Origin of the sequence: Alteromonas sp. MmMcT2-2 (assembly GCF_022348305.1) — a bacterium.
Taxonomy (GTDB): Bacteria; Pseudomonadota; Gammaproteobacteria; order Enterobacterales; family Alteromonadaceae; genus Alteromonas; species Alteromonas macleodii.
This window is the reverse complement of the sequence record NZ_JAKRFA010000017.1, coordinates 1-57,671: the sequence shown is the minus strand read 5'-3', so window position 1 is coordinate 57,671 and position 57,671 is coordinate 1. Positions and strand designations below refer to the sequence as shown.

Annotated in this window: 45 protein-coding genes, 1 tRNA gene and 1 pseudogene (1 of these 47 running past the window's edge); 33 read left to right on the top strand and 14 right to left on the bottom strand. The window is 44.2% G+C overall.

Annotation, left to right across the window (positions count from 1 at the left end; all coding sequences use genetic code 11):
• Position 1 carries a 1-nt sliver of an esterase-like activity of phytase family protein gene (locus MHM99_RS11640; RefSeq protein WP_049588550.1) on the top strand. 1,619 nt of this gene lie to the left of the window's left edge, so only 1 of the gene's 1,620 nt is visible here; the start codon falls outside the window, past its left edge; only part of the stop codon is in view: it crosses the left edge, with 1 base visible at position 1.
• Between the two features lie 588 nt (positions 2 to 589).
• Here MHM99_RS11640 and MHM99_RS11635 read toward each other — a convergent pair.
• Positions 590 to 1,516, bottom strand: coding sequence for a hypothetical protein (locus MHM99_RS11635; protein ID WP_239219430.1), 927 nt, complete (start codon positions 1,514 to 1,516; stop codon positions 590 to 592).
• 703 nt (positions 1,517 to 2,219) lie between these two features.
• Between MHM99_RS11635 and MHM99_RS11630 the strand changes: the two genes are divergently transcribed.
• The 12 genes and pseudogenes from MHM99_RS11630 to MHM99_RS11575 all read left to right on the top strand — a co-directional run bounded on the left by MHM99_RS11630 (position 2,220) and on the right by MHM99_RS11575 (position 16,975).
• Positions 2,220 to 2,759 carry an HNH endonuclease family protein gene (locus MHM99_RS11630; protein WP_239219428.1) on the top strand — a complete coding sequence of 180 codons (540 nt, stop codon included), beginning with the start codon at positions 2,220 to 2,222 and terminating at the stop codon, positions 2,757 to 2,759.
• Between the two features lie 120 nt (positions 2,760 to 2,879).
• The gene (locus MHM99_RS11625) at positions 2,880 to 3,146 is read left to right on the top strand and encodes a hypothetical protein (RefSeq protein WP_239219426.1); all 267 of its coding nucleotides are present in this window, start codon (positions 2,880 to 2,882) and stop codon (positions 3,144 to 3,146) included.
• 751 nt (positions 3,147 to 3,897) lie between these two features.
• Positions 3,898 to 4,314 (top strand): annotated as a pseudogene (locus MHM99_RS11620) (transposase).
• Positions 4,315 to 4,604: 290 nt separating this feature from the next.
• Positions 4,605 to 5,156: a recombinase family protein gene (locus tag MHM99_RS11615; protein ID WP_239219450.1), complete on the top strand. Its 552-nt coding sequence runs from the start codon at positions 4,605 to 4,607 to the stop codon at positions 5,154 to 5,156.
• A 38-nt stretch (positions 5,157 to 5,194) separates the two neighbouring features.
• A complete protein-coding gene (locus MHM99_RS11610; protein ID WP_239219424.1) occupies positions 5,195 to 6,667 on the top strand; it encodes an N-6 DNA methylase in 1,473 nt (490 codons plus the stop codon).
• The gene (locus MHM99_RS11605; protein ID WP_239219422.1) at positions 6,660 to 7,835 is read left to right on the top strand and encodes a restriction endonuclease subunit S; all 1,176 of its coding nucleotides are present in this window, start codon (positions 6,660 to 6,662) and stop codon (positions 7,833 to 7,835) included. The genes MHM99_RS11610 and MHM99_RS11605 overlap by 8 nt, the downstream gene beginning before the upstream one ends.
• Positions 7,835 to 10,399 carry a DEAD/DEAH box helicase family protein gene (locus MHM99_RS11600; RefSeq protein WP_239219420.1) on the top strand — a complete coding sequence of 855 codons (2,565 nt, stop codon included), beginning with the start codon at positions 7,835 to 7,837 and terminating at the stop codon, positions 10,397 to 10,399. The genes MHM99_RS11605 and MHM99_RS11600 overlap by 1 nt, the downstream gene beginning before the upstream one ends.
• A 115-nt stretch (positions 10,400 to 10,514) precedes the next feature.
• On the top strand, positions 10,515 to 11,636 hold the full coding sequence (locus tag MHM99_RS11595) for a nucleoid-associated protein (protein ID WP_239219418.1): 1,122 nt from the start codon (positions 10,515 to 10,517) through the stop codon (positions 11,634 to 11,636).
• Positions 11,637 to 11,677: 41 nt separating this feature from the next.
• The gene (locus MHM99_RS11590) at positions 11,678 to 13,228 is read left to right on the top strand and encodes a hypothetical protein (RefSeq protein ID WP_239219416.1); all 1,551 of its coding nucleotides are present in this window, start codon (positions 11,678 to 11,680) and stop codon (positions 13,226 to 13,228) included.
• A 14-nt stretch (positions 13,229 to 13,242) separates the two neighbouring features.
• Positions 13,243 to 14,136, top strand: a complete 894-nt coding sequence (locus tag MHM99_RS11585; RefSeq protein WP_239219414.1) for an HNH endonuclease signature motif containing protein — start codon at positions 13,243 to 13,245, stop codon at positions 14,134 to 14,136.
• 419 nt (positions 14,137 to 14,555) lie between these two features.
• Positions 14,556 to 15,509: a hypothetical protein gene (locus tag MHM99_RS11580; RefSeq protein WP_239219413.1), complete on the top strand. Its 954-nt coding sequence runs from the start codon at positions 14,556 to 14,558 to the stop codon at positions 15,507 to 15,509.
• A 179-nt stretch (positions 15,510 to 15,688) separates the two neighbouring features.
• Positions 15,689 to 16,975, top strand: coding sequence for a dienelactone hydrolase family protein (locus MHM99_RS11575; protein ID WP_239219412.1), 1,287 nt, complete (start codon positions 15,689 to 15,691; stop codon positions 16,973 to 16,975).
• 78 nt (positions 16,976 to 17,053) lie between these two features.
• On the opposite strand, the gene MHM99_RS11570 is transcribed toward MHM99_RS11575, so the two are convergent.
• The 4 genes from MHM99_RS11570 to glpK all read right to left on the bottom strand — a co-directional run bounded on the left by MHM99_RS11570 (position 17,054) and on the right by glpK (position 25,548).
• A complete protein-coding gene (locus tag MHM99_RS11570; RefSeq protein ID WP_239219411.1) occupies positions 17,054 to 19,183 on the bottom strand; it encodes an alpha-galactosidase in 2,130 nt (709 codons plus the stop codon).
• A 309-nt stretch (positions 19,184 to 19,492) separates the two neighbouring features.
• On the bottom strand, positions 19,493 to 20,947 hold the full coding sequence (locus MHM99_RS11565; protein ID WP_039217377.1) for an SLC5 family protein: 1,455 nt from the start codon (positions 20,945 to 20,947) through the stop codon (positions 19,493 to 19,495).
• Between the two features lie 66 nt (positions 20,948 to 21,013).
• Positions 21,014 to 23,758: a TonB-dependent receptor gene (locus MHM99_RS11560; protein ID WP_014947886.1), complete on the bottom strand. Its 2,745-nt coding sequence runs from the start codon at positions 23,756 to 23,758 to the stop codon at positions 21,014 to 21,016.
• Positions 23,759 to 24,063: 305 nt separating this feature from the next.
• Positions 24,064 to 25,548: a glycerol kinase GlpK gene (gene glpK, locus MHM99_RS11555; RefSeq protein WP_239219406.1), complete on the bottom strand. Its 1,485-nt coding sequence runs from the start codon at positions 25,546 to 25,548 to the stop codon at positions 24,064 to 24,066.
• 160 nt (positions 25,549 to 25,708) lie between these two features.
• On the opposite strand from glpK, the gene MHM99_RS11550 reads away from it, so the two are divergent.
• The 14 genes from MHM99_RS11550 (at position 25,709) to tldD (ending at position 41,641) form a co-directional block, all read left to right on the top strand.
• Positions 25,709 to 26,467: a DeoR/GlpR family transcriptional regulator gene (locus tag MHM99_RS11550; RefSeq protein WP_239219405.1), complete on the top strand. Its 759-nt coding sequence runs from the start codon at positions 25,709 to 25,711 to the stop codon at positions 26,465 to 26,467.
• 304 nt (positions 26,468 to 26,771) lie between these two features.
• On the top strand, positions 26,772 to 28,319 hold the full coding sequence (gene glpD, locus MHM99_RS11545; RefSeq protein WP_239219403.1) for a glycerol-3-phosphate dehydrogenase: 1,548 nt from the start codon (positions 26,772 to 26,774) through the stop codon (positions 28,317 to 28,319).
• A 108-nt stretch (positions 28,320 to 28,427) separates the two neighbouring features.
• A complete protein-coding gene (locus MHM99_RS11540; protein WP_171336934.1) occupies positions 28,428 to 29,012 on the top strand; it encodes a phosphoglycerate mutase family protein in 585 nt (194 codons plus the stop codon).
• Between the two features lie 136 nt (positions 29,013 to 29,148).
• Positions 29,149 to 29,652: a hypothetical protein gene (locus MHM99_RS11535; protein ID WP_156085764.1), complete on the top strand. Its 504-nt coding sequence runs from the start codon at positions 29,149 to 29,151 to the stop codon at positions 29,650 to 29,652.
• 251 nt (positions 29,653 to 29,903) lie between these two features.
• Positions 29,904 to 30,320 (top strand): hypothetical protein, encoded by a 417-nt coding sequence (locus tag MHM99_RS11530; protein WP_239219401.1) that lies wholly within the window; start codon positions 29,904 to 29,906, stop codon positions 30,318 to 30,320.
• 10 nt (positions 30,321 to 30,330) lie between these two features.
• The gene (locus MHM99_RS11525) at positions 30,331 to 30,474 is read left to right on the top strand and encodes a DUF6701 domain-containing protein (RefSeq protein WP_239219399.1); all 144 of its coding nucleotides are present in this window, start codon (positions 30,331 to 30,333) and stop codon (positions 30,472 to 30,474) included.
• 356 nt (positions 30,475 to 30,830) lie between these two features.
• A complete protein-coding gene (locus MHM99_RS11520; RefSeq protein ID WP_014947909.1) occupies positions 30,831 to 31,874 on the top strand; it encodes a rod shape-determining protein in 1,044 nt (347 codons plus the stop codon).
• 37 nt (positions 31,875 to 31,911) lie between these two features.
• Positions 31,912 to 32,814, top strand: a complete 903-nt coding sequence (gene mreC / locus MHM99_RS11515; RefSeq protein ID WP_049588415.1) for a rod shape-determining protein MreC — start codon at positions 31,912 to 31,914, stop codon at positions 32,812 to 32,814.
• Complete coding sequence (gene mreD, locus MHM99_RS11510) at positions 32,807 to 33,283, top strand: rod shape-determining protein MreD (RefSeq protein WP_061093985.1); 477 nt, start codon at positions 32,807 to 32,809, stop codon at positions 33,281 to 33,283. The genes mreC and mreD overlap by 8 nt, the downstream gene beginning before the upstream one ends.
• 36 nt (positions 33,284 to 33,319) lie before the next feature.
• Positions 33,320 to 33,910 (top strand): Maf family protein, encoded by a 591-nt coding sequence (locus MHM99_RS11505; protein ID WP_039236916.1) that lies wholly within the window; start codon positions 33,320 to 33,322, stop codon positions 33,908 to 33,910.
• A complete protein-coding gene (rng, locus tag MHM99_RS11500) occupies positions 33,907 to 35,373 on the top strand; it encodes a ribonuclease G (RefSeq protein ID WP_014947913.1) in 1,467 nt (488 codons plus the stop codon). Before MHM99_RS11505 ends, rng begins: the two co-directional genes overlap by 4 nt.
• Positions 35,374 to 35,399: 26 nt before the next feature.
• On the top strand, positions 35,400 to 39,395 hold the full coding sequence (locus MHM99_RS11495) for a YhdP family protein (RefSeq protein WP_239219397.1): 3,996 nt from the start codon (positions 35,400 to 35,402) through the stop codon (positions 39,393 to 39,395).
• The gene (locus MHM99_RS11490; protein ID WP_187447103.1) at positions 39,388 to 40,206 is read left to right on the top strand and encodes a carbon-nitrogen hydrolase family protein; all 819 of its coding nucleotides are present in this window, start codon (positions 39,388 to 39,390) and stop codon (positions 40,204 to 40,206) included. Before MHM99_RS11495 ends, MHM99_RS11490 begins: the two co-directional genes overlap by 8 nt.
• Positions 40,199 to 41,641 (top strand): metalloprotease TldD, encoded by a 1,443-nt coding sequence (gene tldD / locus MHM99_RS11485; RefSeq protein WP_061439090.1) that lies wholly within the window; start codon positions 40,199 to 40,201, stop codon positions 41,639 to 41,641. The genes MHM99_RS11490 and tldD overlap by 8 nt, the downstream gene beginning before the upstream one ends.
• Positions 41,642 to 41,729: 88 nt before the next feature.
• On the opposite strand, the gene MHM99_RS11480 is transcribed toward tldD, so the two are convergent.
• Both MHM99_RS11480 and yjgA read right to left on the bottom strand, forming a co-directional pair.
• Complete coding sequence (locus MHM99_RS11480) at positions 41,730 to 42,158, bottom strand: hypothetical protein (protein ID WP_239219395.1); 429 nt, start codon at positions 42,156 to 42,158, stop codon at positions 41,730 to 41,732.
• A 62-nt stretch (positions 42,159 to 42,220) separates the two neighbouring features.
• Entirely contained in the window at positions 42,221 to 42,778 is a 558-nt protein-coding gene (gene yjgA / locus MHM99_RS11475) for a ribosome biogenesis factor YjgA (protein ID WP_239219393.1), read from the bottom strand.
• Between the two features lie 72 nt (positions 42,779 to 42,850).
• On the opposite strand from yjgA, the gene pmbA reads away from it, so the two are divergent.
• The gene (pmbA, locus tag MHM99_RS11470; protein ID WP_039236933.1) at positions 42,851 to 44,182 is read left to right on the top strand and encodes a metalloprotease PmbA; all 1,332 of its coding nucleotides are present in this window, start codon (positions 42,851 to 42,853) and stop codon (positions 44,180 to 44,182) included.
• Here the strand turns inward: pmbA and MHM99_RS11465 are convergent.
• The gene (locus tag MHM99_RS11465; RefSeq protein WP_239219391.1) at positions 44,179 to 45,033 is read right to left on the bottom strand and encodes an AraC family transcriptional regulator; all 855 of its coding nucleotides are present in this window, start codon (positions 45,031 to 45,033) and stop codon (positions 44,179 to 44,181) included. The two genes, pmbA and MHM99_RS11465, sit on opposite strands and share 4 nt — an antisense overlap.
• A gap of 104 nt (positions 45,034 to 45,137) precedes the next feature.
• Between MHM99_RS11465 and MHM99_RS11460 the strand changes: the two genes are divergently transcribed.
• Positions 45,138 to 48,257, top strand: a complete 3,120-nt coding sequence (locus tag MHM99_RS11460; protein WP_239219389.1) for a beta-galactosidase — start codon at positions 45,138 to 45,140, stop codon at positions 48,255 to 48,257.
• A 157-nt stretch (positions 48,258 to 48,414) separates the two neighbouring features.
• Here MHM99_RS11460 and arcA read toward each other — a convergent pair whose 3' ends face one another.
• The 6 genes from arcA to MHM99_RS11430 all read right to left on the bottom strand — a co-directional run bounded on the left by arcA (position 48,415) and on the right by MHM99_RS11430 (position 55,202).
• Positions 48,415 to 49,122 (bottom strand): two-component system response regulator ArcA, encoded by a 708-nt coding sequence (gene arcA / locus MHM99_RS11455; protein ID WP_014947922.1) that lies wholly within the window; start codon positions 49,120 to 49,122, stop codon positions 48,415 to 48,417.
• A 154-nt stretch (positions 49,123 to 49,276) separates the two neighbouring features.
• Positions 49,277 to 50,923 (bottom strand): HAMP domain-containing sensor histidine kinase, encoded by a 1,647-nt coding sequence (locus MHM99_RS11450; protein WP_187447097.1) that lies wholly within the window; start codon positions 50,921 to 50,923, stop codon positions 49,277 to 49,279.
• A 107-nt stretch (positions 50,924 to 51,030) separates the two neighbouring features.
• Complete coding sequence (gene glgA, locus MHM99_RS11445; RefSeq protein ID WP_239219387.1) at positions 51,031 to 52,455, bottom strand: glycogen synthase GlgA; 1,425 nt, start codon at positions 52,453 to 52,455, stop codon at positions 51,031 to 51,033.
• Positions 52,456 to 52,604: 149 nt separating this feature from the next.
• Positions 52,605 to 53,687: a methyltransferase gene (locus MHM99_RS11440; protein WP_239219385.1), complete on the bottom strand. Its 1,083-nt coding sequence runs from the start codon at positions 53,685 to 53,687 to the stop codon at positions 52,605 to 52,607.
• A complete protein-coding gene (trmB, locus tag MHM99_RS11435) occupies positions 53,687 to 54,406 on the bottom strand; it encodes a tRNA (guanosine(46)-N7)-methyltransferase TrmB (protein WP_239219384.1) in 720 nt (239 codons plus the stop codon). Before trmB ends, MHM99_RS11440 begins: the two co-directional genes overlap by 1 nt.
• A gap of 91 nt (positions 54,407 to 54,497) precedes the next feature.
• Positions 54,498 to 55,202: an alpha/beta fold hydrolase gene (locus MHM99_RS11430; protein WP_239219383.1), complete on the bottom strand. Its 705-nt coding sequence runs from the start codon at positions 55,200 to 55,202 to the stop codon at positions 54,498 to 54,500.
• Between the two features lie 113 nt (positions 55,203 to 55,315).
• Between MHM99_RS11430 and mutY the strand changes: the two genes are divergently transcribed.
• The 4 genes from mutY (at position 55,316) to MHM99_RS11410 (ending at position 57,596) form a co-directional block, all read left to right on the top strand.
• A complete protein-coding gene (gene mutY, locus MHM99_RS11425; protein WP_239219382.1) occupies positions 55,316 to 56,383 on the top strand; it encodes an A/G-specific adenine glycosylase in 1,068 nt (355 codons plus the stop codon).
• 59 nt (positions 56,384 to 56,442) lie between these two features.
• Positions 56,443 to 56,715 carry an oxidative damage protection protein gene (locus MHM99_RS11420; RefSeq protein ID WP_014947929.1) on the top strand — a complete coding sequence of 91 codons (273 nt, stop codon included), beginning with the start codon at positions 56,443 to 56,445 and terminating at the stop codon, positions 56,713 to 56,715.
• Positions 56,716 to 57,034: 319 nt separating this feature from the next.
• Positions 57,035 to 57,110 (top strand) — tRNA-Phe (locus tag MHM99_RS11415).
• A 171-nt stretch (positions 57,111 to 57,281) separates the two neighbouring features.
• Positions 57,282 to 57,596, top strand: coding sequence for a metallophosphoesterase (locus MHM99_RS11410; RefSeq protein WP_239219381.1), 315 nt, complete (start codon positions 57,282 to 57,284; stop codon positions 57,594 to 57,596).
• Positions 57,597 to 57,671: the final 75 nt, after the last annotated feature.

Genomic DNA, 57,671 nt, shown 5'->3' with positions numbered 1-57,671 from the left:
ATGCGCTGATGCAGCGCCACTCGCACTGAAATGGCCGCAAATTTGCACAGACTAGTCTGCGACAATTACCCTTTCAATGCTACAAAAGCACCGACTTAACTTTATGTAAGCGGTGCTTTTTTCATGCCTTTTTCTACCCTGAGTTTAAACGCGCCATTATTAGCCACTCTCGATTCGCGGGGTTATCAAAGCCCAACGCCAATTCAACAAGTGGCAATCCCACGTGTTCTAACGGTAATTGTGTAATGGTAGGCGCACAAACCTGAATATAGGAAAGATTAACACTATGTACTATCCTCTGTGACTTCTGAATTCAAGACCTGTTTCACGCATTACAAATTTAGATATGAAAAGCAATGACGAAATCATTGTTGTTAATCGAATTGGAATACGCTGGTCATTGCTACTGAAATCTTCTAGTAGATATATGAAAGCACGCCCTGAGCATGATGCATGTTTAAGCTGTGCATTGTGTTCGAGCTTCAAGTACCAAGGTCCGGTTTACGTACACAGCAGTCCGTCAGATTTGGTTCCGTTCTGTTAACTAAAGTGTTAGTTAAAGCTTGGCTTAACATGTCAAATCAATTGCTTAAGATTTTCTTTTAGCTAACCCATGCCATCTATGCATAGTTAGCTGAAGTTGAGGCGTAATCCATTTCGGTGATACTTCTGGAATCAGCTTTTTTTGTTGAATTAATCGCTCAACGACTTTAACACTTAAAGGCTCAAGTCCAGCAATCAGTGTTTCATTGCGACTATCTTTCCCAACGAGTATCCATCGATCATGTACATCTAATCCAGGTGCATATACCCCAGTCGCTAACTTATCTTCAAACTGCCAGATTGAGTCTAAAAAGTACTCATCAGAGGACATGAAATGGTCGGATAATAGCGCTTTTTCAATTGCCGAAAGCAGTGATGATTCGTCATTCACACTTTGATTTGCTCTGATATGGTCGAAAATGCACAAAGCTACTTGTTTGTATCTCGTAGGTAACATCGAACACTCTCTTGTTGCTTTGTTGATGTCCCTGTTTTGAATTAACTTATCAGACTCTTCTTTTAACCGTTGAGCTTCCTCTTTAGTGTTTGCAACAACTTCAAAAATATTATCAAACTCGAGGTTTGCTTGTATTTCAGGCGGTTCTTCCCTGTCTTTTACCAGTACCCGAAGCTCAGCATCTTCTTCAAGTCTTTCGGAAGCTTGCTCGTCGTAAGCACAATCTACGGATCCAAACTCACGGCCAACTGGCCCCCCGAGCGCTCCGTGCAGCCTTCTTTTTTTGCACCAAGCGATGGCCATCCTATCCATGATGTCTGCCGGAATATCAACAGACAATTGAGAAAAGGCGTCATCACCGGTATGTCCTTGGGTTAAACTAAATGAAACAGGGAAGTCTATAATCAGTTCTGCTGGGTTTGTATTGTCACTTGGATTTGAGGCACTGTCTTCACTAGGAAACTCTTGGTGCAAGCTATGGTTCTCGTCGCTAAAAATCCATTCAGTTCTAGTCATCATAAATCCTATTTAAATTTACGATTAGCAAGCAATCGCAATGTGCATTTAGTCGTAGCAGAAGGCTTAAGTATATACATAAATGCGTAAAGGCGATAAACGGCGAACGTTTCGCCAGTTATACATCCTCGATTGAGCGATAGTAAGTCTACAAGGATATTTCCACGTAAATCTTGCTTCCTATAAAGCACTTCACTCATATTAACTTCATCGTGTCTAAGGAGCCTTTACACTCTTGTGCGTCATGCGGCCCCACAGCTCACTGTCGACGCAAAGTTGTCATGGGCGGAGGACATATATATCACGAGAATCAAGAGTCATTAGCAAGCCCTTTAGGGCTCCAGAAGCGCAACATAAATATTCCTAAGTAAAGTCATCTAGCCTCGTTCAAGTAATAAACACACTGGGGGAGTTAGGGAGTCAGTTAAAGGTGATAAAAGTTTTCAATCACGGCATAATAAGGGGTGTAACCACAAGTGAGAACTAAGTAATCATAAAAAGCAATTCTTTAATTCTCTTTCTACTGAGTTTTTCCGTAGTGTCATGTGGTTTACCCAGTAATGCTCATGCTCAAATAAAAAAAAGCAAATCTGGCATTTGTCATGACACGTCAAGTTCATCCTACAATCGAACCAAGAGCTTCGAAGCATTTAGTACTATTGAAGCTTGCCTCGGTAGTGGCGGTCGATTAGCCAAAGCGAAAATGACATATCATCAAGCGGAAGTAGATGCGCTAAACGAAGGTAGAGCTTTTACCTTCGATTATGAAAGAGCTGATTGGCCGCACTGGACTGACGACGACAATGACTGTCAAAATACACGTCATGAAATTTTGATATTGACGTCAAGGACTTCTGTCGTTTTTAGAACTGACAATAGTTGCCAAGTCGCTGTAGGTGAATGGTATGACCCATATTCAGATGAGACATTCGTCGATTCTAGCGCATTAGACCTCGATCACATTGTTCCGCTTAAGTTTGCGCATGGCCATGGTGGCGATAAATGGTCGAGAGATAAACGACAAGTATTTGCAAATGACCCTAACAACCTCTTACTAGTCAAAGCATCACTGAATCGACAAAAAGGAGCCAAAGGCTTAGATGAGTGGTTACCACCTAATCACGCTTATCGATGTGAGTATATAGAGAGGTTCATGGACATTGTCGATGAATATAGTCTTACACTCATCCCTACCGAGAGAAGAGTCATCAATAAAATGCAAAAGGCTTGTGCTAAGAAATAACTTTCTTAACTACAGGGACAATTAAATAGAAAAACGATATAACTATACATTCGGCCAGTTACTAGTTCGTTAAGAGCGCGGTAGATTAGTTTGCATCAATATCTTGAATGGATTAATTGAATGGAATCTTTATTTACAAACGAAGTAAGAGCAATCGTCGCAGACACTTACCTTTCTTATACTTCTGACATCGATGGTGCAGAAGCGTTTAAGCGTTTCATATCAAGGCCAGCCTCACTTCTTGATGTAAAGAGAGACCCGAAGTTTGTAGCCTTAACAGACAATGAACTGATTGATGAAATGAAGCTGATGGAGCGAGATATTATTGTAGTTTTCAGCAACACTGTTCAACGCTTTATATTGAATCCATCTTTGCATTCTATTTAGCATAATTCGTTTCGTAGAGCGGGATATAGCAATATTTCGAATAAATTAAAGTATTCTAACTCTCAATTAAACCTCGTTAAAAAACCTTTATTAATCAGTATGATTTTCAGAATTTATTCCTTGAATCCTGTGCTTTAAACCATCATATTGTCATTAATAACAAAACTATTTGTTAGAGCATTAGTAGTTTAGTTGGTCGTTTTATGGTCTTAATAGGTTGCAATCTTATTGATAAGTAAAGAGCTTTCACACGTTTAAAGGTTGAATACTTTTTCCCAGTTTACAAACTAAGAGATTCGCTTTGTAAAAAAAGCCTAACTAGATCTTCGGAAACTGAATTAATAGAACTCTTGCTCGGACATTGAAAAAGCCACTGTACTGTATAGGTGAGGACTAAAGAATGGATAGCGATGCTATTAGTTCAATTGCTGAAAAATTTAACAATGACGAAAACCAGCCACTCGTAGAAGGTTATTTGAATATGTCTACCTCCACAATGTTTTCCTGGTGTCAGAGGGGGAAGTCAACTTATGAAATATCTTGCAGAGATTTCCCCCTAGCCGAAATTAAGAGACCTACCTAGCGCTTAATGGTCACATTGAAGATTAATTTTCTGAAGCGAGTTGAATCTATTTCTTTATATGAGTTCGACTTCATACGGCTGAAGACGCTACGTGTCTAATGGTAATCCCCACATTCAATTCATAGCAACAATTGCCAGTATGGGTTACCGCTTTATCACCAAGAAGCGATGTTTAAACAGCATGGTATCGAACTAAGCCGTAAAATCATGGCTGATTGGATAATCCATTGAGCTGAGTTGTTTAAAGCCCTTAATGACTAACTTCATCAACACCTGCCGCAACAACTGGTTATTGCAGCGAATGAAACCACATTGAAAGTGGTTGGGTCTGAGAAAGTGAATAGCTATATGTGGCTGTACGCCAGTGGTGCTGATTCACCAAGCGGTAATATCTCCGATACAGATACACCTAATATCGTGCTGTACGACTATCACAAAAGTCGGGCTGGGCACATTCCCACCGTAAGTTTATGGAAGCGAAGAAAGGCAGTGGCAAAGCGTATTGGGCACTCAATCATATCCAAAAAAACTCTACCGCATCGAAACCGCAAAAGCCAACGACCTCAATGTATTCGAGTCATGTGATGACTTGCCCTGATGAACTCAGTAGTCTAGAACCGAACATCGAGCAACTGTTATATGGCAGTCTGATCAGCGCTAGGTGGGATTAGCGGACATTTATGATACTACCACGTGAATTACCATAAGTTCATCTCCATGATCGCGAATTCGAAATTTGTTAGCGTAAATAAAACGGTCGTTAAATTACTACTTTGCTCACCTCACTTTACATGTCTCAATTAACTTGCCTAAACGTAAAACAATCCGTAAAGTAATCAATGTAAAGTAAACCTACCTTTGATTTTAGGATTATGATGAAAATCGGCTATGCACGAGTTAGCACGGACGAACAATCAGAAAGCGCCCAGCTTGATGCTTTAAGAGCGGCAGGTTGTGAGCGTATATACAAAGAAAAATGCAGTGGTAAATCAAAGCAACGACCAGAACTTGAACGCATGATAGATGCGTTACGTGCTGATGATGTTGTAATTGTCCAGCGACTAGATCGACTAGGTCGCAGCCTAAAGGATTTAATTGAATTACTTGATGCCTTTAAATCTGAGCACGTCCAGTTTATCAGTCTCAATGAAAACATAAACACTACCACGGCTGTGGGAGAGCTAGCGTTTCATATGATCGGCTCTATTGCGCAATTTGAACGTAGATTAATATCAGAAAGAACAAAAGCAGGCCTTGAAGCAGCGAGAGCAAGAGGCCGTAAAGGTGGCAGAAAACAAAAACTGACCCCCTCTGATATTAAAAAGGCTCAAGCTATGCTACTCGATCCAGATATGACCAAGGCTGAAGTGGCCAAGCACTTCAATGTGAGTCGGCCAACGTTAAATAAAGCGCTAGGAAATAGTTAAAAATTTTATATAAACAATTTATCAGGGACACATTAATAGTGTTTGAACAAACATTTAAAAACATCGACGACATACTTCACAAAGACGCAGGGTGCTCAAGTGAACTAGATTACACCGAGCAAACATCATGGATGCTATTCCTAAAGTACCTCGATGATTTAGAACGAGCTAAGTCACAATATGCAGAAATGGACGGAGAAGACTATCAGTTTATTATCGATGAAGAACACCGCTGGAGTAGCTGGGCTGCGCCGAAAAAAGCCAATGGTGAGTTTGACCACGATAACGCTCTCACTGGTAGCGATCTTATTGATTACGTAGACCAAGAATTATTCCCTTACCTAAAGTCATTCAAACAGCGGGCCGACAGTCCAAACACCATAGAGTACAAAATTGGTGAAATTTTTGGCGAGATCAAAAACAAAATCCAAAGCGGTTATTCGCTGCGCGACGCCCTAGAAAAGGTGGATGAACTTCGATTCCGCTCTCAAGAAGAAAAGCATGAGCTTTCGTACCTGTACGAAGTAAAAATTAAAAACATGGGTAACGCTGGTCGCAATGGCGGCGAGTACTACACACCTCGCCCGCTTATACGCGCTATGTTGTATGTGCTGCGGCCACAAATTGGCGAGACCATTTACGATGGCGCAGCGGGGTCAGCTGGCTTCTTGTGTGAAGCCTACGATTACCTCCGCCAAGGCGGGGCAGAAAAGCGCAAACTGAAAACAGATGAGCTAAATATTCTGCAAGAGCGCACCTTCTACGCCAAAGAGAAAAAGTCGCTCGCCTACGTTATTGCCATCATGAATATGATCTTACACGGCATTGAAGCACCCAACGTAATTCACACCAATACCCTTGCTGAAAACCTGCAAGATATTACACCAAATAACCAACACGACATTATTCTTGCCAACCCCCCATTCGGCGGGAAAGAACGTAAAGAAGTACAGCAGAATTTCCCGATTAAAACAGGAGAAACCGCCTTTTTATTCCTACAGCACTTTATGAAATCCCTTAAACCCGGCGGCCGTGCAGCAATTGTTATTAAAAATACGTTTTTATCGAATACCGATAATGCCGCTGTAGCCCTGCGTAAAGAGTTATTAGAAACCTGCAATCTGCATACAGTACTCGACTGCCCGGCCAAGACCTTTTTGGGTGCGGGCGTGAAAACCGTTGTGCTGTTTTTCACTAAGGGCGAACCCACGCAAAAAACATGGTTCTATCAACTCGATCCGGGCCGCAGTTTGGGTAAAACCAACCCACTGAACGATGATGATCTTAAAGAATTCGTCGAGCTTAAAAAAACCTTTGCCGACTCACCTAAGTCTTGGTCAGTTAACGTGGCTGATTTGGATCAGGCGACGTGGGACTTATCCGTTAAAAACCCAATCGTAGAAGATGAAATAACTCTGAGAGGGCCATCAGAAATCATTGAAGATATTATTTCATTGGACAAAGAGAGTGAAAAAATTCTGAAAAATATTCAGGAGATACTCAATGCCTAACTGGGTAAAGCAAAAAATTGGTGACATTTTAACGCTAGAGTATGGGAAGCCTTTAGACAAATCTCTTCGTAAGGCTGGGGGTAAATATCCAGCATATGGAGCGAACGGAATAAAGTGCTTAACCGACGAATTTTTGTTCGATGATAAAACGATAATTGTTGGTCGAAAAGGCTCTGCCGGTGAATTAACCTTAACTGAAGAACGATTTTGGCCACTTGATGTGACCTATTTTGCAAGGTTTGATAAGTCCAAATATGACTTACACTTCATATACTTCCTATTGAAGACTTTAGATCTTCCATCGCTAGCGACTGGTGTTAAGCCCGGCATAAATAGAAATAATGTTTATAGAATAGAGGTTCAAATACCCAACCTGATTGAACAAAAAAGAATCGTCGCCATCCTTGACCAAGCCTTTGCCGACATCGATAAAGCTCGGGAAACCGCCGAAAAGAACCTCGCCAACGCCCAAGAGCTTTTTGATAGTTCATTGAAGAAAATATTTAATAAGAATAAAGGGGATTGGGAAAGTGCTTCATTGAGTGAATTAATGGAGCGAGGTTGGATTAAAGGACATCAGGATGGCAACCACGGCTCTTACTACCCAAGAAAAAGTGAATTCGTAAAATCCGGCGTTCCATATCTCTCCGCTAAGTGCATTAAAAATGGCAATGTAGATATGAATCAAGCTAAATATCTTACTAAAGAAAGGGCCGCTTCACTCAGGAAAGGGATAGCTAAAGACCAAGATGTTTTATTCGCCCACAACGCGACTGTCGGCCCGGTAGCAATCTTAAGAACAGAAGAAGAGTCAGTAATTTTGGGAACATCGATAACCTATTATCGATGTAATCAAAAATATATTTTGCCAGAATACTTGGCGCAATATATGGTCTCTAGTGAATTTGTCTCACAGTATACTTCCGTAATGAGGCAGTCAACACGCAACCAAGTACCAATTACCAAACAGAGAGAATTCAGCTTCATTATACCTCCAATCGAAGAGCAAATATTAGTTGGACAGAGTCTTGCGGCTCTTTCAAATAATTTAAAGCAGCTCCAAGAGGTATACGTTAAGAAAAGCGAAAAGTTTGATGAGCTTAAAACATCACTATTACAAAAAGCCTTTACTGGTGAACTGACTAAAAGCAAAGGAGCTGCTGCCTAATGTTTATTCCGAAGAAGAAAGCTAATCGCAACGAGGCAGACACCCGTGCCGACCACATTGACCCGCGCCTAGAATTTCATGGATGGGGAAAAGACACCGATAGCCGTATTCGTCGGGAATATCCAATTACACTTGGCCGCATACTAGTTGGAGGCAAACGCACCAAACCACTGAGTGCAGACTACGTACTTATGTACAAAGGTCAGCGCCTAGCCGTAGTGGAGGCAAAAAAAGAAGGCCTAAGTTACGCTGACGGCGTTCGTCAAGCACTAGACTATGCCAAGCGCTTACAGTGCAGATTTGCCTATGCCACTAATGGTCATGAGATTTACTTAATAGACATGCTAACAGGTGAAGAAGGTCTAGTAGACAACTACCTTTCACCTGCTGAAATGTATGCACGAATTATTAACGAAGAGCCCAGTGACACCCCAGACTTCAAACGGGTATGGCAAGAGGGCTTTGCAGCTATTCCTTTTGAAACTAAGGGGGATTGGCAACCACGTTACTATCAAGAAAATGCAATTACCAATGCATTGAATGCTATCTCTGCGGGTAGTCCAAGAGTACTCCTTACGTTAGCGACAGGTACTGGTAAAACTTGTATCGCGTTTCAAACCTCTTGGAAGCTGTTTCAAAGCCGCTGGAGTTTAACAGCACAAAGAAATCCAGATGAGGCAAAGCGCCGTCCTCGTATTTTATTCTTAGCTGACAGAAACATACTAGCCAATCAAGCATTCAATGATTTTGGCCCATTTGGTGAAGATGCAATTGTACGGATTACCCCAGCAGATATTAGAAAACGTGGTGGAGTGCCTAAGAATGCTAGTGTCTTCTTCACTATCTTTCACACCCTGATGAGTGGGCCAAACTCCACAGTTGAAGAAGACGAAGAAGCAGAGTTGGTTGAAGATGAAAACGCCTACTACAAACAGTATCCACGTGACTTTTTCGACTTAATCATTATTGATGAATGTCACCGTGGTGGTGCAAGCGACGAGAGCACCTGGCGACGCATCATGGAATACTTTGAGCCTGCGGTGCAGATTGGATTAACAGCAACTCCTAAACGCCGAGTGAATGCCGACACTTATCGCTATTTTGGCGATCCTGTTTATAGCTATACGTTGAAAGAAGGTATTAACGACGGTTACTTAACACCATTTAGAGTGTTCCCAATTGTCGGCACTATGGATGAGTATGTATATACCGAAGGTGACGGTGTGGTAGTTGAGGGTAACCCAGAGCCGGGCCGAGTATATCGAGAAGGCGACTTTAACCGTATTATCACCATCCCCGAACGTGAAGAAAAGCGAGTTCACTATTGGATGGATGCATTCAAGCCCAATGAAAAAACCATTGTGTTTTGTGCCACTCAAGAACATGCAGGACGCGTGCGCGACTATATTAATCAATATGCTAAGCATAAAGGATGGACGACAAATAACAGCTATTGTGTGCGTGTTACAGCTAATGATGGCCAAGCTGGTGAAAATGACCTAAATACCTTCTCAGATAACGAGAAAACCATTCCGACCATACTAACAACCTCTAAAAAGCTCTCTACCGGTGTAGATGCTAGAAACGTTCGCAATATAGTGCTGATGCGTCCATGTAACGACATGGTTGAATTTAAACAAATCATCGGGCGTGGTACGCGGATGTATGAAGGGAAAGACTTCTTCACCATTTATGACTTTGTTAAAGCACATCATAATTTTGCTGATCCCGAGTGGGATGGTGAGCCATTACCACCTCCAGAATTATGTGATGTCTGTGGAGATACCCCTTGTAGTTGCGAACAGGAACCATGCGATGTTTGTGGCTTTTCTCCTTGCAATTGCCCTACCGAACCATGTGGCGTATGTGGTAGAGAGCCATGTATATGCTTGCAGCCACCCTGTGAGCAGTGTGGTGAGAGCCCATGTGTATGTGTACCCGAACCATGCGGGGTATGTGGTGAAGAGCCATGTATTTGTAACCGAACTGAGAAAATTCTCATCAAGTTAAGCGATGGGAAAACACGTGAAATTAAGCACATTAAGTCCGCTATGTATTGGTTTGGTGATAAACCTATTACTGCAAAAGAATTTATCGAGCGGTTATTTGATGACTTGCCAAAGTTCTTCGAAGATGAAGATCAATTAAGGGCTATTTGGAGCGACCCAACTACACGCGAGAAACTACTCGAAAACTTGACAGAGGCTGGTTACGACGAAGATAAACTTGAAGGAATGAAAGACCTAATCGATGCCAAAGACAGTGACGTATACGACGTGCTGCGCTACGTAGCGTTTGCCGCAGAAGCACTGACACGCAAACAACGTGCTTCAACTGCTCACCCAAAGATTAGCGCAACTTATGCAAGTGATAAACAGCAACAGTTTATTGATTTTGTACTAGACAAGTATGTGGAAGATGGAGTTACAGAACTATCTAGGAAGAAGATGCGCAGCCTGATAGACCTGAAATACGGCACAATCGATGATGCAATCGCGGAATTAGGCCAGCCTTCAGAAATCAGGGAAACCTTTGTCGGGTTTCAGAGGTATTTATATGAATAGCCAAGAACTTGATGAGCAAATGCATTGTTCATATAACGAAGATATTAACGTATTATAAATTGTACAGCTGCATTACAGCTGTGAATTTGATTATAAAAATAAAGCAGGGAGCTGTATGGCAGTCTTAAACTCAGGTGTGATTGAATCACTTCATATTGAGAATTTTATTTATCATGTCATTCGTCATGATTTAGATGAGCCATCTTTTAACGATGAAGTCGCTTTAGAACAAGAGCAAAAAGAGTTTTTTGAAAAGCAAATCAGGCGAGCCTGTGAGGGAACTCAGTTTTTATTCTCTAATCCTCAATATAATAATTGTTGTATCGACTGTGTCGATATTTTAAATGATACAACGTCGTTAGTCCCTAAATCACGAATGCTAGCGCAGCGATTTTTTACGGCTCACAACCTAACAATGAGTGATGGAATTTTCATAGTTGCTGTCGTTTCTGTTCTCATTGGGGATGAACGCTATAAGTTACTTTCTTTCCTCAAAATTGACTTTACAACCGTATACCAGCAAAGGCGAAACAACGTTGATGGAAGGCAAATCGTTTCTCTCACAAGAATCCTCGACTCCTTGGCTGATACGCCTAGGGCGTTACAAAAGTGGGCTATTATAGATCCGGGAACTGAGTTTGCGTGGGATGTTATTGCTCTACAGCGCGGTAAAACTGGTAAGGATAAAGATACGAACGAGGCAATATCTGACTATTTTAGAAGCTTTTTGCAAGTAATTGTGAGGGACAATCCTTCTTCTCTAACGAAAAAAACTGTTGCCAGTACATCAGATTGGTCGAAAGAAGTTGCAGGCATGTTGCCATCTCATGTTAAACATACTGATATTAAAGCTCGATCTGTTTCATATTTTGATTCACATGAGCAGTTTGATACAGACAGCTATACTGATCATGTGCTGGGAACGTTTATTCCCTTAGAACTGATGGAAGATGGCTTGTCTGATGAGCAACAACAAGATAAAGAGCGATATCAACAATTACAGACTGAGTGTAGAGCTTCGCTAGTTAGTATGCTTACTGAAAAGGAAATTGCTGGGCAAGTGTTCGAATCTCGTCCCAATTCAATACCTAGCTCAAACAGGAAAAGCAAATTAGTTACAGGTGAAGATGTAACCATATTTTTTAAAGGTGAGTTGACCGAAAATAATATCAACATCACTGAAGATAATGGTGAAAAAATTATAACTATTCGTACAACTCAGTTTGAAATGACCTAAGTATGCTGGAAACGTTAAGAGTCCTTATAGAACATACAACGATGTCTGAACTAGATGACAGAGTTGAGTTTTCATTCAAGCCATCACAAATCCGAGCTCTAGAAAATATTGAGGTTAACCAGTTTTCTCCTTTTAAATTACGCTGGGAGCGAGAGCTACAGGATGATTGGAGTGAGTTTGACAGAATTCCTGATGACGCGAATTGTAAGGCGATAATAAGTAAGCATGAGATCCTTGAAAGTGAAGTCATTACGGATGTAAATGACCATGTTCAAAAACTACTGTTCCTATCTGAGGTTTTTTATCTCAATTGGCTGCAAAAAGTTACGTCAGAAATGTTTAGTAAGGATGGCTGCCTCAACAAGTTTAGCTCAACTGTAATCTGGCTAGGGTTTGGTGACATACAAGTCCAAGGCAAGCGCTTGTCTATTATATCTTTGGATAGAAAACCCTCATCGATATTTAAAAATGACGATAATATTGCAATTCCAAGTAGCACGGATATCAAGGCTCAAACACATTTTGTTGGGCAAGCAGAAACAATCTGTGAGCCACTAAATTATCGACTGCCAAGTAACGTAAAAGCATGCGCTTTAACTCAACCCTTTTATAACGCTTACGAGCAACTACTTTGTGTCGCTTTATCAAAAGAGTTCTTAGGGTCAAATGACATCGTCATATCTGGAATAAAGCGCTTAAACATGAAACTGGTTGGTGAAGATCATAGCTGCGATTTATCCCAACTAAAAACATTAGAATCTGTCGTTTCCTGGATTTATGAAGAACGAATCCAAGTTCGATTGCTCTTGGTTATGGATCGAGTGAGTCTAGATTTAGTTGATAACACCTTCCTAATTCCAAGCATTTATGCTCACTTAGCCAATGCCCTTGAACAAGCCAAAGATAAATATGAATTCGTTATAAAAGATAGAAAAGAAGCTCATGCAAAAGAGCTATCTGACTTTCAAAAAGATATTAAATCAGCTACTGACGGATATTCGAAATCAACCAATGATTTGGTATCAGGGTTGTTTAAAGATGCTTTATCAGCAATTTTTTTCTTAGCAATTATGCTTTTCTCACGCTTAATAGGAAAAGAAGAACTACTTGATTCTGAAAACGTTCACTGGTTATTTAAGATATTAGCAGGCTATTTACTCGTTAGCCCATTGATTCGAATTTACTTTGAAAGGCAATCATTGATTTTAGCGTTGAGTGACTTATCCCATTGGAAGGACACCACCCGAAATCACATTTCACACAAAGATGTAAGTGATCTTATTGATTCCAGAACATCCCCATATAAGTGTTTGTATCGAAAAGCTATGCTTTTGGTAATCTTATCTTCAATAGCACTATCAATATTTGCTTGGAATATACCTAGCATATTGAATCATGACGGTGTCTTAGAAGAACAGTCGAAATCAGAAGTGACTCCATCATCAGAGCTTCCCGCAACAAACCTGAATTTACTTAAAGGCGCTTCAGAAGATAAACACGCAGAATCAGAAGTCAATCACAAACCTGAGTCATCAAAAGATATTGAACAAGAATCACCTAAAGCATCGATAAAAAAGACAGAAAACAAATAATAAATAGGGAAACGATGTCTCGAAAAAAGTTTATGGAATCGCATGGAGCCACGAATCGAAACGATCGCTATGGATGGGCTTTTGTCAATCATGCCGATAAAGTAGTTATCTTTGGTGCTTGGGATGTTCATACTGAACCCGACAGGGCGCTAATAATGTCCGCAAATTGGGAGCGAAATGAGTTAGGGCGAAAGCAAAACGCTTATGGCGAAGCTATAGAGTATATTAGACTCGTTGAAAATGAAGGTTATTCGTTAAAGACATTCCCTATGATATTGGGAGAGGAATATGACAAAAAAACTGGAACAACAAGAGCAAAGATAAAAGATTACATCGCGGTTGTCTCAGATATGTCTCTCGAGGTTATAAATGGAGATTATTACGCTGTTGGCAAACATGATGTAAAGTACTCAAAAAAGCCCTCTCCGAGCGTTGCTCAAGACGTGAGCGACATTTTCGACACGACTGTTGATAAAACTGAGCGAGAGAGCTTGGTTTTAGCTCGTGTTGGCCAAGGTAAGTTTAGACAAAATGTGATTGATGCTTGGGGTAACGGTGAAAGTTGTGCTCTGACCCTTACGAGTATTCGTGAAATGCTGATCGCATCGCATATAGTTCCTTGGTCGAAATGCAACAGTAATGAACAGCGGCTTGATGGTGCAAACGGGATATTGTTATGTGCCCATATTGATAAGCTTTTTGACGCGCACTTACTAACTTTTGTTAAACAAGGCTCAAAATTCATTTTGAAACTATCGTCTAAGATTGACCCATCCACATTAAAAGGCTTGGGTATAGAAGCCGGTTATGAGTTATGTACTGACCGATTAAGCAATCTACACCGAGAACGATTTGAAAATTATATAGCTGAGCATAATAGTCTTTTTATGCAAAAGGCTAATAGTTAGTTTAAATGGTTCGCTCTGTTAAAGGTGAATACTCAGTTTTTGTATAGTAAAACTGGTTTTGAGGCCAATTCATCGCTTTGCTACACAAAAAACAAAATTATTGTTTATTAAAATTGGTTTTTAACTTGGCTTTACTCTAATATTTTAAGGGGCTTTCACTCACTCACTCATTAGGTTGTGGTGTCTTTTTGCAATTTATTACCCTTTTAAGAAAAAACTGTTCACGTGTTGAAAATATTCTAAGAGCCGCTTTAATAGCGGCTCTTTTTTTGAGCTAAGTTCGTCCAATTATGAGATTGGTGCCCGCCATTCTTCCCCCGATTACCTTAAAATAATTTCATCATATTCCCATTGTTGTTTTCCCATAAACGCGATGAGTGAGCTTTAAGAATTACGTGTAAAAGGTTGGGTTTTTTGCAGTGTCAGTAGTAGTAACCTTGGTGGCTTTTGTTTTGTTGTGTCTTAAAAGCAGCGTGCTGTTTGCGCAAACAGACGGCGAATGTGAAGGGGAAAGCTGCGCCTCCAAAAAGCCTACAGTAGTATGGTTGCGACCACCCGAGCTTGGAATTGAAGGCAGTGGTGTCAGTATCACTTCAGGGCCGATCTATGACGTCATGGCGTACCTCTCTACACACCTGCATAACTATGAACACCAATTTGAAGCTTATCCGGTTAAACGCGCATGGTCGTTGGTACAGCATCAACAATCCGCACAAAAAGTGTATTGTTTTTATGGCGCCGCTTACCAAGAAGAACGCGCTGAGTGGGGATATTACTCCCAGCCAACCTCTATAAACTTACCGCTACTCATTGTTGCAAGAAAAGCGCTTCAGCCTTCATTGAAAAATGAATTAGATACCGCGCAGTCTCAGCCAACGCAGGGATATTTTGAATCCATTTCTTTACGCGCTCTGCTTCAGCAAAATTTGAGAACGGTACTCTACAACGATGTGAATAACGTATACGCCGATACCGTTGAGCAATGGGCTACAAAAAACAATGTGGTTCGTTTAAATGGGTTAGGCAAAGACTTAGGCATGCATACCATTGCCCTGCTGGAAAGTGGGAGAATAGATTTTGGCTATGTAGGGCACCGCGAGCTTTCAGCATTACCAGAAGAAGAACTCGATGCGCTTAATGTTTATCAAATCAGTGAACTGTCCCAGCAGCTAAGAGGAACAAAGCGCTTACTGTGTTCTAAGAGTGAGCTAGGACAAGCGGTAACGAGTGATCTAGACAGCGCGCTAACTCACATTACATCTACGCCTATAAAAAGCCAAACCTTAAGAGACATTAACTTTGTGGCAGATGGATACCCTTTATTTCTTAAACCACTTTTTGATGAAAGGTGGAAGCAATACCTTTCAAACTGAAGGCTTTCAAGGTTTTACGTTTTACCATTACTTTCACGACAATTTATGCGTAAAGCAGCCTATTTTATTACCTCCCCTTATTCTTCTTAATCAACAATAATAATAGTGTTTGGCTTGTGTGATACCCGTGACGAGGTATTATAAATTTGCCTGTTAATAACGAGAAAATTCCCCAAATTATGAAAACGTTATCCCTGCTTTTTGGCGGTGCTGTTCTGGTTTCAGCGACCGCGGCCATATCTCCTTCGGTATCAGCTGCTCAAACTCTTTATAAGCCGTTTCCAGCCGACGTAATGCCATCGTTAAGTGAGAAAGGTAACTATGATGTTGGCGTAAAGACAATCGAAGCGGCTTATCCTGCTAAAGTAAAAGACATTGCTGGTAATGAAGTCGAGCGATCACTTACTTTGGAGGTTTGGTATCCTGCAGCAAGCTCGGCTCAAAAGGCCACGTACATTAATGAAACAAGAAGTGGTCAGGTGTTTGAGGTACAAGCTGATGCAAGCCGTGATGCGCCTATAGCCGCTGCTGACACTGATTTTCCGGTAATAGTTATCTCTCATGGTTATACCGGTTACCGCACCCTTATGTTTTATTTAGGCGAACACCTCGCGTCTCACGGTTATGTAGTAGCGGCAATCGACCACACAGATTCCACAAACAAAGATGTTAATTTTGCAGAAAATCCGTATTCAGGTTTTCCAAGTACGTTATTAAATCGTTCACGAGACCAAGTTCTTGCATTGAACAGCATCAGCGAAAATACCTTTTTTAAAGAGAGTGTGGATGCAAGCAAAGCGGGAGTGATTGGCTATTCAATGGGGGGCTACGGCGCAGTTAGCACGGTAGGAGGATGCTATGCTTTTAACGACCAAACCGCTGCAACCTTCACTGGTACACAAGATCCTAAAACGGCGGCGTTAATTAAAGAAGCGCTTAACACCTGCGCAGGTGGCAAGGCCAGTAGCGAAGAAGCATTACCAGCCTGGAAAGCGGCGCTAGCACTGGCGCCATGGGGTGGGCAACATCAGCTATTTGATGTTCAATCGCTAAACAATATTAAAATTCCTGTTCTTTATGTTGCTGGGGACAACGACGATATTTCTGGCTACAACGGTATAAAGTGGTTATTCGATAATACCGGCAGTAAAGAATCTAAGTTATTGACCATTAAGAATGCACGCCACAATGTTGCACCTCACCCTGCACCTAAAGAAGCTTATGGCAGTGAATTTGATTTGGGAAGTTACATTGAGCCGGCATGGGAAGTGCAAAAGCTTAATGCCATTAACGAGCATTTTGCGCTTGCGCTTATGAACTGCCATGTGAAAGGTTTAAAAGATGATTGTGAATACCTGAACGTGAGTGGCAGTAGTGCCCAAGTACCCGTAGATGGCAAAAAGCCAGAGCCTTGGAAAGGGTTTGACGATCGCTGGGCGTTAGGCTTGGAGATGCAAAGCAAGTAAGCACCACAAAAAAGCGAGCAGCGGCGTAACACCGCTTAGCTCGCTTTAGCTTCTAGCTTTCGAGTCGAGCCTTTAGCTCTATACCGCTTTAACGGTATAAATCAATGCAGTTTGTGGGAAGAGCACCGGCAGCTGCATACCGTATTTCATTAATACTTCGCCAGAGAATACTTGCCCTTCAGTTTGTTGCAAAATAGACGGGGTGTATTCTTTTAGCTTTTCAGGCCAAACACGCTCAATGGTGTATTGTTTGTTAGCATCAAGACCTGCAAAGTAGAAGCGGTTTGGCGTAGTGCGAACAGTTTCCATAACGCTGTTATATGCAAAAATACCTTCTTGCTTGTCTTTAGACACATAACCAAATTTTACGTTCATGCCGTCATCGTCCATGCGGAAAAGGTCGCCGCCGTGGGTGATATGACGATACTTTTTGTAAAGTGAAATAGCGTCGGTAAGTACGCTTTGCTCGTGGTCAGTAAGTTCACGTGGGTCCATCTCTATACCCATATGGCCAAACAAGGCTACTGCCGAACGAATCTCAATAGGTAAGTGTCTACCCGTTATATGGCAGTCGCGCGGGCCAACGTGTGCGCCCATTACTTCAGACGGGAAGAAATAAGAACAACCACGCTGAATATACAAACGGTCTAGTGCGTCGTTAGAATCCGACGTCCAGAAACGATCTGTGTGTGGCAAAATACCTAAATCTACACGGCCGCCGCCTGAACAACAGCTTTCTATCTCAATGCCTGGCTTCGCTGCCTTAACGCGGTCTATTAAGCTGTAAAGCGCAGCCATTTGACCATGCATCGCAGGTTTACCGTGAAGGTTGCCAGGGTGGTTTACGTCGCGGTTCATGTCCCATTTGATGTAGCTGATTTTGGGGTACGTCTTCAGTACATCAGTAATCACTTTATAAAGGTACTCAACCACTTCAGGGTTGGTTAAATCCAATACGTACTGATTTCTGAAAGGAACGTGAGGGTTATTCTCGGTTTGCAGCGCCCACTCTGGATGTGCGCGGTAAAGGTCGCTGTCAGGGTTTACCATCTCTGGCTCAAACCAAATACCGAATTCCATGCCAAGGCCAGTAACATGGTCAATTAGCCCGTCTAGTCCTTCAGGATAGATAGCTTCATCAACAAACCAGTCGCCAAGCCCTGCCTTGTCGTTTCTGCGCCCTTTAAACCAACCATCATCTAACACAAAGCGCTCAATGCCCAGTGGTGCAACTTTATCGGCTAAGGCTTTAAGTTCGTCTTCGTTATGATCGAAATAAATTCCTTCCCATGTGTTGTAGTGCACTGGGCGAGGCTTCGACTCAGCACTGTGGTTTAGCACGTTGCTGCGAATAAAGTTATGGAACTGTTGTGATAGCGAAGAGAAACCTTCACAGCCATAGCCTGTGTAAAGCACGGGGGATGTATAGCTTTCGCCAGCGTTAAGTACCACTTCACCTGGAAATAATAACTCACCAAACTGCACATAGCTTCTGCCATCAGCCATAAGCTCGGCGCGAAGCTTGTGGTTTGCAGAAGCGCCAAGGTGATAGCCATAGCACTCACCGTTAAGTTCACCCGTGCCTTGAGGGAATGCAATCAGACCAGGGAAGGTGTCGTGAGATGTTTTGCCTCGGCGATTTTCACGTACATAACTTCCAAAGAAGAGATCGTGATCTTTGGTTTGAAACTCTGCTGACCAGCGGCCTTCAAATGTTTTAATTTTGCTTACGGAAGTAGGCAAGGGCAGGCTAGCGGCATTCAAATAGCCTAAATTGAGCGGTGTTTCGCCACTGTTTTCGAGACGAGAAACGTATTTTACTACGCTCGTTTTGTTATCGAGCTCAACAGTTGTGACAAGACGCATACCGCGGCGAGCGTCTTCGCTTACGAAAGCAACAGACTGTGCATCTTCATTTATTTCGGTCAGGCTAAAGCCTGCTGACCACTGGTCGGCATCGCCCGACACTTCAAGACCTGGCCGACCCGTCCAGCCGTCACCGTGAGTCGGTACCAACGTAATCGGCGGTTCAATTACAGGAGCGCATTTGGCTTCTTGACGGGTGTTTAAAACGCTCAGCATTTCTGGTGTTGTACTGTCACTTAATGGCGCACCATAGTAAATGACTTTGGGCATACGACCCTGGCAGTCGAATATTAATGTGGCTTTCTCGTTCGACAAACGAACGAATGATGTGAGTGACGACATAAAAACCTCATTTTACATGCCTAGATGTTTATAGCGCATGTTGTTAAAAGAAAAGATGACTGAAAAGTACAGAAGGAACATCCGTACGGTTTTATGGTTTTACAACGGTTTATCGAGCTTAATACCTGCTTTCTTGCACGGTCGTCGAGTGATTAAATCTGTTTCAATCACGCTAACAGAGTCTCCTCTCTGCTTTCATCTACTTCACAGCGTGTGGCGGAACAAAAGTGCGGAACAAACCGTACTTTTGTTCCGCCACAGCCGTAGTAATCCTAGTTATCTGAACCAGCCAATATATGGCTGACCTTATTAGCCGTGTGCTTCTTCGCTCTCTATCAAACGACCACGCCATTCTGCCTTTTGCTTAAATACAACCCGATTTAAGACAAGGGCGAGGGCAATACAGCAAACCAATGTGACCAACATCAGGTGAATGTAGTGCAGGCCGAAAGGAGCGTGTACAAAGCTAAAGAAAGCGTATAGACCCACACCAAAGACAACTGCCGCTATTCCCGCGTTGGCGTTTACGTTATTAAATAGTAATCCAACAATAAAGATGGAAAGAATAGGCATACTTAACAACCCGAAAAGTTGTTGAAGCAAGTTGATGATGCTTTCTGCTTGCGCGTACACAGGAACCATAACTAGCGACACAATAGTAAGCGCCGCGGTCACAAAGCCGCTTAAGCGTGCAACGTTTGGCTTCTTCTGAAAATACGCCTCGTGTATATCGCAGACATAAAGTGCAGTCGCAGAGTTGAGGTTACTGTTGTAAGTAGTGAGTACTGCGGCAGCGAGGGCCGCTGCAAATACACCTGATAGCCAGCTAGGTAAAACATCACCTACCAACGTACCGTAAGCGGCATCGTTGATATCGCCGTACAGCTTATACGAAATGATACCTGGAACTACGATAATGGTAGGAACAACGATAAAGCGGATGATCGCCGCTGCGTATACGCCTTTCTGTGCTTCTTTTAAATTAGGTGCAGCCATGGCGCGCTGAGTGATTACCTGATTCGTACTCCAGTAGAAAGTCTGGATAAACACCATACCGGTTAATAACGTGTGCCATGGTAGAGGCGAATCATTATCGCCAATTAGGGTTAAGCGTTCGGCAGGTATGCCCGAGAAATCAAAATCGATTGCGAATAGTGCAAGAACGACAACAACAATCGCCATAGTCAAAAGCAATACGCCAGAATAGGTATCCGAAACTGCAACCGCGCGAAGCCCACCAAAGATAGCGTAGAAGGCACCAATCAATGCAAAAGCGGTCGCAACATACATAAGTGGAATGTCTACATTGAACATGTTAATCATGAAAAGCGAGCCGGTGTAGATTACGGCAGGCATGAAAATAAGGCTGCTACCTAGGAAGAAAAGAAGGCCTATTAGTGCTCTTATATGCTTGTTGTTATAGCGCATTTCCAGCAATTCGGTGGTTGTGGTGCACTGATAATGATAATAAACGGGAAGAAAAACTCGCGCGAGAATGATTAGGCCCGCCACCGCGGCAAATTCCCACCACGCAAGCAGTGCCATTTGGTTACCGTTCATCCCTACAAGTTGATCGGTACTTAAATTAGTTAACGTTATTGAGCCCGCGACGTATATCCATGTTAGTCCGCCGCCAGCTAAGAAATATTCTTTGTTTTCGTTGGCTTTACTATGCCCATGACCGCGACACTTTAAATAGGTAAGAAGCCCGATAAGTGCGGTGATGAAAATAAAAACGACAAGTTGGGTTAAGCTGCCTGACACGAAAAACTCCTCAGCAGAATAAAGACAAAAGGGGGCAACAGCGCCCCCTTGATAGACTAGTTGTTATTAGAAGCTAGCACGAACACCAACAGCGTAACGAGCACCGTCAGCAACTTGTTGAACGAAATGTTCTGATAAGCGACCGCGACGCGTTAGCTCTTCGTCAGTAATGTTAATGCCTTCGAAGAATACCGTAAGAGACTCAGTTACATCGTAACTTACACTCATATCAACTTGGGTGTAAGTCTCAGTGAAACGAGGCTCAGTACCACCAAGAGTACTTACCGCTTCTTGCATAAAGGTTTCACGATTGTTCAGTGCAACACGCGCTTGGAACGCATCTTTTTCGTAGAACAATGTAATGTTTTGTGAGTTACCTAAACCTGGAAGGCTAAATTCTGCATCTGAGTTAACGATAGTAGCATTAGCTTGGATACCGAAGCCGCTTTCAAGCGTGTGCAACCAAGCAAGCTCTAAACCTTCAACTTCAAGCGTATCGCCGTTACGAGGGCGCAGAACGCTAAATACATACTCGCCACTTTCTAAGAAAAGAGACTCATCAGCAACATCACCTGCAATGAAGTCTTCCACTTCTTTGTTAAAGGCTGCAGCTGAGAAGTAGCTAGTATCGTCGTAGTACCATTCTAAAGATACATCCCAGCTGGTGGCTTTATATGGCTTAAGTTCAGTGTTACCCGCTTGTGCTTGCAAGTTACCCGGACGGCTCACAGTAACATTAAATACAGGCACTAAGTCATCCATCATTGGACGCGTTAGCGTTTCAGAAAACGCATAACGTAGATATAAATCGTCTGTTAACTGTAGCTTAACGTTTAAGTTAGGAAGCAGCGAAGAGTAGCTGTTTTTCTCGTTAACCGGCGCACCTACTTCTGTTTCATAAACTACATTAAGGTCTGACGGATCGTTAGGGATTGGCTGAAGATCTCTTACAATCTGACTTGTCCCGTCTACTGAAGTGTCAGTTTCGCTGTAGCGGAAGCCAAAATTCACATCAAGTGGCATCTCTGAGATTTCAGTAGTGAAGTAGAATTGTGCGTACGCACTTAATACTTCTTCGCTCACTACGAATGAGTCATTGCTTGGCTGTGGGTTGCCGATATTTGTTGCATCAATCGCTGCGCGAACGTCGTCAAACGATTCACCTGTAGCGTCTGCAATTTGCTGTACTGCTGCATCAGATGTTGCGTAGTCAAAGAACGCTTCAGGGTCATAAGTTAGCCACTGATTAGGCACACCGCCGAAGTAGTTTTGTGCAGTAAATACACTTAGAAGCTCGTCAGGAAGATCGAATGTGTAGCCGCAATAAATGTCACAACCAGAAGCGAACAAGCGAGTATTAGATTTTTCACGATCTTGGAAATAGATACCGAAATCTGCTTTGTAGAACGCATTGTCTGAATCAGGTACCCAAGAGAAGTCTGCACGGTACTCACTGATGGTATCTTCCGTGTCAAAACCGTTGCGCTCATTGTAGTGCATACGACCTAGTGACGGTGTTTGTAAAGCGGCATCACCACCGGCAACAGTCAATGATGGAGTAGCACCTGTGAAATCTACACTGTATTCGTTGTTATAACCCACAACAGTGAAGAAGTTGTCACCGCCACTGCTGTCTTCGGCAGTTGAAGTTGAGATATCAATGTTTGCTGTTAAGTTGTCGTTTACTAACCACTCAAAGTTTGCACCGAAAGCCTGGATTTCAACATCTCGGCCGTAGCGGCGGCGAATAAAGTCAGTCGCACCACCAACACCGTCTACAACGGTGCTTGTTACACCTGATAGGCTACCGTTGTCAGTGAAAGACATGTTGTCGAGGTTGCTATCAGAGAACCAGTGGCCAACACTGTGTGCGTCTGAGTCAACTTCAAATTTAGAGTAAAGACCATCTAAAGTAAGCGTCATGTCATCGTTAGGAGCATACTGAACAACAAGGTTACCAGATGTTCTTTCACGATCGACTAAATCAACGATTTGGTCAAAGTTCTGCGGAATGTACACACCGTTGAACTGAGCATTGTCAGCGTAATCAGGGTTATCTAGCTCAGAACGATTGGTTAGGCTTACTTCAGGACGCCAGTAGCGCGTTTCTAGCATGTTTGTTTGTAGCTTACGCTGTTGGAATGATGCAGCAGCTAACACACCTAGTTTACCATCCATAAAGGTATTGGTAATTAAGCCCGACATTTGTGGCGTTGTTTCTTCAGAAATGTCTTCGTACATGCCTTTTACACTTGCAACGGCCTTGAAGCCGTCAAATGCGAATGGGCGAGCAGTTGTGATTTCTACGGTTGAACCGATACCACCTTCTTGCATAGAAGCGAGAGGGCTCTTGTAAACTTTTGCACCGCTAATAAGTTCAGCTGGAAGCGTATCGAAACTAAAAGCACGACCTTGGTTTTCTGTAGCAATTTGGCGGCCGTTAACAAGTACGGTGTTAAAATCTGGGCCGAAACCACGCACAGTAATAAATTGACCTTCACCACCTGAACGATCAATGGCAACACCAGTAATTCTTTGTAGTGATTCAGCTACGTTTTGGTCTGGAAATTTACCTAGGTCTTCAGCCGTAATACCGTCGTAAACAACATCAGATGCTTTCTTATCTAGCATTGATGCTTTCAGAGAGCTGGTAAAACCTTTAACTTCGATAACTTCCACTTCTTTATCAGTAGCAGTAGTTGCTTCCTGTGCCAGTGAAATAGGGGCGTGTAGGGCAGAGGCGATAGCAACACCTAAAAGTGAGCGTTTCGCGATAGGGCCTAACTGTGATGTGTTAATTTTATGTGTCACTGTGTTTTCTCCGTGAGTAGGCTACGTTTTAACGTACTTTGCACTTAAATTACGTTTTTAGTATGTGCGGATCAAGCTTATTAACAATACTTTTACACATTTAACGTTATATTTTCGTGATTATTATTTGTAACTTTATGAAAAATATAGCGTTTCTGATTTAAGGTAAAAGGTGAAACGTTTACCTTGGATCCAATACTAGCACAAAATGACAATGTAATTACAATGTTATAAAAAATTTTTTTGTATAAAAAAAGTGCGGCCTATAGCCGCACTTTATTAACAATCAGAAAAATAAAGGAAAATTAGCTGCAGCGGATACGGTCGACGGCGGCTTTCCAACCATCATAGGCTTGATCACGTTCTTGCTTGGTCAATCTTGGAGTAAAAACGCTATCACTCTTCCAACAATGGGTTAAATCGTCGATTGAATTGAAGACACCAGCCTGTAATCCTGCTAAGAAGGCAGCACCAAGAGCGGTGGTTTCCGTAATCTCAGGGCGCTCTACTTCAGCGCCCAATATGTCTGAAAGAAAGCCCATAACCCAATCATTACGCGACATACCGCCATCTACACGAATAGTTGTGGGGCGAGCGCCATCGCTTTCCATTGCTTTTTGCAGGTCCTTAGTCTGATAGCAAACAGACTGAAGTCCCGCTGCAACGATTTCGCTAATGCCTGTGTCGCGGGTTAAACCTAAAATTGCGCCACGGGCATCTGGATCCCAATAAGGTGCGCCTAAACCAGTAAATGCCGGGACAAGGAACACGCCGTTATCTTGTCTTGCTCGCTGTGCAAGTGCCTCCGATTCGGCGGCATCGTCGATAAGCTTCAGGCCATCTCTGAGCCATTGAACGGTTGCGCCGGCCATAAAAATACTGCCTTCAAGCGCATAAGTCGTTTTGCCGTTTAAACGATACCCAACGGTGGTGAGTAATCGGTTTTTCGATTGCAAAGGGGCGTCACCAGTGTTCAATATCATAAAACAACCGGTACCGTAGGTGCTCTTGGCCATGCCTTTTTCGAAGCACGCTTGGCCAACTAATGCTGCTTGCTGGTCGCCTGCTACGCCTTGGATAGGAATAACTCTACCTATGATATCTTCTTTCGTTACACCAAAGTCAGCCGCACAGTCCATCACCTCGGGTAGCATTGAGCGTGGGATATTGAATTTATTAAGTAATTTCTCATCCCAGCATTGATTATTGATGTCGAACAGCATTGTACGCGAGGCATTGGTGGCATCAGTTTTGTGTGACTCACCACCCGTTAAGCGCCATATAAGGAACGTGTCTACGGTTCCAAACAACAGCTCTCCGTCCTCGGCTTGCTGTCTTGCACCTTCTACATTGTCTAATATCCAAGCTACTTTTGTGGCAGAGAAATAAGGGTCTAATAGAAGCCCTGTCGATTCAGTAATGTGTGAAACGAGCTCTTCGTCTTCGCTTAAATCACGACAAAGCTGGGCTGTGCGTCTGTCTTGCCAAACGATAGCAGGGTAGACAGGCTCGCCAGTGTTTTTATTCCACACTAAGGTTGTTTCGCGCTGGTTAGTGATACCAACGGCTGCGATATCTGATGGTGTTAATGAACATTTCTTGAAAACATCTTTGAGGGTAGAGACAACGCTTTCCCAAATCTCCTCTGGATCATGCTCAACCCAGCCATCTTTCGGATATTTTTGAGAGAATTCCTGCTGTGCAATAGCGTCTATACTGCCCTTTGGAGAAAAAATGATGCTGCGAGAGCTTGTTGTACCTTGGTCAATGGCAAGGATATGTTGTCCCATAAGGTCACTCCTGAAGATAGTTTTAATAGAGTTTGCATCATTTACACAGGATTAACAATGCTATATTTTCGAAAACGAACATTGGCGTTTCGTTTTGTTATGGGAACATTGAAGTTAAGCACGTATAATTGATGTAATTTTCTAATTCTGAGGACTCACGATGAATCAAACCCAAAGACACGAAAAAATTGTTGGGCTTATAAAGCTACATGGTTTTATGTCTATTGATGACTTGGTCAGTGCTTGCGAAGTTACGCCGCAAACAATCCGCCGAGACCTTAACCAGCTTGCTGAAAATGGTGTGGTTAGCCGCTATCATGGTGGTGCTGGCCTTAACAGAAGTTGGGAAAACACGCCATATCAGGAAAGGAAAACCCAAAACAGCGAAGTCAAAGAGAAAATTGCTGAAGCAGTGGCTGCGATGATCCCCGACGGCGCATCGTTGTTCATTAATATCGGTACGACGACGGAAATGATCGCAACTAAGTTGCTCAACCACAAAAACCTTCACGTGGTAACCAACAATATTCACGTTGCTACCATTCTTTCGGCTAAAGAGGATTTCTCCGTCATAATTGCTGCCGGTGAAGTTCGCTATCGCGATGGCGGAATCATTGGCGAGGCAACCTGCGATTTTATAAGCCAGTTCCGCATGGATTACGGCATAATCGGTATCAGTGGTATTAGTTCGGACGGTGCACTACTTGACTTTGATTTCAGAGAAGTGAAAGTGTCCCAAGCCATTTTGGAGCATACTCAACACGTTATATTAGCTGCGGACTACAGTAAGTTTGAACGCCGCGCAATGGTGGAGCAGGGGCACATTTCACAGGTTGATTGCTTAGTTTGTGATAAAGCCCCGCCGCCCAGCATAAGCAAGATAATCGAAGAAAATAACATCACCTTTGTCAAAGCGTGACCATCTATTTGCTATAGTTTTCCACTACTTTTAAACCTGTTCTCGGTTTTGCTCGCATTCTACTTTTTGGCAGCCTTCTTTAAACATTACGCACTGTTGCCGCAAGCGCTCTTACACACCACGTATTTTTCAATGTAAATCAGTCAAATATTGTTGCGATTGGATTTGTTCATTCCTTTTAACTACGAATTTTAACTTTCTTTAATGTTCGTAAATGTTCGTTTTGTGTTGACATGTTTTCTTTTTGCTTGTCAAATAGACAACCATATGAGGATATCCATATAAATACCACTAGAGGCAATGTATGAGTCAAAGCAATCAAACTGAACAGACAGTCGACGTTTTAGTCGTTGGCGGCGGTGTTAACGGCGTAGGCGTCGCGCTTGACGCTGCGGGACGCGGGCTTTCGGTTGCTTTGTGCGAGAAAGGTGACCTCGCAGGCGCAACGTCTTCTTCTAGCAGCAAATTAATTCATGGTGGACTTAGGTATTTAGAACATTATGAATTTCGCCTAGTGAAAAAAGCGCTGGCAGAACGTGAAGTGTTGTTGAAGAAAGCGCCTCACATCATGTGGCCGCTACGTTTTCGTTTGCCTCACCAAAAGCATTTACGCCCTGCGTGGATGATACGAATTGGTTTATTCCTCTATGACTCGCTGGCTAAGCGCAATATGTTACCGCGCTCACGTAAGCTAACGACCACCAGTGAAAGCCCGCTGGTTAGCGATATTTCAACGTGTTTTGAATACTCAGATGGTTGGGTAGATGACGCACGCTTAGTGGTACTAAATGCGCTAGCTGCCCAAGACCAGGGGGCGAAGATATATACGCGTACTGAATGCGTTAAAGCTGAAAAGTTAGATAATTTGTGGAATGTGGAGCTTAAAACGTCTCAAGGGAAAACGTTTGCAGTCAAGGCCAGGTCAATTGTTAATGCGGCTGGACCGTGGGCAGTATCGTTTCTAGATCGCTTGGTAAATATTCACAACCCCAATGCGATGCGCATGGTAAAGGGAAGCCACTTTGTCGTTCCCAAGCTATATAACTCTGATGAAGCGTACATTCTGCAAAATAAAGACGGGCGTATTGTATTCGTGATCCCTTACGAAGGTGATTTCTCACTTGTGGGCACAACAGACGAAGACTTTAAAGGTAATCCGTCTGACGCTGCAATTTCAAACGAAGAGACTGATTACCTAATTGAAGTCGTAAACAACTACTTCAAGTCCAAGATAACACGCGAAGATATAGTCCATACTTACAGTGGCGTGCGCCCACTCTTAGAAGAGAAAAACGCGTCAGCACAAGAACTTACTCGGGACTATAAAGTAGAGCTTAAGGGTGAAGCTGGAAAGCCCGTATTACTTAATATCTTCGGCGGCAAAATTACAACCTATCGAAAGCTCTCAGAGCACGCGGTAGATAAACTTGTCTCATGTTTCCCGAAAGCGAAAAAAGCGTGGACCAAAGAAGTACCGCTACCAGGTGGTGCATTTGAGAGTCAAGAATCGCTAGTTGCTCAACTAACTTCCGAGTTTTCTTGGCTGGACAACGCTATCGCTGAACGCTACGCAAGACAGTATGGCTTACTATGTTATAAGTTTCTTAAAGGTAAAGCGTCAGTAGATGCTATGGGGATTCATTTCGGGGCTGGTATGTATCAGGCAGAAGTTGATTACCTTATAGAGTGCGAGTGGGCTTGTTGTCTAGAAGACGTGATTTGGCGCAGAACAAAACATGGATTACGCTTGGACAAAGCCCAACAGGAAGCGCTGTCTTCTTATATCTCAATGAAAGTTTCTGGCGCAGTTCAATCGGATGAGTCTGTGGATGCTGTATTGGCAAGCGCCTAACCCGTGAAAAGGTACGTATTAGAAGGAGCCATCTTTGCTTGAAAAGCGATAAGGTGGCTCAATCGCCATTGATTAGCTAGCCCAACAGGATAAAGTAGACGACTTAAAATGAACATGGACGTGATAAACAATACTTCCGTCAAGGAAGTCGTACTTATTAGACACGGTAAGCCTCTCTCGGCGCATAATGACAAAGTAAACTCAGCTCAATATGCTCAGTGGGTGCGTAACTATGATAAATCGATACTCGATCCAACAAGTCACCCAAAGCAGAAGACCCATATCGACGACAGCTACATTGTGGTTAGCCCGTTACTAAGGGCTAAATTGTCTGCGGCTTATTACGGCGCGACTCAAATTGATGAAGAGTTGCCCTATCTTAAAGAAATGGATATTCCTTACTACAAACTTCCGTTCACCTTGCGCAGTTGGCACTGGGTCGTCTTAAGCCGTGCATTATGGTTCATAGGATTTAAAGGTCGATTTGAAAGTTTCAAAGCTGCCAAGCAAAGGGTTAATCTTGTTTCCGAGCGTATTGAAAAACTGTGTGAGAAACACGAGCGGATAGTGCTATTCGGGCATGGTATGACTAACTATTACACCCGAAAAACACTCATAAAAAATGGCTGGCAATTAAAGCAAAAAGACGGTGATTTTTGGGGAATTACGATATTGCACAAGCCGTTGCCATAATGCTGAGTCTTCGTTTTTTAACCAGAAATTCTTAAGGTTTATTTATACCTACTTCATTTTTTCTTCAAAATGTCGATAAAATAGAACAATGCCTAACAAGCGCTAACGACTTGAACAAAGGCATGGGGAATCGACAATGAATAAAACCAACAAAAAGAAACCTTCCACGTCTAATGTTTTTAAGGCGGCTATTTCAGCTATTTTTGCAATTACCCTTGGCGTTACTATCAACTTTCTTCATACCGACGAGAAAGACACCACAACAATCGCCTTTGCACTAAACCTAGATACGTTTAAGCGTCACGTCGTCTCGTCTCACTGGCAATGGCGAGTCCGCCAACCCACTACTATGATAATGCTGATTCACTACAATGAGTCGGGCAAAGAAACGAACCGTACTCCGGTGCGAATGAATCACAACGGATGGCCGACCGCTGAGCTTTCTAGTGAAGGGTGTGAAAAAATATGGACGTCGCTAGTGGCGACACCACTGCGCGTGGACGGCTTTAAGATCCATGCCGACTACTATGCTGAACTTGAAGAGAACGAAGACAACTATTGGTGTCGCTTCAGCTTAAGTAGCGGCGCGTATTTCGACTATTTTCCTGCAAACGGAACAGTAACAAATTTAAGCGATTAAACTGGCCACATAAACGAGGGTGCACAATATAGGCCTATGCTTATATAGGCATTTGTTCTATTTAGATAATTAGTCTACTTTTGAGTTAATGCCATGTTACTTATTGGCGCCATAAGGTATTGTTGATTATAAGATAATACTCGGCATTAACGAATTAAGTAGATATATGCTTTCACGCTTATTTTCTTCGAAAAGTAAAAAAAACTAGCGTCACTGTAGGCGTATCGGTCTGTGCTTCTGAGCTACACATTGTGGCTATAGAGCGCAGTGGCGACGCTGTTTCACTTAATTCTGTTTCTTCAATTCCCTATGATCAGCATCAGCCTCTCAAGCAACAGCTATCGGCGGCGTTAAGCCCGTTTGCTAAGTCGACCTGTAATGTTTCTATAGTGCTTTCACAGCATATGTACCACATGGTACAGGTTGATAAGCCAGAAATGGCAGAAGAGGATATTACAACAGCGTTACCGTGGACTCTCGGAGAGCTGGTTCCCTATGACTCCAGCAACATGGTTTTAGACTATGTCGACTACCCGGTTAAAAGTCGGAGTGGCGGCCAAAAGATAAATGTATTCGCTGCCGAAAGGTCCTCACTTGCTGCCGTCGCAGCGAGCATGGCAAAAAAGAAAGACAAGCAGCTTACACATATCCATACCAAACGGGGCTAGTAATTATCCTGTGCCCTATACCCCTGATACATGGTTGCTCTGGGATTGGGATGGAGATGGCGAAGCTGATAACCCTCCAAACGCAACGCTTACGTATGGTGTGTATCGAGGAAACGACAATATCATTTACAAGCGCGAGCAAATCAATAATTAGCAAAGAAGGTTATCCCGCTTGACCGAAATGCTGGTTGCGTAGCACAACGTAGTGGCGCCAACATAAAGAGATGTAAATTATTAGCAAATTATTTTTTGAACCTTCTAATTTTCACAGGGTCACTATGTGGGTCTAATTTTAAAATTATTTGGAAACGCGTGTGTGGTATCCCTTCATGGGTAAAGCGCTAAAACTACGAAGCAAAAATGCAGTTATTTCGTCACTTAATTACAGCATTACTTGCCCAAAATAGCCCCCATTGTTAAAGTGTGCGAATAAATATCGACTTCACGTTAAAGCGTCGCCATCTCACCTTTGCAAATACGCGTTAACACAGAAACAGGAATACACTCTTCATGTTTAAAAAGCTTCGAGGCATGTTCTCTAACGATCTGTCCATCGACCTCGGAACAGCTAATACGCTGATTTATGTAAAAGACCAAGGTATTGTTCTAAACGAGCCTTCAGTAGTAGCTATTCGTCAAGAGCGCGCAGCAGGACCAAAAAGTGTTGCAGCAGTAGGTGCAGAAGCTAAGCGAATGCTTGGTCGTACGCCGGGTAATATACGTGCAATTCGTCCGATGAAAGACGGTGTTATTGCCGACTTTTACGTCACTGAAAAAATGCTTCAGCACTTTATTAAACAAGTGCATGACAATAATTTCTTGCGCCCAAGTCCTCGTGTATTAGTGTGTGTTCCTTGTGGTTCAACACAAGTAGAGCGCCGCGCAATTAAAGAATCTGCATTGGGTGCAGGTGCCCGCGAAGTTTATCTTATCGACGAGCCAATGGCGGCTGCTATTGGTGCGGGTTTACCTGTATCAGAAGCAACAGGTTCAATGGTGGTCGATATTGGTGGTGGTACAACAGAAGTTGCCATTATCTCACTTAACGGCGTAGTTTATTCATCATCTGTTCGCATTGGTGGTGACAAGTTTGATGAAGCTATTATCAACTATATTCGTCGTAACTTCGGTTCACTTATAGGTGAAGCGACAGCCGAACGTATCAAGCATGAAATAGGTGCTGCCTACCCAGGTGAAGAAGTGCGCGAAATTGAAGTACGCGGTCGCAACCTAGCAGAAGGCGTACCTCGCGGGTTTACGCTAAACTCAAACGAAATTCTTGAAGCGCTTCAAGAACCACTAACCGGCATTGTTTCAGCAGTTATGGTGGCGCTTGAACAGTCTCCGCCAGAGCTTGCTTCAGACATTTCTGAGCGCGGTATGGTACTTACCGGTGGTGGCGCGCTACTCAAAGACTTAGATAGATTGCTAATGGAAGAAACGGGCATTCCAGTTGTTATTGCTGATGATCCGCTTACTTGTGTAGCACGCGGCGGTGGTAAGGCATTCGATATGATTGACCTTCACGGTGGCGACCTGTTTAGCTACGAATAAACAGGAAAGGCAACCGTAAGGTTGCCTTATTTGTATCATGGATACTATTTTTACCCGCGGCCCTTCGTTAAATAACAGGCTTACACTGGCGCTTGTGCTGTCGGTGGTTCTGATATTTGTCGACCATAAGCTAGACGGTTTCAAATCAACGCGGGTTTATCTAAACTCATTAATGAGCCCACTTCAGTATTTAGCAAACCTTCCCGGTTTAATGCTAAATGAAAGTGCCCAGCGTCTTACGTCTCAAGAACAATTGCTGTCCGAAAACCAGAAACTTAATAATCAGCTGTTGCTAATGAGCGAAAAGCTCCAGCGGTTCGATGTAATTGCAAAAGAAAACGCGCAATTACGAGAGTTACTGCAGGCCCCTATTCGGGTTTCTTCTCGAAGAATGGTTGCTGAGTTAATGGCGGTGGATAAAAATCCGTACAGCCAGCAGGTGGTTATCAACAAGGGGGCAATAGACGGCGTATATCTGTCTCAGCCAGTCATTGATGATAAGGGCATAGTGGGTCAGGTAATGGAAGTTGGGTCTACAAACAGCCGTGTATTGCTGATTGCCGACGTTACCCACGCTATTCCTGTGCGATCTCTTCGAAACGATATTCGCTTTATCGCAACCGGAAGCGGCGCGCTAAACGAGCTGTATCTAGAGCATGTTCCTCACAGTGTCGATATTCAAGAAGGTGACACATTAATTTCGTCTGGCTTAGGAAAGGTCTTTCCAGAAGGTTACCCTGTGGCAAGAGTTTCACAAGTCGTCCGAGATGAAAGCCGCCCTTTTGCTCGTGTTATTGTCACACCTTTAGCAAACCTAGACAGGCTTCGACACCTATTGCTGTTATGGCACACGCCTGAGTCAGAGAGTGAGTCTGATGCTAACTCTACTGACGACACTGATAAGCCAGCTGTAAACGAGGAAGAATCTTCAGATGCGTAAACGTAACCTCGTTATATGGATTAGTTTGTTAGTTGCTCTGGTACTGCAAATTGTTCCGCTGCCCACTCAAGTAGATGTGTACCGCCCTGACTGGGTACTGGTTGTATTAGCATATTGGAGCATGGCACTGCCCCACAGAGTGAATGTGGGCGTGGCGTTTTTAACTGGTGTTGCTATGGATGTGCTTGTAGGCACAACCTTGGGCATTCATAGTTTCGGCTTAAGTATTTGTGTTTATATATTAGCGGCTAATTACCAAAGACTAAGAAATTACTCCGTTTGGCAGCAAGCCATTATTATCGGTCTACTATCGGCGCTATACCACTTACTTACATTTTGGGTGCAGCATCTACTGACTGATATTTATTTCCAAGTCGATTACCTGTGGCCGGTGATAACGTCAATGGTGTTGTGGCCGTGGGTATTTTGGCTGCTTCGACGCACGCGCAGACAGTTTTCAATTTCGTAACCCGAACACGTTCTCGATTAAACCAAAGGTAAGCCAATGACAAAATCGGTAGTGTTAGCGTCAGCCTCTCCACGACGCACCGCTTTGCTCAAACAAATGAACATAGCCCATACAATACAGCCTGCCGATATTGACGAGTCGCCCCGTGACAACGAGCCACCGATGGAGCTTGTCGCAAGGCTAGCCAGTGAAAAAGCCCAAGCGGTGAAAGCATACCTTGAGGATCAGCAGGCAATGACCGACGACAAGGTTATTCTGGCCAGCGACACCCTAATATCGTTTAACGGACAAAGTGTTGGCAAGCCAGAAGATAAAGCAGATTCTAAGCGCATCCTCACTATGCTTTCTGGTAAAACTCATGACGTCCTTACCGCTATTTGTGTGCTTGATAACGCTCAGCAACAGACTCAAGTAATTACCACATCTGTGACTTTTGCAGCATTGACGGATGAGCAAATTGACGCATACTGGGAAACAGGAGAACCTGCCGACAAAGCAGGGAGTTACGCTATTCAAGGTATTGGTGGTGAGTTTGTAGTTTCCATTAACGGCAGTGCAAGTGCCGTAATAGGCCTACCACTGTACGAAACCCGCCAATTACTTAATGCATTTGGAGTTGTGTCGTGAGTGCTGAACTGCTTATTAACGTTACCCCGTCAGAGTCACGGGTGGCGCTTATTGAAAACGGAATACTGCAAGAAATTCACGTAGAGCGTCATACCAAACGCGGTTTGGTTGGCAATATCTATCGCGGTAAAGTTAGCCGTGTATTACCGGGAATGCAGGCAGCATTTGTTGATATCGGTTTAGAAAAGGCCGCCTTCTTACATGCATCTGACATTGTCATTCACAATGAAATTGCTGAAGAAGTCTCGGCAAGCCATATTCAAAAGCAAGACATTCGCGAGTTGGTGCGAGACGGTCAAGATATTGTGGTTCAGGTAGTGAAAGATCCTATCGGTACCAAAGGCGCACGCCTTACCACAGACATTACTATCCCCAGCCGTTATCTTGTATTTATGCCTTCGGTAACTCACGTAGGCGTATCTCAACGCATTGAAGAAGAAGCAGAAAGAGAGCGCTTAAAGTCGCTGGTGCAAGAGTTTTGTGATGAAAACGGTGGCTTCATTCTGCGTACTGCGGCGGAAGGCGTGGGCAAAAACGAACTGCAGTCCGACGCAGCATTTTTGCGAAGGCTGTGGGATAAAATTCAGTCGCGTATGAAAAAGCGTAAGTCGAACGTGCTTTACGAAGACTTACCGCTAGCACGACGAGTGCTACGCGACTTTGTTGGTACAGAGCTCGACAGAATTCGTATCGACTCGAAACTATCATTCAATGAACTTCACCAGTTCACCAAAGAGTATGTGCCTGAAATGAACGGCAAGCTCGAATACTACCCGGGTGATAGACCTATTTTTGATTTATACGATGTGGAAAATGAGGCGCAGCGAGCCTTGGAACGCCGTGTCGATTTAAAATCTGGCGGCTACTTGATCATTGACCAGACCGAAGCGATGACCACAATCGATATTAATACGGGCGCATTTGTTGGCCACCGGAACTTAGAAGAAACGATTTTTAACACCAATATTGAGGCGACGCAGGCAATTGCCCGTCAGTTAAGATTGCGCAACTTGGGTGGGATGATCCTTATCGACTTCATCGATATGATTGAACCAGACCACAAACGACGTGTCTTACACTCACTAGAGGTGGCGACGAACAAGGACAGAGCCAAGATAAATATTCACGGTTTTACTGCGCTAGGGCTAATTGAAATGACCCGTAAACGCACCCGTGAAAGCATTGAGCATATATTGTGCGGAGAATGCCCGGTGTGTAAAGGGCGAGGCACGGTAAAAACCATTGAAACCATTTGCTTTGAAATTATGCGTGAAATTGTACGGGTGAATCGCGCCTACGACGCAGACAAGTTTGTGGTTTACGCTTCACCAAAAGTGGCGGAAGCCTTAATGGGTGAAGAGTCTCATATGTTGGCAGAACTAGAAGTATTTGTGTCTAAACAAATCAAGGTTCAAACAGAAACATTGTACAATCAGGATAAGTACGACGTCGTCATGATGTAATGCATTAACGTATACAAAGGCAAAATGTGACAAATTTTTCGTCGTTAGCCGCTTATCTACTTAAGAAGTTTTGGCTGCTACTCGCCGTATTGCTTGTACTTTTCGCGCTTGTTTTAAGCGCTGCACGCTATGCTCTGCCGCATATTGAGCACAACAAACACCTGTTGGAAAATTATATTAATGAGCAGTATGGCGTAAACCTATCCATCCAAAGTGTGCATGCTGTTTGGCAGCGCAATGGTCCAAGTATTGTGCTCAATTCGGTGTCGTTGGCTAAAAACGATGCTTCCCCTGTTGCATTGGATATCAGGCAAATCTACGTCGAGCTAGATTTTTGGGAATCGCTACGCCACCAACTTATCTCATCTACCCGTTTTGAGCTGCGTGGTCTTAAGCTTGATATTGACGCCGATCGCCTTTCTGGAGGCGATAAGAATAACTTCCCTGTAGTAAATGCACTAGAGCGTCTGTTTTTAGAGCAGCTTCAAAGCTTCTCGTTAGAAGACGGGGTGGTATCTGTCACTCACCTTAATGAAACCAATTCATTTGATATTGAAAGTTTATCGTGGAACAACCATGAAGAGCGACACCAAGGTTTAGGTCAGCTCAAGGTTGCAGATTTAGCGGCTAACTCGGCGTCGTTTATCATTGATATCACGGGCACGCGGGAAGACTTTGACGGCGTGTTTTACGCCAAAGCAGAAGAGCTCGATATTTCTCCGTGGGTTAGCGATCTCATCAAAACCAAGCGTCCACTAGCGCAAAGCCGCGCAAACTTTGAAGTATGGACTAACTTTTCTCAAAGTGAAGTCACTAGCGTACAAGCCGAGCTTAGTGAAAGCCTTTTAGAGTGGGGCAGTGGCCGCGCGAAAACGGTAACAGGTATCAGCGGAGGTAGTCTTCAAGCGTTGCCTAACGATGAGAACAGACAGGGAGGCTGGAATGTCCGAGTGGATCAATTGGTGCTTAATTCGAGCAACGAGACCCTTACAACAGACCTAATTGGCAGTATAAGTGCAAATGGTGATGCGCTGATAAACACCGTAAAGCCGGTTCAAATTAACCCCTTTCTGCTGCTGTTGCCGCTTTTCATGGATGATACCAGTGAAGAAGAAATACGCGGGCTTAATCCAAAAGGCGAGTTGGCCACGTTGCAGATTCAATGGCACAACGGTCAGCCTTCTTTAGCTGCTAAAGTGCTAGATTTGCAGTGGGACAAAACAGATAAGGTACCAGGCCTTTCGTCGCTAGACGCAGACTTTTTCTGGTATAAAAATAATGGCGCTATCTACTTGGAAAGTGCGGATAGCTTACTTAGTGCCAACGGCGTAATTAAGAAAGACGTCAATATAAACCTGTTTAAATCTCAGTTTTATATTTACCCAGAGCAGATAGATAGCGAAGACAAGCAGTGGGTAGTAAAAGGCAGCGATATGCTGTTCGATAGTGATGCCGTTACTCTTCGCCCGCAGTTTAAACTGAATACGTCGACAGGGTTTATGTCGCTTTATGTGGATGTAAGCCCATTGGCGCTAAATGAGGTGAGCAGTTTATTTCCCCCTTCTTTAATGGGGGCCAATACCGATAAATACCTTACTCGTGCGTTTACAGGAGAAGGTGAAATCGTAAATGCGCGCGTGCTGTGGCACGGTCGCACGAGTGACTTCCCGTTTGACGACAACACGGGCATTTTTCAGGCGTATGTCGATATTGAGCAGGGGGATTTTCTTTTTGCGCCAGACTGGCCGGCAGTTAATAACTTAGACCTATCTTTGTATTTTGTGAATAATGCATTAGTGATGGAGAGCCCTAGTGCGACGCTTGCTGGGATGAAAATCAGTGATATGTCGGCTGCCATTCCAAGCTTTAGTCCAGATGCTCGCCTGATTATTTATGCCAATGGTACTGGCACTGGGGACGCGCTAACCGCGTTAATGATGGATTCGTCCCTTAAAAAGTCTTTAGGCAAAGTACTTAACGAAGACGTGCAAATTGGCGGGCCTCTAACTGCCGACATAAAGCTTGATATTCCGTTTAAAGGCAAAGATGTGGTGGCATCGGGAACGGCGCACTTGTTGAATAACCCCGTTTTTGTTGCGACCACAAATATGCTATTTGATAAGGCATCGGGAGAGGTGTCATTTGTTAATGGCGATATAGACGCAAGTGGGCTTCAGGCGCAGTTTCTTAAACAGCCGGTGAACTTGTCGCTATCCGGTAGGCAGGGCGACACGTACGACCTAAATGTAGAGTTAGGTGGACGATGGCATGTACATCCGCTCGCTAACTATGTGAATACAGACCTCACCGAATACATCGACGGCGAAAGTGATTGGAACACTACAGTTCAACTGTCGCTTTCAAACAGTGGGTTTAACTATACTGCCAATTTAACTGCAGATTTAACGGCGACACAAAGTGTATTGCCTGCTCCCTTCGATACGCCAGCGGGCAGCAGTCTACCGCTGCTTATTACCAGTAAAGGCGATAGCAAAGCATCAAATGTGGAGGCGTCACTTGGTGATAACATTCGTTTTGATGGCGTACTACCGCACAAAGAAATGCAGTTTTCACGTGCGCACTTGGCACTTGGCGAAAGCGATATAGCCAACATTGGTACAGGTTTTAGTATCAGCGCGAATCTAGCTCAAGCTGATGTGCAAGAATGGTTTACTACTATTAATATGTTACTTTCCGGTAAAGGGAAAGACACCAGCACCGCCGTTGCAAAAGCAAATGCCCACTCGAGTATCCAATCAAACGAAAGCAAAAAAGCGAATTTGTTTGGTACTCCCTCGCGGATATTCGCCAAAGCCGACAAGCTAAATTTTGCTGGCCACAGTATTAAAGATGCGCAGCTCAGTGCAACAGAACGCAATAAAGATTGGATCCTAGACTTAGCGTCGCCTCAGGCAAGAGCCACTATTCGTATTAATAGTGATTTAGACGAGCAGGGCATTGAGATAAATGCCGACTATTTATCACTAGAGAAACCTGTTGAAGCCGGGGGGACGACAAAAGCCGACTCAGAGAGCGGCGTTGAGTTAGCTACCAATAGTGCTATGCCAAATGAGGAAGGCGAGTCGCCCTACAATATTGACCCAAATACGCTACCGCCCATTTATTTTTATTGTCAGTCCTGTGGCGTGCATGGCATCGATTTAGGTGAAATTACCTTAGACATCGCGAAGGAAGAGAATGGTTTAGCCATTCGTCAGCTTCTAGTGAAATCTGATGAAACTAACGTTACCGCAACGGGTTATTGGAAGCACATCGGAGGCGAGATTCAAAGCGCGTTAAACGGAACATTAACGTCTCCCGACGTTGGGCAGATGCTAAAAGAGTACGGTGTTGAATCAGGTATAAAAGATTCTAGCGCAAACGTCGCGTTTGATATCAACTGGCCAAATGCGCCGATGGATTTCGGGTTTGAACAGCTAAACGGTAATGTTGAGTGGTCGCTGTCAGATGGGTATCTAACTGAGTTGAGTGATAAGGGGTCACGTATCTTTACCCTGTTTAGCTTGAACTCGTTAGTGCGAAAGCTCAGCCTCGACTTTCGAGACGTTTTTGCTAAGGGTTTTTTCTACGACGATATGGGCGGTACGTTAAGTATTGTTAATGGCAAAGCGTATACCGACGATACTGAAATTGACGGCGGCGCTGGTGAAATAGAGATCACAGGCTTCACCGACCTCAACACTGGTGGATTAAATTACAACGTATCGTTCGCACCGAACGTAACCGGGAACTTACCGTTTTTAGTGTATTTCTTGGCTACGCCGCCTACTGCACTCGCTGCTCTTGCCATAGACCAGGTGCTAACCTCTGCGAAAGTTATTTCGAATGTGAACTATCGCGTTACAGGCACCATAAAAGATCCTAAGTTTGACGAAGTTGAGCGCAACAGCAAAGACATCAGCTTACCTGCGCAAAATGCGCCTGTACCGGCCAACCCGCAAGACAGGCCATTAACGGAAGATGACGTACGCAGGCTTAAAATGGAGGTGATCGATGGTTAATTTAGTTGCATTACAAATGACATCTGCGCCAAGCGTGGAAGAAAATCTCGACACCGTTGCAAACGAAATGGCATCGGCAAAGATTGAGAAAAACAGTTTAGTTGTGCTTCCAGAGTGTTTTGCTTATTTCGGCGGTAAAGACAAAGGCCAACTTGCTGTGGCAGAAACAAAGGGCGAAGGCGTAATTCAGCGACGTTTGTCAGCGCTTGCTGCACAATATCAGTGCTATCTGGTTTCGGGTACGTTTCCAGTGAAAACCAATAGCCCAGAGAAGTTTTCCGCAGCCTGCATGCTGTTTGGCCCCAATGGTGATGTGTTGGCAGACTACCGAAAAATTCACATGTTCGATGTATCAGTTAACGACAACACGGGCAGTTATCGTGAATCGGCGACAACCGAAGCGGGCAGCAAGGTGGTTACTGTTGAAACGCCAATAGGCAACATTGGTCTTGCGGTGTGCTATGATGTACGCTTTCCAGGGTTATTTACTGCAATGGGCGATATCGATATTTTGGTGTTGCCAGCGGCCTTTACCCAGCGCACCGGAGAAGCGCATTGGCATGCGTTGTTGCAAGCCAGAGCCATTGAAAAGCAGTGCTTTGTGGTAGCTGCAAATCAAAGTGGTGTGCATGCAAATGGCCGTGAAACATACGGTCACAGTCTTGTACTGTCGCCTTGGGGGGAGACCCTTGCCGAACGCAAAACCGACGTAGGGTTAGTTTCGGCAAAAGTAGATATTGCAGAAAGAGAAACCATTAAACAGAATATGCCGGTTGCCGAACATAACCGATTCAGGAGTCACTTTGTCTAAATCTGTTGAGCGTCATTTATTATCTGACTCAGGGCTAGATATCTCTAAGTTAGAGCGTGCTTTAGCGACTATTCATCGTCACGATACCGACTATGCCGATTTATATTTTCAGTCAAGCCAGCACGAAAGCTGGGTGTTGGAAGACGGCATTATTAAAGAAGGCAGCTATAACATAGAGCGCGGCGTAGGCGTGCGTGCAATTAGCGGCGAGAAAACAGGGTTCGCTTATTCAGATGAAATAAGCGAAGAAGCGTTGACCAAAGCGTGTATAGCGGCTCGCGGCATTGCGCCAAGCGGCGGTTCACAACAAATAGCTTCGCTTGGACAAAAACCAGTGCAAGCGCGATACAGCGAAAATAACCCTATTCTTGCGATGCAAGACGCTGAGAAAATTTCGCTTTTAAAAGCAGTAGATGCCTATATCCGCAAACAAGAGCCGTCTGCCAATCAGGTGGTGGTGAGCTTAAGCGGTGTGTATGAAGAGATTTTAGTTGCTGGCAGTGACGGTACTTTAGCTACTGATATTCGCCCGCTGGTGCGTTTAAACTGTTCGGTATTGCTAGAACAAGGCGATAGACGTGAGCGTGGCTCAGCGGGGGCCGGTGGTCGTTATGCCTACTCGTTCTTTAAGCAAGACGAGAATGGTAAACCATATTATGAAACATTGGCAGAAGATGCCCTTCACATGGCGCGGGTTAACATGCAGGCTGTGGCGTCACCGGCAGGCGCTATGCCTGTAGTATTAGGTAACGGTTGGCCTGGTGTATTACTTCATGAAGCAGTAGGGCACGGCCTTGAGGGTGACTTTAACCGTAAGGGTGCATCAACATTTAGTGGTCGCATTGGTCAGCGCGTAGCTGCCAAAGGCGTAACGGTTGTTGATGACGGCACGTTAAACGACCGTCGTGGCTCGTTGTCGGTAGACGATGAAGGTACACCTACTGCGCATAACGTGCTTATTGAAGATGGTATCTTGAAAGGCTATATGCAGGATAAACACAACGCCAAGCTTATGGGCGTTGCACCTACCGGTAACGGTCGTCGTGAATCTTATGCGCATTTGCCTATGCCCCGCATGACGAATACTTATATGTTGGAAGGCCAACACGATCCGCAGGAAATTATCGCGTCTATCGACAAAGGTATTTATGCGCCGAACTTCGCTGGCGGACAGGTAGACATTACGTCTGGTAAATTCGTGTTTTCTAGCGCTGAAGCGTATTTAATTGAAAATGGTAAAATTACCGCGCCAGTAAAAGGGGCAACATTAATTGGTAACGGCCCAGAGGTTATGCAAAAAATCTCAATGATTGGAAATGACACTGCCCTAGATAAAGGCGTGGGTGTATGTGGTAAAGACGGTCAAAGCGTACCGGTGGGTGTAGGTCAGCCTACGCTTAAAATTGACGAGTTGACGGTGGGTGGTACGGCTTAATTTAGCTCAAATCCGTAAACTGGAAAATTAAAAAAAGGTTGGGCCTAGGCACCAACCTTTTTTGTGTGCGAACTGGGATAAGTCGTGGCTAACTTTCAAATCCTTTTTCCTTCAACCACTCAATAGCATCTTCTTCGTTGGTAAAAATACCCAGCTCAAGGCCTGCATTATCATAAACTCTCTGAAATTGCGCTCTTACTATAGGTTGTACCGTAGTATCGCCAATAACTAAGGCTCCAAGCGCCATTCCATGCTTCGCACGCCACTCAACTGAACGTTGCAGTTCTTTTTCACCAGCTTTCGTCATAAGGGCAGAACCATGCAAAAAACCTAAAAATGCCCAGTGATTCCCACCAAAACTGTTAATCACATCCATCATGTCGCGTGCGTAACGCTCAATGGCTGCCCCATCAGCAATACCTTCAGCCGACACGCCAACAATGCTACCAAGCACAGCAATTTGATACTGACCGTACTTGCTTTTCAGTGTTGCGTTAGGGTTAGAAAATATTTTCACACTATCACCCCTTTGGCTGGTGAACGAAACTGTGATGTTGAGATTACTTTAATTGCAGACCGTTAATCCTCATGAATAACGTCTTTCAAATACTGAAACAACTCTCTGAATGCTTTAGGCGGCGCACTTTTTTCACGCTCTTTTTTAATTTGGCGATGAAATTGACGCAGCTTTTGGCGGTCCAGTTCAGGATGCGCTTCAATCAGCTTTTGAATAGCGGGGTCGCCCTGTTCAATCACGGCTTCACGGGCTTTTTCTAGTGCATGAAAGGCCGCATTGCTCGCCTGATGCTGATGTGTAATTTTAGCCAACGCCTCTTCAATAGGGGCGGTATCTCTATGACGTAAAGCTTTGCCGATAAACTGAAGTTGACGGCGGTAACCGTCTTTTTTCTTATTCACTTTGCGGGCAATAGCTACGGCGTCAGCAAGCTCTTCATCCATTGGAATCGTCGCTATGTGAGCATCGGTCAGGTTAACCAAGGTTTCACCTAGCTTGTGAAGTTCTTTAGCTTGACGCTTCAGCTCAGTTTTACTGATTAATTCTTCCTCTTCGAACTCATCTGCTTGCGCATCTTCGAAGTAAGGATCTTCAGGAGAATTGTATTTCTGATCACTCATTTCAAACTCATTAGTGTTACACTTTAGCTAAATTGTAACTATCACAGTCGAATTAAGACAGCGAAACTTACTATGCAAATTGAGCAGCAGTTAGCCGACATTCAAAATGTCGTAGATGATGTACTGAAATTAGCCCTTTCTAAAGGCGCAACACAAGCCGAAGCCAGCATGTCTAAAGTGCAGGGCATCGCCGTATCTTCACGTATGCAAGAAGTTGAAAACGTTGAATTTACCAACGACGGCGGCTTAGGTATCAGCGTATATGTAGGCAAGCGAAAGGGGAGTGCGTCTACCGCAGATCTGAGCAAAGCGGCGCTAACACTCGCGGTAGAAAAAGCCGTAGATATTGCTCGCTATACCAGTGAAGACCCTTGTACAGGTTTGGCCGATGCCGACCTTATTGCTACCGAGTTCCCTGATTTAGACCTGTATCACCCTGAAGAATTAGATACTGAAAAGGCCATTAAAACTGCTATTGAAGCCGAAACGGCGGCAATGAATTACGACTCGCGCATTACAAATTCAGATGGCGCGTCGTATAACGCAAATCTAGGTATGCGCGTTTACGGCAACACCCATGGAATTAACGCCGGTTATCCTAGCAGCCGTTATTCACTAAGCTGTATGGTTATTGGCGCACAAGATAACGATATGCAGCGCGATTACGCTTACACAGTAAGTCGTAAAGCGTCTTTGCTGCAATCAGCAAGTGCAGTGGGTATTGATGCCGCTAAAGCTACTGTAGACCGTTTGGGGGCTCGTAAAATCAACACGGCAAACGTGCCTGTGCTTTTACACCGTGACATCGCATCTAGCTTATTTGGCCATTACGTTGGAGCTATCAGCGGCGGCAGCCTTTATCGTCGTTCTAGCTTCTTGCTAGATAGCTTGGGTAAACAAGTTTTCCCAGAATGGCTTAATATTGAAGAGCGTCCGTTTATTAAAGGCGGTCTGGCAAGCTCAAGCTTCGATAACGAAGGTGTGGCATGTTCTGACATGACCATTGTCGATGCGGGTAAATTGGCTACATACCTTTATACTACCTACTCGTCGCGTAAGCTAAACACCCGCTCGAATGGCCACGCCGGTGGTATTCATAACTGGCTAGTAGGTGATACGGGTCACAGCGACGCCGACCTGCTTAAAGAAATGGGCACAGGTTTGTTCGTAACCGAACTGATGGGGCAGGGCGTTAACGGCGTGACGGGCGATTACTCGCGCGGCGCAGCGGGGTACTGGGTTGAAAATGGCATCATCCAATACCCAGTTCACGAGGTAACTATTGCTGGCAATCTGAAAGATATGTTTAAAGGCATTGTGGCAATTGGCGCAGAAAAAGATGTGCGCGGTAGTGTACAGACCGGTTCTGTGCTTATTGACCAAATGAAGATAGCAGGTAGCTAGTTTACGCTTTCTCGAAACGCTGAAGGAGACAGCCCGGTCGACTTCTTAAAGCGTTTCGAGAATGTAAATACATTTGCGTAACCCACATAACTGGCAATATAGGATACGGGCCACTGTGTGCTTAGTAATAAGCTTTTGGCTCGTGTCATACGCAAATGGATAACGTGCTGTTTGGGGCTTCTCCCAAATACTTGTAAGCACAGCCTGTGAAGGTGAGGGGCAGAATAATGGGCTTTCTCACTTAAGCTTTCCATATCCCAATCAAACTGAAGCTGTTTTTCAACCGCTGAAAAGAGGCTGTGTAGTCTGCTTACCTGTCGTCGTTCTTTCTCATCGTGAGTATGTACGTCACTCAAAGGCGCATCGATAATACGGTACAGGTAGCGAGACACAACTTGCATCGCCGAATTTCGATTCTCGACGTCACGCTCTACATACAAAAGTTCCATTGCATGATGCAGTCCTTCCAGCATGGCATTATCCACAATTACCGCACCTCGCTGGTTAAATGATGTCCAGCGTTCGGAGTCTGCCAGGTTGACCCAAATAATATCCCATTGTTCACTGACTATTGTGACTTCAAAACTTTGTCCAGCGGGTAAAATAATTAGCTGTCCTTCATCTAACAGCATCTCGCCTGAAGGGACACGAAACTTTCCTTGTCCATGTATGCTGTAAAACAAGGTGTGGTTAGGAGGCGACACGCGACCTACCGTATAGTCACCTGATAAGTTAGAGCATCCTGCTAGTTCAATATCCAGGTCGCTGATTTCAGGCGCATTACTACTATCAATAAAGCGTTCAAAACACTTAGGGCCTATGTCTACTATGTCTCTAAAGCTAAGTTGCATAAATGTGAAATGATAGTTTTGGATAAATATATGAAAGATTAGAGCATAAAGGATTTAACGAAAGTTAGCTATATTGCGCTTAACGAAAAAGTAAAGGATATGACATGCTTAATGTTGCGCAAGTAGTGGCTCAAAACGATTGGCAAAACCCGGTTGTATTTCAGAGAAATCGCATCAATGCCCACAGTCCACATCACGGATATAAAACGCTAAAAGACGCATTGCACAATACCAATGCGAAAAAGCGTAGTTTAAACGGCGAGTGGGATTTCCGTTTATTTGAGACACCAGCAAACGTACCTGAAAGTCTGCTTTCTAAAACATTAAGTGATGACGAGTCTGCTAATTGGCAGCCTATTGCGGTACCTTCTAACTGGCAGCTGCAAGGTCACGACAAACCGATTTACTGTAACGTTAAATATCCCTTCGCGGTGAACCCTCCAGTGGTACCCAGCGAGAATCCAACGGGTTGCTACCGTACGACATTCAACGTTACCGAGGATGAGTTAAAACAGCGCAATCATATCGTCTTTGAAGGGGTAAATAGCGCGTTTCACTTGTGGTGCAACGGCGAGTATGTAGGCTATTCCCAAGACAGTCGACTACCGGCTGAATTCGATTTGTCTGGCTACTTAGTCGAAGGTGAAAACCGACTAGCGGTAATGGTGATCCGATGGTCAGACGGCAGCTACTTAGAAGATCAGGACATGTGGTGGCTTAGCGGTATCTTCCGCGACGTAAACCTAGTCACCAAACCTCATCATCACATTCAGGACGTGTTTGTTACGCCAAGCCTTGACGCATGCTATCGCGACGCAATAGTAACCGTACGTACCGCCATCAATGCGCCTTCTACTTACAAAGTGGGTATTCAGCTTTTTGATGGCGATAACGCTGTTACCGAGCAAGTTATTACCGGCACTAACAATAAGCGTATTGATGAAAAGGGCGGTTGGGATGATGTAGTTTTTCAAACGCTTCATGTGAATGAACCTAAACACTGGACTGCTGAAACACCGAATCTGTACCGCATCGTAGTCTCACTTATTGATGAGAATGGCAACGCCGTTGATGTTGAGGCCTATAACGTTGGCTTTAGAAACATTGAAATGAAAAACGGCCAGTTACTGATAAATGGTAAAGCTGTGCTAATTCGTGGGGTTAACCGTCACGAACACCATCAAACGAAAGGGCATGCAATCAATGAAGATGACATGCTTGAAGACATTAAGTTGTTAAAGCAAAACAACTTCAATGCTGTGCGTACCGCTCATTATCCAAATCACCCTCGTTGGTATGAGCTTTGTGATGAATACGGGCTTTATGTGGTAGATGAAGCCAACATCGAAACCCACGGTATGTTCCCAATGGGAAGGCTTTCTCGCGACCCGCTATGGGCCGGCGCCTACATGGCGCGCTTCACGCAAATGGTCGAGCGCGACAAAAATCACCCCAGCATCATTATTTGGTCGTTGGGGAATGAGTCTGGTCACGGCCCTACCCACGATGCAATGTATGGCTGGGCAAAGTCATTTGACCCATCGCGCCCTGTACAGTACGAAGGCGGCGGCGCTGATACTTCGGCTACCGACATTATTGCGCCAATGTACGCACGGGTTGATACCGACATTAAAGACGATGCAGTGCCTAAGTGGGCCATTAAAAAATGGTTGTCGATGCCGGGGGAAAACCGCCCCGTTATTCTATGCGAATATGCGCATGCTATGGGTAATAGCTTGGGTAGCTTTGATGAATACTGGAAAGCGTTTAAGGCTTATCCTCGCCTTCAAGGTGGCTTTATTTGGGACTGGGTTGATCAAGGGTTAGTAAAGCACACTAATAGCGGCGAAGCATACTGGGCTTACGGCGGAGACTTCGGCGATACTGAAAACGACAGACAATTCTGTATAAACGGTCTGTTATTTCCAGACAGAACGCCACATCCGCACTTATTAGAAGCTAAATATTGTCAGCAGCACTTAAGCTTTTCGTTGGTTGAGAAAGACAACAAGTTTGAGCTTACAGTAAGCAGCGGTTACTTATTTAGACGCACAGACAACGAGTTATTACGTTGGCAAGTGTTAGAAAATGGACAACTGATTGCTGAGGCGAAGGGCGAATGCGAAATCGACATAGCGCCACAACAAGCACAAACGCTCAGTCTTAGCCCAGATATTACGTTTAAAGCAGGCGCTGACTACCACTTAAATATTGATGTGGTACTAGCGAATGACTGCTCGTGGGCTAAAGCAGGGCATGTTATGGACACCGCCCAGTTAGCGCTAGTCAACAAGCGTGGAATAGTATCGTTTTCTCTTAATGATAACGAAACAACAAGCGGCACTAGTGAGCTATCAATTGAAGCTCAGGATGGGATGTTGCTGGTACATGCGCAAAATAACGTATTTAGCTTTAATAGTGAGAGAGGGCTATTAACCTCGTGGCTTCAAGGCGCGGAGGAAATACTTGCCGCGCCGCTAGAAGATAACTTCTTCAGAGCGCCGCTAGATAACGACATTGGGGTAAGCGAAGTTGATAATCCAGACCCAAATGCGTGGGAGTCTCGCTGGCGTCGTGCTGGTATTGGCAAGTGGACACGCACTTGCACGGGCGTAAACGTAGAGCAGGGCGCGCAAGACGTGCGTATAACATCGTTATTTGATTATCACCATTCAGAAAAGCTGGTAGCTGCAACCAAGTGGGTTTACACCATAAATGCACAGGCTAAGCTATCGGTAGACGTTGAAGTGCTCTTGGATGACGGTTTACCACCTATGCCGCGAATTGGTATACAAACGGCAGTGCCTGTAGCCGATAAGCCAACGTCGATTACCTGGCAAGGACTAGGGCCATTTGAGAACTATCCTGACAGAAAAGCGGCAGCGCGTTATGGTCGCTACACCTTACCTATAGAAGAGATGCAAACGTGCTACATATTCCCAACGGACAACGGCTTGCGCTGTGGCTGTACGCAACTTGAAGTTAGCGGCCTGAAAGCAAGAGGACAGTTCTATTTTAACGTGAGCGAATATGGGCAAGCACAGCTAGACGAGGCAAAACACACCTGTGATTTAACACCTCAAGATTGTGTGTTTGTGTACATAGATCATGCCCACATGGGCGTAGGCGGCGATGATTCATGGAGCCCAAGTACACATAAAGCATTCTTGTTGGAAGAGAAGCAATACCGCTACTCAGTTTGCTTTAGCGCTGCTGACAGCTAATCCTCAGTGTGAAGCCGAGCATTTAGCACTCGATATCTCAAATGACAATTCGCGGCATAGCATAGCTATGCCGTCATTGGGATAAAGTGTTTACATATAAAAAAGCCGCTACACAGTAGCGGCTTTTCATTAATTCAAAACTCGTTCAGGCAACGTCTTAGCCGTCAACCTGACCGCAGAAACGGTAACCTTCACCGTGAATGGTTACAATCAATTCTTCATCTGAAGGATCTGATTCGAAGTGCTTACGAATACGACGAATCGTTACGTCAACCGTACGGTCATTCGGACGAAGTTCACGCCCCGTCATTTCCATAATTAGCTGCTCACGGGTAAGGATTTTACCTGGATTGCTTAGGAAAAGGTGAAGAGCGCGGAATTCACTGCGTGGTAGACGGAATTCTTTTCCGCTAGGCGAAATCAATGAACGGCTATCACCGTCAAGCGTCCAACCGTTGAAGCTTACACGGCTTGGTAAATCGTCGTCTTCTGAAGAGTTTGTAGTACGAGACAGTAAGTTGCGCGCGCGAATAGTCAATTCACGAGGGTTGAATGGCTTAGTCAGATAATCGTCTGCGCCAATTTCAAGACCTAGAATACGGTCAACGTCGTTATCACGACCCGTTAGGAAGATAAGCCCAACGTTTTTACGGTCACGTACTTCACGTGCCAAGATAAGGCCATTTTTACCCGGTAGGTTAATGTCCATGATAACCAAATTGATAGCGTGATTCTCGAAGAAATCATGCATTTGATCACCGTTCTCGGCCTCAAACACATTATACCCTTCCGCTTCAAATAAACTCTTAAGCGTGGTACGGGTTACCACCTCATCTTCAACAATTAACACATTTGGCGTCTGCATGGTGTTCTACACTCTTTCTAAAATACGATTTAAGCAACTAACTGGTTAAATTTTAATATTCATGTACTTGATTGCAAGCAACTTGTGAATATTCTTACTGTTAAGGTATTGGGGTTAGCCAATAAAAATCAAGAAAAGTTCATACTTTATACAACTATTCTGACGTTTTCGCATTAACAACGGGGAAGATAATTACAAATTCTACGCCGTTGCCTTCCTCACTGGTGATCGATATTGAACCATTAAGGGCTTGCGTTACTAAGTTGTATACCAAGTGCATTCCCAATCCGGAACCACCTTGCCCACGCTTCGTGGTGACAAAGGGATCAAATATCCGTTTGCGAATCTCTGGGGAAATGCCTTTTCCGTTGTCGGTATAAACAAGCTTGAGCTTATTGTTACTCACCAATTCGGCACGTATATCAATTGTGCCTTCATCCATGGTTTCAAACCCATGAATAACCGAATTCATGATTAAATTAATCAAGATTTGATTTATTGGGCCAGCCTTCGTTTCAACGCTAAGGGTAGGGTCGCATTCTACGTTGATGTTGTGTTTTAATTTTTTGAGTCGAGGCTGCAATGACAGTAGTATCTCATTAACTAGCTGCACAACGCAAAAACTTCGACTAGATTCTGAGGTTTGATCGACAGCAACCTGCTTAAAACTGCTAATAAGCTCGGCAGCTCTGTTCAAATTTCGGTAAATAATATTCAGGTTTTCATTACTCTCATCCAAAAAGCGCTTCATTGCACTGGCTTTGAGCGTTTTATTTTCGAAGTCTTTTTGGATAACCGCTAATCTGTCTAACATCATTGTCGACGCAGTAACACCTAAACCTATCGGAGTATTTACCTCGTGCGCAACGCCCGCAACCATATCTCCGAGCGAGGCCATCTTTTCATTCTGTACAATTTGACGCTGGAACTGATGTAGCTTTTCTAACGTTTGAATAAGTTCCTGGTTTGCATCCTTAAGGGCGGTGGTTCGGTGACTTACCATATCTTCTAGGCTGGCATTGAGCTTTCTATGTTGCTCCTCCGCCTGTCGTTGCTTTTGCATATACTCTTGCATGCGAAATAGCATCACATTCACGGCGTCAGCCAAGATATCGAGTTCTCTAATGGTGGAGCCGCTGGCACGGGCTGAATAATCACGTTGTCGTGAAGTACGCTGCAAGAAGTTAGCAATGTCTTCAACGGGGCCAGTTACAATACGCTGCATACGCACTGCAAAGTAAAAGCTAATAGCCAATAGCGCCAAGGCTACTGCTAAATTAAGCCAAATCGACTTTCCAACAAGCTGGTTAAAATTCTCTGAGGAAATTCGTAAATATATCCAGCCCAACTGAATGTTCGTCTCTGTGTCGAAGACTTTTGCACTTAATTCAAGGTATTGCCCATTGTCGGCCAATTGAGGTGTCATAAACATGGACGCCAGTTGATTTTCCTTGCCTCCTAACAATAACTGGCCTTCCTTGTTATAAGAGGCGAAAATCTGGGGCTCTACGTTACCGCTTTGTGCTTTGTAAACGTGGGCATTTAATACATGGTCGGCGGCAGCAAGGTTACTTAGGGCAAGTTCAATGCGCTCTGGCGTTTCGTCATAAAGATACATAGCTGAACTGCTTGCGACCAACTTGGCTAACATGAGTGCGTTAGACTCAAGTTCATGACGGTAGGTTTTAATTTGCGTGTAGACGGCAAGACTGGATAACACTGCAAGCGAAAAGGTAGCAATTGACATTACCACCCAAATGAAAAGGCTTTTTATAGTAAGCTTGACTACTTTATCCGTCATATCCGTTTTGCGTATTGTCCATCCACGTCTTACATACATCAATAGTGGCGCAAAAATGCGCAAAAAGGAAGATGCCTATAAACAATAATTAATGTAAGCAGCGCCCGCTAGTTGAGGGTTGAAAGGTAAAGTTGCTGGTAATTTTTTGCAGCCGCTTCCCAAGTGAATCGCGTTCGCATACCCCGTTGCTGCATTGCTCTGAACTTGCCAGCGTCTTCGTAGAACGCTAGCAGTGCTCGGCGAATACACGATAGCAAGGCGTGCGGCGTAGGGTCGTCAAACACAAAACCCGTCCCATCGCTATCATTACTGTAATCGATAACCGTGTCTTTGAGTCCGCCCACCGAACGCACGATAGGGATGGTTCCATAAGCTAAGCTGTACATCTGGTTCAATCCGCACGGCTCAAACTGAGAAGGCATTAGAAAAAAATCAGCGCCGGCTTCTACAAGGTGGGCATGTTCGGAACTAAACCCGTTTATAAACGCAAATTGATCAGGGTGTTGTTGAGCGAATTCGCCAAGGTCCATACACACTTTAGGGTCGCCCGTGCCCACAATTACCATTTGAACATTGTGCTTAATTAAATCGTCCAAAATGGGCAGTATGTAGCCAAAGCCTTTTTGTTCAGTCAGCCGGCACACCATTCCAATAAGCGGTACGTTGCCATTCTCAGGTAATCCCGACTTCTCCTGTAATGCTCGTTTACATGCGGTCTTTGGATGAAGATTCTCTACACTGTAATTCTCAGGTAGGAATGTATCTGTTTCGGGGTTCCACTGCGTGTAGTCACATCCGTTAAGAATACCGCTTAAGTCGGCTTGACGATTTACAAGCCGCTCGTGCAGGCCATGACTACCCAGGTCAGTGAGTAACTCGCTTGCATAGTTAGGGCTTACGGTTGTCACTTTCGTGGCAAACTCAATCCCGCTTTGCAGCATATTGATGTAACCGCTGTGCACTTGCGCCAGAATGTTTGGATGATGGCGAAGAAAGGGAATGCTCTCAAGCTTATGCACGCCTTGAAAAGCCGCGTTATGAATAGTGAATATGGTTTTAGTACCGTCAAAATACCCGGATTTGTCGTGGGTAAGTAAAAACGGCAGCATGGCCGCATGCCAGTCGTGACAGTGAATAATGTCAGGCTTTTTATCGATAGCTTTTAGCGTTTGGAGTACGGCGCCACTGAAAAAGCTAAAGCGCTCACCATTGTCTTCATAGGCCTCAAATGCGTTGGCGTACAGCCCTTCACGCATAAAGTATTCGGTCGAGTCTACAAAGTAAATAGGAATACCGTGCCATTGCATGTAGCGAATATCAAAATGGTACACCTGACCTTCAGTAAACAGGGTTTGTTGCTCGATTACGGTTGGTAGGTTCAACTGTTCAGCCAGTACTTGGTAATAAGGCATAACAATGGTGATGCTTTCGCCCAAGGTATCTAGCGCGAGTGGGAGTGCTTTTCCAACGTCTGCAAGGCCGCCGGTTTTTACCAATTCTTCAACTTCTGAAATAGCAAATACAATATTCACAGGTGATCCCCCAGAGCGTAACGTGCAGTGCACTTGTAATGCTTAAATATAGTGTAAGGAAAAAGCGCCGTATGCCATTGCGTGGAGTACGCAATGGCATGAGCAACAGGTAGAAAAGCTAAATTAGCACAAGCTAATGGTTTTTTTAATTACAAAGCCGCTTGATAAACAGAAAATTGCGACGTTTGTGCTGTGGTATAGACCGTTTGGAAGTGCTCAGCGAGTAAACCTGGGTAGGGTAAGAATCGGTTTGCCACCATCTGCATAGTGCCGCCACGACTTAAGCTTGCTTTAGCGTCAGAAATAAAGCGCTTAGTGATGGTGTAGTCAGTTTTAATGCCAGTATGAAATGGTGGGTTGGTGACAATATGCTGTACTTTTTGGGTAAAACCGTGCAATCCATCCGCAGCATATAGTGTTGCTGATAATCCGTTGTCAGCTAGGGTGAGTGCACTACAGTAAACCGCAAGTGCGCTAACATCAGTAAGATGAAGCTTCAAATGCGGATACTTAAGCATTATATAACTGGCAATCACGCCAGCGCCGCATGCGAAATCCAGAATTTCACCGCTCAGTGATGTTGAGAGTTTTTCTAGTAAAAGCTCAGTTCCCGCATCCAGTTCTTTGTAGCTGAATACGCCAGGCATAGAGGCCACTTGCCAAGCCGTGCCCTCAACGTGATACGTATTCATGTCAAGCCATGCATCCGGTTCAAAGGCAAGATGTGGCTCTTCAACTAAAACGGTGATAAGACTGCAGTGGCGAGCAGAATCAACCTTTTGGGTTGGGCCGTATTGGTCCATCAACTTAGCAGCACTTTTTATACCGCCCTTATTTTCACCCACCACGTGAATACGACCATTTTGGCCCACCATGCTGGCTGCCATTCGCAATAGCATCTGAAAATGGGTTTTTGCTTTGGGTAAGAAAATCATCACGTCAGTGTGAGATTTCTCTAGTGCAACGAAAGGCGTAAATATATGAGTATGATTTCCGACTTTTTGCGTCACCTCAAAACCTGTGCGCGTAATATCTCGGCTATCAAACGATACCGAGGGTACGACTCTTACGCACTCTGAAAAAATATCGAAATATTGGTGAATTACCGTGACTTCTTGCGATTTAAGACCGTCCAGAAAATACGCATCAGAAGGGTTGATAAATGCCCACTGACCTTCTTCGAAAAGCGGGATATTACGTTCTAACAGTTGGCTTTGAGGAGATAAAATCATTACTTAGTACGCTCGAAAATTAGATCCCAAACGCCATGACCTAGTTTTTGGCCACGGGTTTCAAACTTGGTAATTGGGCGGTAGTCTGGACGAGGTACATAGTCGCCGTCAGGTGCAGTATTGGTGTAACCGTCGGCATTGATCATAACGTCTAACATGTGCTCAGCATATTGCTCCCAATCCGTCGCCATATGAAAACAACCGCCAATAGCTAATTTGGTGCGAACCAGCTCAACAAATTCAGGCTGAACAATACGGCGTTTGTGGTGACGCTTCTTGTGCCAAGGGTCTGGGAAAAATAGCTGTAGGCGAGACAACGAACCGTCTGGGATCATATTCTTAAGCACTTCTACTGCATCATGGTCCATTACACGCAAGTTCTCGACGCCTTGTTCGCTTGCTTCAGCTAAGCATGCGCCAACGCCTGGACGGTGAACTTCAATGCCGATAAAGTCTTTCTCAGGTGCGTTTGCGGCCATTTCAACCAATGACTTGCCCATACCGAAGCCAATTTCTACAACAACAGGCGCACTTCGGCCAAAAATTTCTGACAACGATAACGGTGCTTCAGCGTAGTCAATGCCCTTGGTTGGCCAGTAATCTTCTAGCGCTTTTTCTTGTGCTTTAGTAAGTCTACCTTCGCGTTTCACGAAGCTTTTTACCTTGCTTACGTATACTCCAGCGGCTTCTGCTTCCGCCTGACTTTTGAATTGCCTCATTTGCAATGCCTTTCTTACCCAATTTTATGGTGGCGCATTATCCACTTACCCACGGCTTATGCAACGCTATCGTGGCAAAAATGCTGTAATTTTATACGCCAATTTGTTTCGCAATAATAGACGCTACGGCGTCAGTTTTCTCAAGTACTACCATATGCCCGGCGTCACTAATGGTGTGGAACGTCGCTTTGGGTATTACATTTTTTAGCTGCTTAATTGTTTCTGCTGGTGCAATGGCGTCTTGCTGGGCAGTAATAAACGTTACTGACGCGTTGATCTTTGCGAGCGCTTTAACGGTACTTTCTCGTGGTGTGGTTGCTAGCGTGTGGTTGAGTAACGTTGTTTTACCTAAATCCTGCGCCATCGATTTTACAACGCCAGCCACGTTTTCATCCGCTAAGCGGGAAGGGTGGATAAATCGCGAAAGATAAGCGTCGTTGTCGGGCTTAAAGTTACCTTGCTTAAGCATAGTAGTAAGCTGCTTGCGCTTTGCAATTTCTTCTTTTGATAACCCTTCTGGGTTGTAACCGATTAAGGTTAGCGAAGCAATATTGGCAGGATTGCGCTGTGCTACTAATGCAGCTATAAACCCGCCCATCGAATAACCCACAAGGTGCACTTTTTCGTTATCAAGAATACGATCTTCACTTAATGCCAGCATTTCTTCTAGCGATGCTGCCCATTGAATCGGTACATAACGACGTTGTGCAATATTTAGTTCGCGCCAAAGCGGTAGAAATACGCGCTCGTCACAGAGCGTACCGGGAAAAAATAAAACAGGGTGCTGCACAGACACGTGTGCTCCTTAACAATAAACTGGCTAGTTACATGCTACCATAGCGCGCTTTTTAATGAATGGTCGCTAAGTAGAAAACGACCAAGCGGTAGTAACTGCCCATACAGACGATTATGACAGAACAACAATATACAGGTAGCTTTGCAGAGCGAGCACTCGCATGGTTTGATAAACACGGGCGAAAGCATTTGCCTTGGCAACAAGACGTTACGCCTTATAAGGTGTGGGTGTCGGAAATAATGCTGCAGCAAACTCAAGTCACCACGGTAATTCCCTACTTTAAACGCTTTATGGCGTCTTTTCCCACCGTGCACGACTTGGCTAAGGCTTCTCAAGACGACGTGCTTCATCATTGGACTGGGCTTGGCTACTACGCAAGAGCAAGAAATCTTCACAAAGCTGCGAATACGCTGGTAGAAAAATACAACGGCGAGTTTCCCTATAGTCTAGAAGAAGTCATGGATTTGCCCGGCATAGGGCGCTCTACCGCTGGGGCGATACTTTCGCTATCTCGCAATATGCGCTTTCCTATATTAGATGGCAACGTGAAGCGTGTGTTGGCCCGATACTATGCAATAGGCGGGTGGCCGGGACAGAAAAAGGTAGAGAATCAGCTTTGGGAAGTGGCCGAGAAAAACACGCCCACTAATTCAGAAGGCGGACGTTGTGCCAACTATACGCAGGTGATGATGGACTTGGGCGCGATGATCTGTACGCGAAGCAAGCCAAAGTGTGATGAGTGCCCGCTTCAAGCCGACTGTATTGCCTACGCCCAAGGCGCGCAAGCCGACTACCCGGGTAAGAAGCCGAAAAAGGCGCTACCGGAGAAATCTACCTATATGGTGGTGGCACAGTTTAACAGCCAAGTGTATTTAGAGCAGCGTCCCTCAACAGGGCTTTGGGGTGGCCTATATGGTTTTATTGAGGTGTCTTCAATAGAAGAGGGGATTGCGCAGTTGGCCAAGCGAGGTATCAGTGTCGACGAAACCCGAACGCTTGAAGGGTTCCGTCATACCTTTAGCCATTTTCATTTAGATATCACCCCGGTAGTGGCCGTGGTAAACTCTGCTCCAACAAAGCGCGTAGCCGAAACGGCATTTCGTTGGTTTTCGTTGAACGAGCCTATTGAAGTTGGTTTGGCGGCACCTACAACCAAGATTATTCAGCAGTTAATGCGTTAGGCGTTCTAAGCCCAACGCAATATTTATTGCTTAGCAGATAGCGAACGAAAGGAAATAACATGGCAAGAACGGTATTTTGTCGCAAGCTTCAAAAAGAAGCTGACGGCTTAGATTTCCAACTTTACCCGGGGGAGCTGGGTAAGCGTATTTTCGACAACATTTCTAAAGAAGCATGGGCCGAATGGCAGAAAAAGCAAACCATGCTAATTAACGAACACAAGTTGAATATGATGGAGCCGAATGCCCGTAAGTTTTTAGAAGAAAAAATGTCGGCATACTTGTTCGACGATGTAGAGCCTACGATTGAAGGCTACGTTCCGCCTGAAAAATAAGCAAAAAAGCCTTTTTTGAGCAAACAATGCGCAAACAGTAATAAAAGCGCAAAAAAAGCGAGAAAAACGGTTGACTTGTGAAGGCGAAAACCGTTTAATACGCACCCACAGCAGGACAGGCAGTAAACGCCTAGAACGCTAACAAGTTTCAGCCTCGATAGCTCAGTTGGTAGAGCAGCGGATTGAAAAGTGCAAGCACTTCCAATCAGATTTACCAAGAAGGCTTTTAGAGCAATAGTTTTAAAGTTAGTAAGCACTTCGATAAAGCTTGCAAAGTTTTGCAAAGTTTTTTATAAAGCTTACTTAGCACAGTTTAAGTGCCTCGATAGCTCAGTTGGTAGAGCAGCGGATTGAAAATCCGCGTGTCCCTGGTTCGATCCCGGGTCGAGGCACCATTTATACGAAAGCCCTGAGCAGAAATGTTCAGGGTTTTTTTTGTTTAATCTTAGAATAGTTCTAATCTTAAAAGCTTTACTGTATGGTCTAAATTGTAAAGGTGTAGCTTTTCATCTTTACAACATGTTTTTGCTTGATGCATTGAATACAAAAGGAAATGTTTTAGATCTATGAAATTGGCTGTAATTAGTGATCTTCATGTCGGAGACTATGCTAGAGCGAAGGACTTCAATCCTAGTGAAGGTGAACATTCGGTCATCGACTGTTTCATGGACTCCTTTAAATCTAAATTTGGTAAATGTGACTACAAATGCGATTATTTATTTGTAGCTGGTGACATAACAAACCGAGCAAATAAAACAGAATTTGACTTAGCTACCGTAAGGATATTAGAGATTGCTGAAACCTTAACTGTTCCGGAAAGTAACATTTTTATTGTTCCTGGTAATCACGACTCAAACTCTGAGGGATCCCCACGAATTTAATTTCATATGCCTCCGGCCCAGGCTGCGTCAACTATGGAGCTGTACCATTTGAGTGCAGCTTTCCACTGTCGCATA

What these genes read in the sequence shown, in the direction of transcription:
- MHM99_RS11440 (WP_239219385.1), bottom strand. Translation starts at nt 53,687, where the DNA reads ATGATTTTATCTCCTCAAAGCCAACTGTTAGAACGTAATATCCCGCTT.
- MHM99_RS11550 (WP_239219405.1), top strand. Translation starts at nt 25,709, where the DNA reads ATGAATCAAACCCAAAGACACGAAAAAATTGTTGGGCTTATAAAGCTA.
- MHM99_RS11465 (WP_239219391.1), bottom strand. Translation starts at nt 45,033, where the DNA reads ATGCAACTTAGCTTTAGAGACATAGTAGACATAGGCCCTAAGTGTTTT.
- MHM99_RS11460 (WP_239219389.1), top strand. Translation starts at nt 45,138, where the DNA reads ATGCTTAATGTTGCGCAAGTAGTGGCTCAAAACGATTGGCAAAACCCG.
- MHM99_RS11625 (WP_239219426.1), top strand. Translation starts at nt 2,880, where the DNA reads ATGGAATCTTTATTTACAAACGAAGTAAGAGCAATCGTCGCAGACACT.
- MHM99_RS11600 (WP_239219420.1), top strand. Translation starts at nt 7,835, where the DNA reads ATGTTTATTCCGAAGAAGAAAGCTAATCGCAACGAGGCAGACACCCGT.
- MHM99_RS11540 (WP_171336934.1), top strand. Translation starts at nt 28,428, where the DNA reads ATGAACATGGACGTGATAAACAATACTTCCGTCAAGGAAGTCGTACTT.
- MHM99_RS11570 (WP_239219411.1), bottom strand. Translation starts at nt 19,183, where the DNA reads ATGTCGTCACTCACATCATTCGTTCGTTTGTCGAACGAGAAAGCCACA.
- glpD (WP_239219403.1), top strand. Translation starts at nt 26,772, where the DNA reads ATGAGTCAAAGCAATCAAACTGAACAGACAGTCGACGTTTTAGTCGTT.
- mutY (WP_239219382.1), top strand. Translation starts at nt 55,316, where the DNA reads ATGACAGAACAACAATATACAGGTAGCTTTGCAGAGCGAGCACTCGCA.
- MHM99_RS11590 (WP_239219416.1), top strand. Translation starts at nt 11,678, where the DNA reads ATGTCTGAACTAGATGACAGAGTTGAGTTTTCATTCAAGCCATCACAA.
- MHM99_RS11450 (WP_187447097.1), bottom strand. Translation starts at nt 50,923, where the DNA reads ATGACGGATAAAGTAGTCAAGCTTACTATAAAAAGCCTTTTCATTTGG.
- MHM99_RS11505 (WP_039236916.1), top strand. Translation starts at nt 33,320, where the DNA reads ATGACAAAATCGGTAGTGTTAGCGTCAGCCTCTCCACGACGCACCGCT.
- MHM99_RS11615 (WP_239219450.1), top strand. Translation starts at nt 4,605, where the DNA reads ATGAAAATCGGCTATGCACGAGTTAGCACGGACGAACAATCAGAAAGC.
- mreC (WP_049588415.1), top strand. Translation starts at nt 31,912, where the DNA reads ATGGATACTATTTTTACCCGCGGCCCTTCGTTAAATAACAGGCTTACA.
- glpK (WP_239219406.1), bottom strand. Translation starts at nt 25,548, where the DNA reads ATGGGACAACATATCCTTGCCATTGACCAAGGTACAACAAGCTCTCGC.
- MHM99_RS11575 (WP_239219412.1), top strand. Translation starts at nt 15,689, where the DNA reads ATGAAAACGTTATCCCTGCTTTTTGGCGGTGCTGTTCTGGTTTCAGCG.
- mreD (WP_061093985.1), top strand. Translation starts at nt 32,807, where the DNA reads ATGCGTAAACGTAACCTCGTTATATGGATTAGTTTGTTAGTTGCTCTG.
- MHM99_RS11490 (WP_187447103.1), top strand. Translation starts at nt 39,388, where the DNA reads ATGGTTAATTTAGTTGCATTACAAATGACATCTGCGCCAAGCGTGGAA.
- MHM99_RS11520 (WP_014947909.1), top strand. Translation starts at nt 30,831, where the DNA reads ATGTTTAAAAAGCTTCGAGGCATGTTCTCTAACGATCTGTCCATCGAC.
- yjgA (WP_239219393.1), bottom strand. Translation starts at nt 42,778, where the DNA reads ATGAGTGATCAGAAATACAATTCTCCTGAAGATCCTTACTTCGAAGAT.
- MHM99_RS11410 (WP_239219381.1), top strand. Translation starts at nt 57,282, where the DNA reads ATGAAATTGGCTGTAATTAGTGATCTTCATGTCGGAGACTATGCTAGA.
- MHM99_RS11635 (WP_239219430.1), bottom strand. Translation starts at nt 1,516, where the DNA reads ATGACTAGAACTGAATGGATTTTTAGCGACGAGAACCATAGCTTGCAC.
- MHM99_RS11535 (WP_156085764.1), top strand. Translation starts at nt 29,149, where the DNA reads ATGAATAAAACCAACAAAAAGAAACCTTCCACGTCTAATGTTTTTAAG.
- MHM99_RS11420 (WP_014947929.1), top strand. Translation starts at nt 56,443, where the DNA reads ATGGCAAGAACGGTATTTTGTCGCAAGCTTCAAAAAGAAGCTGACGGC.
- trmB (WP_239219384.1), bottom strand. Translation starts at nt 54,406, where the DNA reads ATGAGGCAATTCAAAAGTCAGGCGGAAGCAGAAGCCGCTGGAGTATAC.
- MHM99_RS11595 (WP_239219418.1), top strand. Translation starts at nt 10,515, where the DNA reads ATGGCAGTCTTAAACTCAGGTGTGATTGAATCACTTCATATTGAGAAT.
- MHM99_RS11630 (WP_239219428.1), top strand. Translation starts at nt 2,220, where the DNA reads ATGACATATCATCAAGCGGAAGTAGATGCGCTAAACGAAGGTAGAGCT.
- pmbA (WP_039236933.1), top strand. Translation starts at nt 42,851, where the DNA reads ATGCAAATTGAGCAGCAGTTAGCCGACATTCAAAATGTCGTAGATGAT.
- MHM99_RS11585 (WP_239219414.1), top strand. Translation starts at nt 13,243, where the DNA reads ATGTCTCGAAAAAAGTTTATGGAATCGCATGGAGCCACGAATCGAAAC.
- MHM99_RS11605 (WP_239219422.1), top strand. Translation starts at nt 6,660, where the DNA reads ATGCCTAACTGGGTAAAGCAAAAAATTGGTGACATTTTAACGCTAGAG.
- arcA (WP_014947922.1), bottom strand. Translation starts at nt 49,122, where the DNA reads ATGCAGACGCCAAATGTGTTAATTGTTGAAGATGAGGTGGTAACCCGT.